The sequence below is a fragment of the Streptomyces sp. NPDC004435 genome, assembly GCF_042873895.1.
Lineage (GTDB): Bacteria > Actinomycetota > Actinomycetes > Streptomycetales > Streptomycetaceae > Streptomyces.
Map to the genome: position 1 here is coordinate 220259 of NZ_JBIAMB010000013.1, position 43419 is coordinate 263677.

The following is a 43419-nucleotide window of genomic DNA, read 5'->3' on the forward strand; positions in this document are numbered from 1 at the left end:
GGCGAGGGGCTCCGGACGGGAAAGGGGAGAGCCATGTACCGGCAGGGGGACGTGCTGATCGTGCCCGTCGACGAGCGGGCGGTGCCCGCCCGGGCGAAGGAGGCGCGGGGCGAGCCGAGGGACGGCAGGGGACGGCTCGTGCTCGCCTTCGGCGAGGTCACCGGACACGCCCACGCGGTGCCGGGTCCCGGCCGGCTGGTGCGGGAGCCGGGGCCGTACGGCCCCTTCCTGCTCGAACTGCCCGAGGGCGGCCGGCTGGTGCACGAGGAGCACGCCCCGATCGTCCTGCCCCGGGGCTGGTACCGGGTGGTGCGCCAGCGGGAGTACGTGCCGGGGGCGTACCGGATCGTGGCGGACTGAGCGGGACGGGCGGGGCCGGAGCGGCATGCGGGAAGAGGACATGGGGGACGACATGGCGGACGTGGCGGAGACGGGGGACGGGACGATGGACGACGCAGACGTGTACGAGAAGTGGCGGGGGGTCGCGGCCGCCACCGGGCCAGCCGACCGGACCGCCGTCGAGGCCGGCATCCGGCTGGCCTACGGAGCCGCCGGGCTCCCCGCGCCGGAGCGGGTGCTCTGGACCGACTCCCCGCTCGCCGGGGTCGAGCTGGTCGCCGGCCTCACCGACCGGGGCCGCCCGGTGCGCGAGGAGGTGCGCACCCTGCCGTGGGCGGAGGAGCGGCGCAGGCTGCACGACGCGCTGGGACCGGCCGGCTGGACGGCGCACTGGCAGACCACCGGCGCCCGGCTCTGGGACCCGACGCGGGCGCTCGCCGAGCGGGTCAGAGCGGGGATCCTGGACGTGCTCGGGGAGCGGGAGGAGCCGGGCGGCCTCACCGAGCGGGCCGCCCGCGAGCTCCTGTACGACGCGGTGCTGGGCCAGCACGACGCCGCGTGGCTCGCCGCCTTCGACGGACGGGGGAGCAGGCTCGCCGGGCTCGCGGCGGTCGCGGAGCAGGCCGGCTGGTGGTGGCCATACGAGAAGGTCGCCGTCGTCTGCGAGCGCCCCGTGGAACTCCACCGGGACGAGGCCGGCCGGCTCGACCGGGGCGACGGCCCCGCCCTCGCCCACCGGGACGGCTTCGCCCTCCACGCCTGGCGCGGGATGCCGGTCACCTCCGCTTTCCTGGCCGGGCTCACGGACCTCGCCCCGGAGCGGATCCGCGAGGAGGAGAACGCCGAACTGCGCCGCGTGATGCTGGAGTTCTACGGCTACGAGCGCTACCTGGACGACTCCGGCGCCCGCCCCGAGGGCCGGGACGAGGCGGGCGTGCTGTGGCGGATCGAACTGGACGACGACGAGGACGTCGTGATGGTCGAGGTGGTCAACTCCACGCCCGAGCCCGACGGCAGCCACCGCACCTACTGGCTCCGCGTGCCGCCCACCACCCGGACCGCCCGCGAGGGCGTGGCCTGGACCTTCGGCCTCGGCACGGAGGCGTACGAGCCGCTCGTCCAGACCTGAACCTTGGCGGGGCGGCGGTGGGGGCACTCTTGCGGGCGGGGCGCTGGGGCGGCCGGTAGGGGACTGGGGCGTCGGCGGGGGGCCCGGCACATCGGGGCGGGTGCGGTGCACGGGGGCAGGGGTTTCCGCTGCGAGGCTTGTCGCGCTGGGGCGGGGTTGCGGCGGCCGGTTCGGGCTCGGGGCGTCGGCGGGGGGCCCGGCACATCGGGGAGGGGGCCGTGCCCGCGTGGCGCGGGGCGTCCGTCGCCGGATCGGGCCGGGGTCCGGAGACGGCCCGGCCGGGACGGGCGCCCGGGGCGCTGGTACGGAGAGGTGAAGGGCGGCGGCCGTCAGGAGTGGCGCCCGGGAGGCGGCGGTTCCGGGTGCTGGGATGTGCCCGCCGGAGCCACCGGCACCCACCGTCGAAGGGACCGCCCGTGCCGCACCGCCCCGTGCCCGCCCGCCAGGACCGCCGCGTCCGCGCCGCCCGGCTGTTCGCCGCCACTGCGGGCGGCCTCGTCCTCGGAGCGCTCCTGCTGGGCACCGCCGCCCCCGCGCAGGCCGCGGCCCCGGAGCGGTCCGCCCCGCGCGCGGCCGTCCGGGCCGAGACCCCGGCGACGGTCACCGTCACCGGGAGCGGCAGCGCGACCGCCGCGCCCGACCTGGCGATCCTCTCGGTGGGAGTGGAGGCCGCGAAGGCGACGGCGAAGGAGGCGATGGCGGCCCAGACCACCGCGGCCGAGGCGCTGCTCGCGGTCCTCCGCAAGGAGGGCATCGAGGACCGGGACATCCGCACCGACAGCCTCTCCCTCGCTCCCGTCTACACCCAGGCGGCCGGCGGCCAGTCCAAGGTGAGCGGCTACCAGGCGAGCCAGGCATTCTCCGTCAAGGTCCGGCGGATCGACCGGGCGGGCCAGGTCATCGGGGCCGTCAACGACGCCACCGGGGACGCCGGCCGGGTGAACGGCGTCGTCTTCGACGTGGCCGACCCGAAGGAGCTGCGCGCCAAGGCCCGCGAGGCCGCCTACCGGGACGCGTACGAGAAGGCGTCCCAGCACGCCAGGCTCAGCGGCCACCGGCTCGGCCGACTGGTCTCGCTCAGCGAGGGCGAGTCGCTGCGGCCGGGCCACGGGGCGCTCCCGTCGATGCCGTCCGACGAGCCGAGCGTGCCGCTGGCCCCCGGCGAGATCGAGGAGCAGGTCACCGTCTCGGCCGTCTTCGAACTGCTCTGAGCCGCGCGCCGGGCCGTGCGTCCGGCGGTGGGCGTCGGGCCCTGCCCAGGTCCGCGCGCCGGGTCCGGACGTCCGGGGTTCGGTCCTCGGCCGCAGGCCGTTCCCCGGCCGGGGTTCAGGCCTCGGCCGGGGACAGGCCGAGTTCGCGGGCGAGGGCCGCGTCCGCCCACTGGAGCATCGCCGTCCGGGAGAGGCCGCCGGAGTAGACCGTCGTCTGGACGGCGAGGCCGTCCAGGTAGGCGGTGAGCCGCCAGGCGGCGCCGCTCGGATCGGGACAGGGGAACTCGCCGGCGGCGACCCCCTCCTCGATGACGGCGGTCAGCGCGTTCTTCCACTCCCGGTCGAGCGCGGCGGCGACCCGGCGCAGTTCCGGGTCGCGCAGCCCGGCCGCCCACGCCTCGATCCACAGCCGCCAGCCCTTCGCCTGCCCGGTGGGGGCGTACCAGCGGACGGCGGCGCGCAACCGCCGCTCCGCCGTCGAGCGGCGGCCCAGGATCCGGCGCAGCTGGGCCAGGTCGCTCTCCGCCGCATGCGCGAAGGCCGCCGCCACCAGCTGTTCCTTGGTCGAGAAGTGGTAGAGCACCAGCGCGTTGCTGACGCCGAGGGCGGTGGCCACGTCGGCGATCCGGACGGCGGTGGCACCGCGCGCCTCGATCTGCTCGACGGCGGCCCGCAGCAGCTCCTCGCGCCGCTCGGCCACGCTCAACCGCACTCTCGCCACGCTCAGCAGCCTACACAGCGCATGCCGGAGTCATGATCACCGCGACGTCCGGGACGGGCCGGTCAGTACCAGCCGTAGCGCTCCGCGATCACCGGAAGCCGCTCCGCCACCAGGGCGTGCGCCGCCGCGCGCGGGAGCACCCCGTCGGCCTCGGCCCGGTCGAGCACGGCACCGGTCAGGGCCCGCATCGCGACCCGTACCCGGGCGAACGCCTGGTCCGCGTCGGCCTCGACGTCACCGAAGAGCGTCCACCACCACCAGGCGTTGGTGCAGGAGTTGACGACCACGTCCGGCAGCACCGTCACCCCGCGCGCGGCGAGGGCGGCCTCCGCCTCCGGGAGCACCGGCATGTTCGCCGCCTCGGCGATCCAGCGGGCGCGGATCCGCTCCTGGTCCGCGACGCCGATCGCGTACGAGACGGCGGCCGGCACCAGCACCTCCGCGTCGACGGCGAGCCAGGCGTCGCCGGGCTCCTCCCGGTCACCGGGGCGCAGCGCCGCCCGGTCCACGCCTGCGTGCGCGTCCCGGGAGGTGATCAGCGCCTCCACGTCGAGCCCGTCCGGGTTCACCACCGTGCCGCGCACGTCGGCGACCGCCACCACCGTGAGACCGGCCCGGGAGAGGAAGCGGGCGGTGGCCGCGCCCATGGTGCCGAAGCCCTGCACGGAGACCCGGGTGCCCTCGTACGCCCGGCCGGCCCGGTCCAGGGCGACCAGCACCGACTCGGCGACGCCGAGCCCGCCGACCAGCGCGTCCAGGCCGATGCCGTCGACCTCGACGGCGAAGGCGTCGGCGAGCCGCTTCCGGGCCGCCGCCTCGTTCTCCAGGAGCGGGAAGACGGCCTGCACCGAGGAGTCGATCCCGGCCTCGGCCATCGCGCGGTCCACCGTCTCCTGGGTGAGCCCCAGGTCCTCCCCGGTGGTCCAGAGGCGCTCCACGTACGGCCGCATCGCCCGCAGGTAGCGGACCAGGACGCCGTACGCCTCGGGGGAGCGCGGATCGCAGTCGATGCCGCCCTTGGCGCCGCCCAGCGGTACATACCGGGCGGTCGGGTCGTAGTGCAGCGCCTCCTTCATGGTCATCCCGCGGGCGAGCCCGGCGACCTCCTCCGCGCCGCACCCCTCCCGCATCCGCAGCCCGCCGCTCGCGACGCCCCTGACCAGCCGGTCGACGACCAGGTATCCCCGGCGGCCGGTGACGTGGTCGGTCCAGGTGAGGGAGATCAGCGGGGCGGCGGTCATGGGGCTCCTCCGGGGCAGGTTACTGAACGCCTGTTCAGTATGACGGACGCGTCGGGACGCTCCACGGCCCGTCCGCCCATAATGGAACGACCACCGTCGACCAGGAGGTCCTGTGACCGGTACCGGCTCCGACCGTTCGCTGCGGGCCCGGCTGCGCGCCCTGCGGCCCGAGTCCTTCGGCGCCGAGCCCGCGGGGGAGCGGCTGGCTCGCATCCGCCGCTCGCCGCACTTCGCCGACGGCGTCTTCCAGAACCCCGAGCAGGCCCGCCGCGGCCCGTCCGGCTCCACCTCCGAGCTCGCGAAGATCTACTTCGAGAGGGAGTCGCGCGCCCGCCGGGCCCCCACCGGGGTGATCCCCGTCCACCCGACGACCGTCGCCGACCTCGCCCGCCCCGCCCCCACCGGCCTGCGGATCACCTGGCTGGGCCACTCCAGCGTGCTGGCCGAGATCGACGGCGTACGGATCCTCTTCGACCCCGTCTGGGGAGAGCGCTGCTCTCCCTTCTCCTTCGTGGGCCCCAAGCGGCTCCACCCGGCGCCCGCGCCGCTCGCGGCGCTCGGCCCGGTCGACGTCGTCGTGATCTCCCACGACCACTACGACCACCTCGACCTGCCGACGATCAAGGAGCTGGCCGGCTCGGACACCCTCTTCGCGGTCCCGCTCGGCGTCGGCGCCCACCTGGAGCGCTGGGGCGTCGCCCCCTCCCGGCTGCGCGAGCTGGACTGGCACGAGTCCACCGAGATCGGCGACCTCACCCTCACCGCCACCCCGGCCCGCCACTTCTGCGGCCGCGCGATCCGCAACCAGCAGCACACCCTCTGGGCCTCCTGGTCGGTCCGCGGCCCCCGTCACCGGATCTTCCACAGCGGCGACACCGGCTACTTCCAGGGCTTCAAGGACATCGGCGCGGCCCACGGCCCCTTCGACGTCACCATGATCCAGCTCGGCGCCTACTCCGATTTCTGGCCGGACATCCACATGACCCCCGCCGAGGGCGTCCGGGCCCACCTCGACCTCCAGGGCGGCCGCCCCGGCGGCGTCCTCCTCCCGATCCACTGGGCCACCTTCAACCTGGCCCCGCACGCCTGGGCGGAACCGGGCGAGTGGACGAAGGACGCGGCGGAGGAGGTCGGCCAGGCCGTGGCGTTCCCCCGCCCCGGCGAGCCGTTCGAGCCGGCGGGGAAGCTGCCCGCGGACGCCTGGTGGCGAGTGGTGTCCCAGCCGATCGCCACTCCGTGGCGGCGGCCGAAGCCGCCCCAGCCCCCCGCCGAGGCGTCCGAGCGCGATCTCGACCTGGCGGGTGAGCGGTGACGTGGGCTGAGGCCGAGCGGGGCGGGGGCGTGGCCTGCCCCTGACCGGGATGGATGCCGGTCCTCGCCGGGAGCGGGTGGGGACGGGCCGGTACGTCTCGTCGAAACACGGACGGGCGTGGTCCCGACTCCGTAGCATCGGCGCATGCCCACAGGACCCTCGCACGCCCGTGCCGTCAACAGCCTCGTCAACGGTGAAATCACCCAAGAGGTCTTCCCGTGCCGTTGCACGCAGGGAGAGGACCACCTTGAGGGTCCGGACTTCACGGACTTCGAGGAGCCTGAGCCCGAGAGCCCGACCGTCCCCTACGCCGAGGAGATCTGGCTCTCCAGTGGCATGGACGAGGACGACGACTTCCGCTGACCGGATCGGCAGCGGCGGCGGTCGGCGCGGCTGACTCACCCGCGACAAGATCCCCGCCGATGCGGGGATCTTCACATATCCGGCTGGGCCGCTTTCGGCCTGTTCGCCCCGCGCGGGGCCGGGACGGGCGGCGGGGGATCCGCGCGCCATGACGGGGCGGGGGCGGGACCCGGTGTCGGGGTGACCTCGGGAGGGTGCCACTGGCAGTACCACCCTCGCCAGTGGTGGCCGGGAGCAGGGGCTGGCTGGGGGCGCCCGCGCGGATCAGGGTTGGGTCATGACCAGCGTTGAAACCGCGCAGACCACGACCCCGCCCCCGGCGACCGCTCGGATGAGCGGCCGTCAGACGGCGGCCCTCGTCGTGCTGTTGGCGTCCCAGTTCATGATGGCCGCGGACTTCTCCGTACTGAACGTGGCTCTCCCCGAGGTCGGGGTCGCCCTGGGCTTCGAGACGGGAAGCCTGCAATGGATCACCACGATGTTCGCGCTCTGCGCCGCGGGCTGCACCCTCGTGTTCGGCCGGGTCGGTGACTTCGTGGGCCGCCGGCGGATCTTCACCGCCGGCATGGTCGTCCTGGCCGTCTCGTCGCTGCTCGGCGGCGTGGCCGGCACCGCTGAGACGCTGCTCGTGGCCCGTACCCTCCAGGGCCTGGCCACCGCTGCGGTCACGCCGGCGGCGCTCGCCCTGCTCACCACCGCCTTCACCGAGCCTTCGCTGCGCGCCCGCGCCCTGGGCCTCAACGGCATCATGATGAGCGGCGGATTCAGCGTCGGTGCCGTCCTCGGCGGTGTGCTCACCGACGCCCTCTCCTGGCGCTGGGCCTTCTTCATCAACATCCCGGTGGCCATTGCCGCGATCCTCGTCGTGCCCCTGGTCGTGTCGGAGAGCCGGGCCGAGCGGCGCGGCCGGATCGACGTGCCCGGCGCGGTCCTCATCACCCTCGGCATGTTCGCCGGAATCTACGGCGTCACCCGGGTCGGCGAGGAGGGCCTGGACGCCCTGGCCGGCGCAGCCCTGGCGGCCTCCGCCGTCCTGCTCGTCGGGTTCTGGGCGGTCGAGAGCCGTACCGCCGACGCCCTGGTCCCCGTGAGGATCCTCAAGAAGCCGGACATCGCCCTCGGCAATCTGGCGGCCCTCTTCATCTTCGGAGGGGAGACCGCGCTGATCTTCTTCACCGGTCTCCATGTGCAGAACGTCCTCGGCCTGTCCTCCATGACCGCCGGCCTCGTGCTCCTCGGTATCGGCGTCGGGCAGATCATCGCCGGTGTCGTGGGCCCCCGCATCCTGCAGAAGGTGTCGCCCCGGTCGCTGCTCGGGATCTCGCTCTTCCTCCAGGGCGCGTTCATGCTGTTCGGGGTGTGGGCCTCGGCCGACCCCTTCTGGCTCCTCCCGCTCATCGCCACCCAGTTCGTCAACGCCTTCTTCTCGATGCTCGCCGCCCTGTGCTTCATGGTCATCGCCACCTCCTCGGCCGACGCCGACTCGCAGGGCATGGCCACCGGCATGGCCACCCAGAGCCAGCAGGTCGGCATCGCCATCGGCATCCCGCTGGTCAGCGCCGTCTACGCGAGTGTCATCGGGCACGGTTCCGTGACGGCCGCCGAGGAACTCTCCGGCATCCGCACCGCGATCGGCGTGACCGGCTCGGCGCAGGTCGTGGTCGGCCTCGTGCTGTGGCTCGTGCTGCGCGCCCGGTCCCCCCGAACGACGACGACCGACTGATCCCCCGCGCGGCCGTCGTCGAGCGGCCGGTGAGCGGAGCCTCCGCTCACCGGCCGCTTCCTGCCCTGTCCCCGGTGCCGATCGCCCTGGCGCCGGGACTCTTCATAATGAGAGAGGTGGACCAGATCATGAACGCGGACCTCGGCAGTTACCTCCGGCAGATGCGGGAGCGCGTCCGGCCCGAGCAGGCGGGGCTGCGCCCGGGCCGCGGCGTGCGACGGGTGCCCGGCCTGCGCCGCGAGGAGGTGGCGACCCTCGCGGGGGTCAGCCAGACCTACTACACCAGGCTGGAGCAGTCGCACACCGCGCACGCTTCGCCCCAGGTGCTGCTGTCCATCGCCCGTGCGCTGGAACTCAACGGCGACGAGCAGGACTACCTCCTGAAGATCGGATCCCCGGAACAGCCGGGACGGAACAAGCCCCGGGACGGCCGACTCGCCGCCCCCACCAGGATGCTGCTGGAGTCCTTCGACTCCGTCGCCGCAGCGGTGCTGAACTACCGTTGCGACATCGTCGGCTGGAACCGCGTCTTCCACGCGCTGATCGCGCCTCACCTCGACTTCGGCCTCATCGACGACCCGGCCCGGCGCCCGAACATCATCAAGATGAACTTCCTGGACGAGCGCGTGCGGTCGCTGTACGCCGACTGGACCGCCGAGTCCGAGGCGAACGTCGCCTATCTGCGCTTCATCGCCGGGAGCCACCGCCACGACCCGGAACTGGCCGGCCTGATCGGTGAACTCACCATCAACAGCAGCGAGTTCGGATCACTGTGGTGCCGCCAGGACGTGGCCAACTGTGTGGAGGGCACGAAGCTCGTCGACCACCCGGTCGTGGGCGAGCTGGAGTTGATGTACCAGTCCGCACAACTTCCAGACGGCAACATTCTGAAGTTCTACCACGCCGAGCCCGACTCTCCGCACGAGGCGTCGCTGCGGCTCCTGAAGGTGGACCTGGAGTCCGCCGGCGGCTGAGGACGGCGTGAAGGGGCCCGGGCCGGATCTCTCCTGCCGGGCCCCTTCGCTTCGCGCCCAGCCCCGTAACGAGCTGCGCTTCGCCGTCGACGAGCGGGGTTCGCGACCATCCCGATGGCCTCGTACTCCCGCGTGCGGCATTTCTCCGAGATCTCGACCGGCCGCCGCGCCCTCCTGGAGCAGATCACGGCCCCATGGTGGTACTTCCTTCCGGCGGTCGCGCGCGAGGAGGTCCTCACCCGCCTGCGCGTCACCCCTCCGCGCCCCGAGCCGGTGAGGGACCCGAGCCGGTGAGGGACCTGGTGGGCCCCGGCCGTGCCTCCCGCGGCGCTCGGCTGACCGGAAGGGCCGGCGGCGCGACGCCGCGCCCCCGGCCTGGATTTGGGGCCTCCTTCCTTGGCCCGGCTCGTTGGGGGGCCTCCTCCCGCCGCCCGGGCCGCGGGACCCTCCTTCCGCGGCCTGGCCCCGTGGCGCTCCGTCGGCGAAGGGCTGGTGTCCGGAGAGTGAGACGGGCCTCTCGAATTCCGGAGGGCGTGGGACACTGACCGCATGCTGCGGCGGCTCATTATCAGCGCCCGCGTGCCGGCACCGGTGTGACCCGGAGGCGACCCCTCCCGGCCGACGCCACCGCCCGCACGCAGACCTCTCGTGTTCCACGAGGGGTCTTTTCGTTTTCCCGGAACCCCTGACACGACGGCCCACCCGGCCGGCAGACCTGGACAGGAACACCCCATGGCACACGACAGTTCGACCCTCCCCGGCACGTGCACGCTCGTCGTCTCCCTCCGGGACAGCCCCGGCGCCCTCCGCCGGATCGCCGCCACGCTCGGGAGCACGCCCGTCCTGGCGCTGGCCTACGTCGTCACGGGACCGGCGCGGGCACGCGCCGAGATCAGGGTTGAGCGGAGCCACGTGGCGCGCGCCCGGAAGAAGCTGAGCCGCATGGTGGACACCACGGACGTGTCGGAGCTCGCCGCCGTCCCGCCCGGCCGCCGGTCGTCGTAGCCCCATCAACCGATCGGTTGACCGCGGTTCGAGCGGGACGGCCGATACCGGGCGGGGCCCACCGGGGGCGATCGTGGGCACATGCCGATGATCGAAGTGCGGGAACTGCGCAAGGCGTACGGGGAGCGGAAGGCCGTCGACGGCGTCTCCTTCTCCGTGGACGAGGGAGAGATCTTCGGGATCCTCGGACCCAACGGCGCCGGAAAGACCACCACCGTCGAGTGCGTGGCCGGACTCCGGGCCGCCGACTCCGGCACGGTGCGGGTGGCGGGCCTCGACCCCGTCGCCGACCACGACCGGATCACCCGGCTGCTCGGGGTCCAGCTCCAGCAGAGCGAGCTCCAGGCCAAACTCACCGTCCGCGAGGCGCTGGAGCTCTACGCCTCCTTCTACGAGCGCCCCGCCGACTGGCGCGCCCTCGCCGCGCGGCTCGGGCTCGACGCCCATCTGGACGCCCGCTTCGGCAAGTTGTCCGGCGGCCAGAAGCAGCGGCTGTTCATCGCCCTGGCGCTCGTCGGCGCCCCCCGCGCCGTCGTCCTCGACGAACTCACCACGGGGCTCGACCCCCGGGCCCGCCGCGACACCTGGGCCCTCGTCGAGGACATCAGGGCGGGCGGCGTCACCGTCCTCCTCGTCACCCACGTCATGGAGGAGGCCCAGCGGCTCTGCGACCGGATCGCGGTGATCGACCGGGGCCGGGTCACGGCCCTCGACACCCCCGCCGGCCTCATCGGCCGCTCCGCGACCGCCCAAGTGATCTCCTTCGCCGCCGACAGCCCTCTGGATACCGCCGAACTCACCGCCCTGCCCGGCGCCGCCGACGTGACCTCCCGCGACGGCCGCACCGTCGTGACCGGCACCGACGCCACCGTCGACGCCTTCGTGTCGCTGCTCGCCCGCCGCGCGGTCACCGCACGCGGACTCCGCATCACCGACACCACCCTCGACGACGCCTACCTCGACCTCACCTCCTGAGGACCGGCCTCACCTCCGGAGCACCAACCGCCCTCCGCCGCCGCAGTCCCTCCGTCCCACGCCCGGCCGCCCGCCTCCCGACAGGAGCAGTCCCATGGCCAGCACCACCGCACCGGCCTCCGCCACCCGCGCGGTCCTCAGGACCGAGGCCCGCCTCTTCGCCCGCGAACCCGCCTCCCTGTTCTGGGTGATGGTCTCGCCGACCGTCCTCCTGGCGATCCTCGGGCTCGTCCCGTCCATGCGGGAGGCGTCCCCCGACCTCGGCGGCCGTCGCATGATCGACGTCTACGTCCCGGTCTCCGTCCTCTTCGCCCTGATCATGGCCGGCCTCCAGGCCATGCCCCCGGTCCTCGCCGGCTACCGCGAACGCGGCATCCTGCGCCGCATGTCCGCCACCCCGGTCCGCCCGGCCGCGCTGCTCACCGCCCAGCTCGTGCTGCACGCCGCCGCCGCGCTGGTCTCCGCACTGCTGGTGATCGCGGTCGGCCGGTCCGCCTTCGGCGTCGCCCTCCCGGAGAACCTCCCCGGCTACCTCGCCGCGCTGCTGCTGTCCGTCGCGGGCGCCCTGGCCCTCGGCGCTGCGGTCTGCGCGCTCTCCCGTACCCAGAAGATCGCCACCGCCGTCGGCACGGCCGTCTTCTTCCCGACCATGTTCACGGCGGGTGTCTGGGTGCCCGTCCAGGCCATGCCGGATACGCTGCGCCGGATCGTGGAGTTCGCGCCGTACGGTGCGGCCTCGCGGGCCCTCGACGAGGCGGCGCGCGGCGGCTGGCCGAGCCTGCTCGCGGTCGGGGTGATGGCCTTCTGGGCGGTCGCGCTGACGGCGGTGGCGATCCGCCGCTTCCGCTGGGAGTGACGGAGCGGCGGCGCGGACGGCCCGGCGGCGCGGACGGGAACGGCGGCCGGACGGGTCGGCGGAGGGGGTACGGGCATGGCGGCGACGGTCGAGGAACGGTGGCTGCAGTTCTACCGCTGGGGGCCGTACGTCCTCCTGAGCGCGGCCACGGCGCTGGCCGCGGCCACCGCGAGCGAGGTGATGACCGGGACCGAGACGGGCGTCGCCGCCGTCCTCGTCGTCGCCGTCCTCGTCCTCCAGCTGTGCTGGCAGCGGTGGCCGAGGTCCGTACCGCCCCCCGGGAGCGGGGACGACCACGGCGCGGGCGTGCTCCTCCCGGGCATCCCGGGGCCCGCCTCCGTCGGCTACTTCGCGCTGCGCACGGCGCTCGCCTTCGTCCTCACCTGGCTCAACCCGTTCTTCGCCGTCTTCGCCTGCGTCGGCTACTTCGACGCCGTCCACCTGCTGCCGCCCCGTCCGGTCTTCGTCCGCTCGGGACTGCTCGTCGTCGCCCTCACCCTGGCCGGCTCCCAGGCAGGCGGGCTCCCGCCGACGTCCACGCTCCAATGGGTCGCGTTCATCGCGCTGTTCCTCCTCAACGCCGGCCTCGCCACCGGCCTGGCGCACCTCGGCGCCAAGGAGACCGAGAAGGCCGCCGAGCGCTCCGCGACCATCGCCCAGCTGGCCCGGACCAACGCCCGCCTGGAGCAGGCGCTCGCAGAGAACGCCACCCTCCAGGCCCAACTCGTCCTCCAGGCCCGGGAGGCGGGCGTCGCCGACGAACGGCGCCGGCTCGCCGCCGAGATCCACGACACCCTCGCCCAGGGACTGACCGGGATCATCGCCCAGCTCCAGGCCGCCGACACCGCCGGCCCCGGCCAGGCCCGCGTCCACCACGAGCGGGCCGCCGCCCTCGCCCGGCACAGCCTCGGCGAGGCCCGCCGCTCCGTGCAGAACCTCTCACCGGTCGCCCTGGAGCACGACACCCTGCCCGACGCGCTGGAGAAGACCGTCGCGGACTGGGCCGAACGCACCGGCATCACCGCCCGGTTCACGGCCACCGGCACCGCGCACCCCCTTCACGACGAGGTCGCCGCGACCCTGCTCAGCATCGCCCAGGAGGCGCTGGCCAACGCCGAACGCCACTCCGGCGCCGGCCGCGCCGGGGTCACCCTCTCGTACATGGGCGACGAGGTCGTCCTCGACATCCGCGACGACGGACGGGGCTTCGACCCGGCCGTCCCCTCCGCCCGCGGCTCCCACGGCGGCTTCGGCCTCGTCGGGATGCGGGCCCGCGCCGCCCGCCTCGCCGGGGAGGTCGAGGTCGAGTCGGCGGCTGGGGAGGGCACGGCGATCTCCGTTCGCGTACCGTTGGGCGCCCATGACTGAGATCACCCTGCTCCTCGTCGACGACCACCCCGTCGTCCGGGACGGCCTGCGCGGCATGTTCGACGCCGACCCCGGATTCCGCGTCCTCGGCGAGGCGTCCGGTGGCGTCGAGGCCGTCGAACTCGCCCTCCGGCTCGACCCGGACGTCGTCCTCATGGACCTGCGCATGCCGGCGGGCGGCGGTGTCGACGCCATCGCCGCCCTCGCCCGGCAGGGCGCCCGCGCCCGCGTCCTCGTGCTCACCACGTACGACACGGACACCGACACCCTCCCCGCCATCGAGGCCGGCGCGACCGGCTACCTCCTCAAGGACGCGCCCCGCGACGAGCTGTTCGCCGCCGTACGGGCCGCCGCCGAGGGCCGCACCGTCCTCTCCCCGGCCGTCGCCACCCGCCTCGTCAGCGCCGTGCGCCGGCCCGCCGAACCCGTCGACGACACCCTCTCGGCACGCGAGCGCGAGATCCTCGTCCTGGTCGCCCGGGGCACCTCCAACCGCGAGATCGCCGCCGAACTCTTCATCAGCGAGGCCACGGTGAAGACCCACCTCACCCACATGTACGCCAAGCTCGCCGTCAAGGACCGGGCGGCGGCCGTCGCCGCAGGCTACGACCGGGGGATCCTCGGCCGCGGCTGACCTGCCACCGCGAGAGAGACGTGGCATCGCTCACGCCCCCGAACCGCTCCCTCCGCCCACGGGGTGGGTATACCCCGTCACGAGCCGTCGCGGGACGGCGGGGGAGGGGGAGACCGTGGCGGAGATCGTGGGAGTGGGCGTCGTCGTCCTCGTCGTCTGGGCCGTCGTACGCGGCATCGGGCGCAGCGGCTCGGACAAGGGCGGCGACAGCGGCAGCGGCGGAGCCGGAGGCAGCAGTGGCAGCGGCAGCAGCTGCGGTGGCGGATGCGGCGGCGGTGGGGGCTGCGGAGGGTGCGGGTGCGGCTGAACCCGCGGAGCGTGCCGCCGCCGTCGCCTCAGCGCACCAGCTCCGCCGCCAGCAGGTCCATCAGCAGGCCGTCGTGCCAGGTGCCGTCCGCGCCCCGCTCGTAACGGCGCATCACCCCGACGGGGCGGAACCCGACCTTCTCGTAGCAGCGGATCGCCGCCGTGTTGTCGGCGGCCGGGTCGATGACCAGCCGGTGGAAGCCGTGATCGTCGACGAGGTGGCGGGCGAGGGTGCGGACGGCGTCCGTACCCAGTCCGCGCCCGTGCACCGACGGGTCGAGGAACAGGTCGATCCCGGCGTGCCGGTACTCCGGATCGTCCTCGGCGTACCACTGGATCATGCCGACGATCCGGCCGTCGTGCCGGATCGTCAGACAGCGTGTCCCGGGGTCCTCCAGATCGGAGGCGACCTCCCCGGCCAGGTCGTCCCCACCCCGCCAGCGGGCCCGCACCTCGGGCGTGGCCCGGACGGCGGCCAGGGCGGGGACGTCCTCCGGGACGGCGGGACGCAGGACGACGGCGGCACCGTGCAAGTCGCTCATGCCCCCAGCTTGCCCGACACCCGCCCGGTACGGATCTCCCACGGGCATGCGTCCCCCGCGCGTAGGGGGCCCCTGCGCGTAGGGGGCCCCTGCGCGTACGGGGCCCCTGCGCGTACGGGGCCCCTGAGGGTACGGGCCCCTGAGGGTACGGGCCCCTGCGGGTACGGGCCCCTGCGGGTACGGGCCCCTGCGGGTACGGGCCCCTGCGGGTACGGGCCCCTGCGGGTACGGGCCCCTGCGCGTACGGGTCTCCTACGGGTACGGAGTCCCCGCGGGTACGGGAGGTCCGCTGAGCCGCGCTCCGGTCCTCATCGGTACGTCGCGGGCGCCGGTACGTTTGTGCCGACCGTTACGGGAGACACGCGCCCTGTGTCCCGGCGCGCGGGGATCGCCCGAAATGCCCCCTGCGCCCCCGTCCCGACCGGAAGGCGCCCATGACCAGCGCAACCCTGTACACGGCCGGACCCGCGCTCGCCTCGGCGGGCTCGAACGCCCTGGGCTTCGGCCTCGCCATCGGGGTGATCGTCGTCGCCCTGCTGCTCGCCGCCTTCTGGTGGGGCGCCCGCCGCGCGGCGCGACGGCGCCGGCCCCTCGGCGACCCCACGGCCGCGCAGCCCGGTGCGCCCCGGGACGACTCCTGGTCCACGCCCGACGAGCGGCGGGAGGGCGGCGACGGCCGGGGCTGAGCGCGTCGCGCCTCAGCCGGCCGGCGCGACCGGAGGCGATCCGCCCTCGCCGCGCGGGGGCGGACCCATGACGATCCTCGGCAGCGCGGCCGGGTGCTCCCGGGAGAGCCAGCGGACCAGCTCCTCGCGGACGGCGCAGCGCACGGTCCACAGCTCGTCCGGATCCTTCGCCGTGACCAGCGCGCGGACCGTGATGCCGGTGGGCGAGGTGTCCGTGACGGCGAGGTCCCAGCCGCGCCCGTCCCACCCGGAGCACTCGTCGAGGAAGTCCCGCAGATGCGCCCGGAGCGCCGCCACCGGGGTGGCGTGGTCGCAGTGGAGGAAGACCGTGCCGGTCATCTCGGCGCCGCCGCGGGACCAGTTCTCGAAGGGGCGCGAGGTGAAGTACGAGACCGGCAGCGTCACGCGCCGCTCGTCCCAGGTGCGGACCGTGAGGAAGGTCAGGGTGATCTCCTCGACCAGTCCCCACTCGCCGTCGACGACGACCGTGTCGCCGATCCGGACCATGTCGCCGAAGGCGATCTGAAAGCCCGCGAAGAGATTGCCGAGCGTCGACTGCGCCGCCACGCCGGCCACGATGCCGATGATCCCGGCCGAGGCCAGCAGCGACGTGCCCAGCGCCCGGAACGACGGGAAGGTCACCAGGGCCACCGCGCACGCGATGACCCCGACGCCCACCGACACCACCCGGGTGATCAGCGTGACCTGCGTCCGCACCCGGCGCACCCGGGCCCGGTCCAGGGTGCGCCCGGCGTAGCGCGCGTACGAGGACTCCACCAGGGCGGTGGCGACCCGGACCGTCAGCCAGGCGCCGCTGCCGATCAGGCAGAGCACCCGGATACGGGCGACGAGCCCGGCGTGGTCCTGCGCTGGGGCCCACTCGGTGACGCGCACGGCCCAGCCGAGCAGGGCGGTGAACAGGACGACGAACAAAGGGGTGCGGCACCGGCGCAGCAGCCCCCACAGGGGCGTGCCGGGACGCCGCGCGTCGGCCCGGCGGGCCACCAGGTCCGCCGCGCGCACGACGGCGTACGCGGCCAGCGCGGAGCCGCACAGGGCGATCAACAGCCGTAGCGAGTTCTCCATGCCCTCCGCCTCACCACCGACGCCCGGGACAAACAATTCGGCGACGCGCGAAGCGGGTTGAGACGCGACGGCACACCGCCGGGGGGAGCGGCCCACCCGGGGGAGGAGGGCGCCGGCGCCCGGGAGGGGCTGGGCGGGAGAAGCGGGGCCCGGGGCGGATGCGGAACCGGACCCGGGACGGGTGAGCGGCCTGCCCCCGACCGGTGCGGCGACCGGACCCGGGGACGTAGCAGTGACCCACCCGGAGAGGAGGATGACGACGCCCCGGGAGGGGCTGGGTCCGGGACAGACGCGGGACCGGCCCCGGGGCGGACGAGCGGCCGGCCCCCGGACACGGCGGGCGACGGGACCCAGGGACGCGGAAGCGGCCCGGCGCCGAGGACGGTAAGCCGATCGGACACTCCGGACGCGGGCGCGGCCGAGAGCCCAGGGCGCGGCGGCGGATCCCGGAAGCGGCCGCGTGCCCAGGGCGGGGCGCCGCTCGGACCCCGGACGCGAAAGCGGCCGCCCGCGTTCGCCTCCGCAGGGACCATTTCGGCGCGCGCTCCTCCTCCCGGAGACGTACACGATCCGCTCCTCGCGCGGGATTCCTTCCCGGCGAGATCCACGAAAGGGTGCTGCGGACCGATCCCTCCGCACCCACGAGGAACTGACGCCCTGTGCGCACCCGAATAGCCTCCGTCGTGGCGATCACCGCCGCCGCGACGCTCCTGCCCGCCCTGACCCCCGCGGTCGCCGCCCCCGCACCCGCTCCCGCGCGGGCCACGGCGACCGCCGCCGCGGCCGCCTCCGCCGTCGGCGCCTTAACGCCGTACACCCGGCAGAAGCTCCGCTGGGCGCCCTGCGACCCGCAGGCGCCCGCCGAGCTCGAATGCGCCACCCTCAAGGTCCCCCTCGACTACGCCGCCCCGGCCGGCCGGAAGCTCGACCTCGCCATCTCCCGGGCGAAGGCCACCAGCCCCCGGGACCGGCGCGGAGTCCTCCTCCTGAACCCCGGCGGACCCGGCGGCCCGGGGCTCGACATGCCGCTGTGGATGGCGCCGCAGCTGCCCGACGCCGTGAAGCAGAAGTACGACCTCATCGGCTTCGACCCGCGCGGCGTCGGCCGCAGCTCACCGGTGAGCTGCGGCCTCACCGGCGACGAGCTGCACTGGCAACGCCCTTACAAGGCAGCCTCGTTCGACCGGGACGTGCGCTGGGCGCGGACCGTGGCCGAGAAGTGCCGGGCGCGGAACGGCGCCGTCCTGCCCCACCTCACCACCCGCAACACCGCCCGCGACATGGACGTCGTCCGTGCCGTGCTGGGCGAGCGGAAGATCTCGTACCTGGGCTACTCCTACGGCACCTACCTCGGCGCCGTCTACACCCAGCTGTTCCCGCAGCGCGCCGACCGCTTCGTGCTCGACAGCGCCGTCGACCCGGCGCGGATCTGGCGCGGCATGATCCAGGTCTGGGCGGAGGGCGCCGAGCCGGCGTTCACCCGCTGGGCCGGGTGGACCGCGAGCCGGGACGCCACCTACCGGCTCGGCGACACCCCCGGCGAGGTCCGCGCGGCCTTCTGGAAGCTGGTCGCGCACGCCGACCGCACCCCGATCGAACTCGACGGCCAGCGACTGACCGGCGACGACATCAGGGCCGGCGCCCGCGCCTACTTCTTCGACCCCCAGGCCGCCGCCGAACTGGTGGTCATGCTGAAGACCGCCGCCGAGGGCGGCACCCCGCCGGCCGCTCCGTCCCGGCGGACCGCGCCGGAGCGGCCCGTCCCGCCGTCGTTCGCGGCGGGTGCCGCGGTGAAGGCGGCGGCCGACGTCCCCGCCGACAACATGGACGCGAGCTTCTGGTCCGTCGTCTGCGCCGACACCCGCGCCTGGCCGCGCGATCCGGAGCGCTACCGCCGCGACGCGGTCCGCGACAAGGCGGCGTACCCCCTCTACGGCGACATCGCCTCCCACATCAAGCCGTGCGCGTTCTGGCCGGCCGGCGCCGAGCCGGCCACCCGCGTGGGCAACGCGTCCGGCGCGCTGATCCTCCAGAACGAGTGGGACTCCCAGACGCCGCTGGTCAGCGGACAGGGCCTGCGCCGCGTCATGAAGGGCGCCCGCATGGTCACGGTCCTCGGCGGCCAGGGGCACGGCGTGTACGGCTCCGGCTCCTGCGCCGACGCCACCGCCACCGCCTATCTGACGACGGGCCGGCTGCCCGCGTCCGACGTGAAGTGCAAGGCCACACCGCAGCAGGTCCGCAACGAGGTGCGGCTGCCGCTGCCTTCCCCGCAGGGCTTCTGACGGGTCGGGGCCTTCCCGTCACGGGAGGGCCCCGCACCACGGAACGAAGGATTTCCGGGCGTGTGTCCCGCGCCCGGGAACCTTTCGGCGCCTGTCACCCTCATGATCGGTAGGCACGGGGGCGCGGCCGCTTCACCGGCGCGTGCGCCCGCGCCCCGCGGGCACGGAGGGCGTGCGCCGCGCCGAACACCACGTGAGCAGCCGAGGATCCACCGTGCCCCTGACGTCCCACCGCCGTCTGACCAGCGGCGCCGCCGCCACCCTGATCGCCGCGCTCGCCGCCGGGCTCGCGCCCGCCGCGACCGCCGCGCCCCTCCCCGCCCCCGCCGCCCGGGCCGCCGCGACCCCGGCGACCCCCGCCCCCGACCTGGCCGGCGTCCGCGCCGCCCTGGACGCGGCCATGGCCGAGGGCGCCCCGGGCGCCATGGCCCGCTTCGCCGGTCCCGGCGGGGTCGAGAGCCTGACCGCCGGAGTCCGGGACCGCGTGTCGGGCGCGCCCATGGACATCCACGCCCGCTTCCGGATCGGCAGCGTCAGCAAGACCTTCTCGACCGTCGTCCTGCTCCAGCTGGTGGAGGAGGGACGGCTGGAGCTGGACCAGCCGGTCAACCGCTACCTGCCGGGTCTGCTCCCCGACGACCGGATCACGGTCCGCCACCTCCTGACCCACCGCAGCGGCCTGGCCGACTACACCAACGCGATGTTCGCCGACACCGTGCCGGGCTTCGAGGCCGTACGGAACCGGGTCTTCACCTACCAGGAGCTCGTCGACCTCTCGCTCGCCGAGCCGCGCACCACCGAACCCGGCGTCTCCTACCGCTACTCGAACGCCAACTTCGTCGTCGTCGGCATGCTCATCGAGAAGCTGACCGGCAAGCCGGTCGACCGCGCGTACGAGCGCCGCATCTTCAATCCGCTCAAGCTGCGCGACACCTCCTACGTCCACCCCGACACGCGCATCAAGGGCCTGCGGGTCCGCGGCTACCTGCACCCGGACGCGGCCGGCCAGCCGCTGGTGGACTCCACCGAGCAGACCGTCTCCTGGGCGCAGTCCGCCGGCGCCGTCATCTCGACCCCCGCCGACCTGAACACCTTCACCAGCGCGCTCATGCGGGGCCGGCTGCTCTCCCCGGCGATGCTGGAGGAGATGACGACGGTCACCCCGACCGACACGACGAACACCCGCTTCTACGGTCTCGGGCTGCGCCGCTACGACCTGACCTGCGGCACCCAGGTGTACGGCCACACCGGCACCGTGCAGGGCTACTACACGTACGCCTTCTCCACCCGCGACGGGCGGCGCAGCCTGTCGGCGGTCGCGAACACCTCCAACCGCGGCTCCGCCAACACGGCGCTCGGCGGCACGCTGGAGGCGGCCTTCTGCGGCCCGAAGCCGGCGCCGAAGGCGACCGCGCGCAGCGCGTCCGGAGCCGCGACCGCCGACACCGCGCCGCTGCCGGCCGAGCGCGACCTGCCCGAGCGCCACTGACCCCGAGGGGTTACGAGCCCGAGAGGTCCTGAGCCCTGGGGCCCCTGAGTGTCAGGGGCCCCGGGCTCTCCGGAACACGCAGTCCGGCGGCACCCCGAGGGGTCCGCTCTAGGAGGCCCCGCCGGTCGTACGGGGCAGGCTGCGGGGCCCCGCGCAGCGGGCGCCCGTCTCCTCCACCCGCCGGCGCAGCTCACGGTCGGCCGTGATCACCAGACACGGCCGGCCGTCGGCGTTCCGGGCGAGCGCGGCGATCAGGTCGTCGCCGCTGCCCTCCGCCTCCTCCACCCGGACGCCCGGCACGGACGCCACCCCGCGGGCCCGCCCCTCGACCACCAGCACGATCTCGTACGGCCCCGGCCACGGCCCGTCGGCGGGCCCGCCGTCCGCGGCGAGCCGGTCCCGCAGCCGCTCCGCGGCCCCGCGCCGGTCACGCCACCACCCGTCGGGAACGGATCCCACGACGTTGGCCCCGTCGACGACGAGCAGGGGACGGGGGGAGGGGGCTTCGGCGCTCATGGCACCAGCATGGCAGCCCCGCGGCGGATCCGGGGGAGCGGCTCTTACCGACGGTCACGAGGCCCGCGGGACCTCCCTCACCCTCCGGGGTGGAACGCGACGCTCCGGACGTGTACACGCTCCGTGACGAAGAGGGCGGCGAACGGCCTCCCCACGCCTTCCGCAAGGATTCCGGTCCGCTCCGGACCGAGGGCGTTTCCGCAGCGGAAGGGGACCAATCGGCGCCTCCGCCCTCTTTCGTACGGTTCCGCTCCCGGCAACTTCCGCGCCGGACTGGCGACTTTCGGCCAATCGATCTCGGCCGACCGTACCGGCCTCGATACCAGACTCCCCAGGTCTACGGGCAGGTTTGCCAACTGCGCACCCACGGTGAACGGTTGACGACTACCCTGTGTGTTCGGTGATCATCGGTAGGCTCATCGCACCTGCCAAGCTCACCGGCAGTCCGTCAGCAGCCCCGCACACCCCCCGACCCACGAGTACCCCCAAGTACCCCTCAGTACGCCGAATTCCGGGCACGTACCAAGGACACTCATGTCACAACTTCGCGCACCCGCCCCGCGGTCCGACCGCCGCGAGGGCGGGCGGCACGGCCGTTCGGGCGCCCGCACCACGACCACCGGCACCACTCCGGCCAGGCCCGCGACGGCCGCCCCCGCCGAAGTGCGCATACGCCCCCAGCTGCTGCGCACCTCCGTGCTCCCCGCCGTCGCCACCGCCCTCGCCGGCGCCGCCGCCGTCCTCTTCACCCTCCGCTCCACCGGCACCAGCCCGACGCCCGGCCTGTGGGCCGCGCTCGCCGGAGCCGCCGCCCTCGCCATCGCCTCCGTGACGGCCGCCGCGCTCGGCGCCGACCGCGTCGCCCGGGCCGTCCTCGCCCGCGTCGCCGGCGTCCGCCGCGACGCGACCCGGGACCAGGGCGAACTGCACGCGCTCATCGAGCAGTTGCGCCGAGGAGACGAGCCGGCGCCCCGGCCCGCCCTGCCCGACACCACCCGCGGCGACGAGTTCGACCGCCTCGGGGCCGAGCTGGCCCGCTCCCACGAGGCCGCCGTCTCCGCCGTCGTCCAGGCGTCCCGGCTCTCCAGCAGCGTCGGCAACGAGCAGAAGGTCGAGGTCTTCGTGAACCTCGCCCGCCGGCTCCAGTCCCTCGTCCACCGCGAGATCCAGCTCCTCGACGAACTGGAGAACGAGGTCGAGGACCCCGAGCTGCTCAAGGGCCTCTTCCACGTCGACCACCTCGCCACCCGCATCCGCCGCCACGCCGAGAACCTCGCCGTCCTCGGCGGCGCCATCTCCCGCCGCCAGTGGTCCAACCCGGTCACCATGACCGAGGTGCTCCGCTCCTCCATCGCCGAGGTCGAGCAGTACCCCCGGGTCAAGCTCGTCCCGCCGATCGACGGCACCCTCCGCGGCCACGCCGTCGCCGACGTCATCCACCTGCTCGCCGAACTGGTCGAGAACGCCACGGTGTTCTCCGCGCCCCACACCACCGTGCTGCTCCGCGCCCAGTACGTCACCGCCGGCCTCGCCATCGAGGTCGAGGACCGCGGCCTCGGCATGCCGGTCACCGAGCAGAACAAGATGAACGCCCTGCTCGCCGACCCCGACCAGGTCAACGTCGCCCATCTGCTCCAGGACGGCCGCATCGGCCTCTTCGTGGTCTCCGCGCTGGCCCGCCGCCACGGCATCGCCGTGCGCCTCCAGTCCAACATCTACGGCGGCATCCAGGCGGTCCTCGTCCTTCCGCAGGGCCTTCTCGGCGCCGACCCCGAGGGCCTCGCCCAGCACGAGCGGCACACCGCCGCGGTCACCGGCGGAGGCGGCACGCCGCTGCCGCCCCAGCAGCCGCAGAGCCGGCCGCAGCCCCAGCCCCAGCACGACCGGCCCCAGACGGACCGGCCGTCGTACCCCGGGACCGACGCCCCCTCGGCGCCGTTCCCGCCGGCCGCGGCGCCCGCCCCCGCGCCCGTGGAGGCCCCGGCTCCCGCCGCGTACCCCTACCAGGCCCCCGCGCCGGCCGCACCCCCCGCGCCCGCCGCCCCGGAGCGCCCCGCGCCCCTGCCGGAGGAGCCCGTCGGGCCGAACCCCTTCGTCCCCTCCGGCGCCGGAGCGCCCGCCGGGTACGCGGAGCACTCCGCCGCCCCCGCCGGCTTCGGCACCCCCGTCCCGCCGGCGCCCCCCGCGCCCCGGGCGGAGGCCCACGGCCGGCCGAACCTGCCCAAGCGGCGTGCCCAGGAGCACCTCGCCCCCCAGCTGCGCGACCAGCCGCAGACCCGCGCCGGCGAGGAGCACGCCCTGCACGACCCCGGCCTGATGGCCGCCTTCCAGCGTGGGATCGGCCTGGCCGAATCCCAGCCCACCCCCCAGGAGTCGCTGCGTCACGGCGACGCGCACAAGGAGTAGATACACGATGGCGAGCAATGTGCCGAACGGCCATTCCTCGGATCTCGACTGGCTGTTGAGCGGTCTGGTCCAGCGCGTCCCGTACACCCGGAGCGCGGTCCTCCTCTCCTCCGACGGCCTGGTGAAGTCCGTCCACGGGCTCGACCCCGACGCGGCCGACCACATGGCGGCCCTCGCCTCCGGGCTCTACTCGCTCGGCCGCAGCGCCGGCGTCCGCTTCGGCGACGGCGGCGAGGTCCGCCAGGTCGTCGTCGAACTCGACTCCACCCTGCTCTTCGTCTCCACGGCCGGGTCCGGCACCTGCCTGGCCGTGCTCGCGGGCCGCGAGGCCGACGCCGCCGTCCTCGGCTACGAGATGGCGATGCTGGTCAAGAGCGTCCGCCCCTACCTGGTGACGCCCGCCCGGCAGGCGGCCACCGCGGCGGGTGGCGCCGGTCAGTGAACGTGTCTCCTCCACAGGAAGGGCCCTGGCTCGACGACGCGGCCGGCCGGCTGATCCGCCCGTACACCGTCAGTGGCGGACGGACCAAGCCCACTGCCTCGCTCGACCTGCTCTCCCTGGTGATGGCGACCGGTTCCGGCCCGCAGGCCCACATGGGCCCCGAGCACAGCCTGGCTCTCGGACTGTGCGCCGGACCCACCTCGGTGGCCGAGATCGCGGCGCACTTAAAGCTCCCGGCCGTCGTCACCAAGGTCCTCCTCTCCGACCTCGTGGACTGCGGGGCCCTCACCGCGAGGGCCCCGCGCTTCCACGCCAATCCATCCGACCGTTCCTTGCTGGAGGCAGTGCTCGATGGCCTACGACAGCGGCTCTGAACGCCATGACGGTTTCGCGGCCGACCCCTTCCCCACCGCGCTGAAGATCCTGGTGGCGGGCGGCTTCGGCGTGGGCAAGACGACCTTCGTCGGCGCCGTCAGCGAGATCGAACCGCTCAGCACGGAGGAGCTGCTGACCTCGGTCAGCGCCGCCACCGACAGCCTGGAGGGCGTGGAGAAGAAGTCCACGACCACCGTGGCCATGGACTTCGGGCGGATCACCCTCGACGACCGCAACGTCCTCTACCTCTTCGGCACCCCGGGCCAGGAGCGGTTCTGGTTCATGTGGGACGAGCTGTCCGAAGGGGCGCTCGGCGCGGTCGTCCTCGCCGACACCCGCCGCCTCCAGCAGTGCTTCTCCGCCATCGACTTCTTCGAGCGGCGGGGCATCGCCTTCGTGGTCGCCGTCAACGAGTTCGACGGGGCCTTCCGCTACGAGCGGGACGAGATCCGCCAGGCCCTCGACCTCGACGAGCACGTGCCGATCGTGCTGTGCGACGCCCGGATCTCCAGCTCCGCCATCAGCACCCTCCTGACCCTCGTCCAGCACCTCCTCAACTCGACCCCGGCCCACGCGCCGAGCTTCGGAGCCACGCCATGACCTACGACCCGACGGGTCACCTCCTCCTGACCCCCATCGACAAGGAGGCCCCGGACCGGGTCCGGCGGTTGCGCGAGCTCGGCCTCGGGGAGCGGCCCGACCCGGCCTTCGACGAGTTCGCGCACCGGCTCGCCGAGGTCACCGGCGCCCCCTTCTCGATGGTCAACTTCATCGACGAGAACCGGCAGTTCTTCGCGGGGCTGCACACCCCGGGCGGCTCGCACTCGGGCTCCGACCTCGGCGCGGCCGGCGCGGGTGGCGTGGGCCGGTTCATGGCCCGGGACCACGGCTACTGCCCGCACGTCGTCGTCCGGCGCAAGGCGCTCGTCCTGGAGGACGTCTGCGACTACCCGCGCTTCGCCGGCAACCCAGTCGTCGACGAGATCGGCATCCGCTCCTACATGGGCGCGCCGCTGATCGACCGCACGGGCGTGGCGCTCGGCACCATCTGCGTGGTCGACACCGACGTCCGGCCGTGGGGCCGCTCCGGTCTGGAGACCATCAAGGCGATGGCGGCGGAGCTGGTGGAGCAGATCCACCGCCGTGAGGACTCGATGTACTGATCTTCTCCGAGCCCGGTCCGGTCCCGTCAGGTTCCGGGCGTGACGAGGGCCCGTACGGCAGCCGCCGTACGGGCCCTCACGCGTTCCGTCACGCGGAGGCGGGCTCCAGCTCCGGGGTGCGGACCAGCTCGGAGAGCCGCTCCGACCAGCTGCCCTTGCCCTGGCCGAGGGCGACCTCGCCCAGCCGGAGGAGCTGGACGTCGGAGGTGCCGGCCGGCGCGAAGATGTGGTGCGCGTCGCGGAGGTACCGCTCGATGGACCGGTCGGTGAAGAGGCCGGCGGCGGCGTGGATCTCCATGGCGTTGCGGCCCGAGTCGATGGCCGACTCGACGTTCACCAGCTTGGCGTTCATCAGCTCGGTGTCGCAGGAGAGGCCCTGGTCGAGCAGGTGCACCGCGTGGTACGCGGCGAGGCGGCCGGTCATCAGCCGGGACTGCATCTGGCCCAGCTTGAGCTTGACCGTGGGCAGTTCGGAGAGCGGCTTGCCGTAGCGGATGCGCTCGGTGGCGAAGCGGGTGGTCTCCTCCAGGATCGCCTGGTGGATGCCGAGGGAGACGGCGGTGAGGTTGGCCCGGCCGTACAGCACGCTGGAGGAGTACGCGACGGCGAGGCCGTCGCCCTCGTCGCCCAGCCGGTTGGAGGCCGGGACCCGGCAGTTCTCGAAGATCAGCTCGCCGAAGCTGAAGCCGTGCAGTCCCATCGCGGGCTGCTGCGGGCCGAGCCGGAAGCCCGGCCGGTCGGACTCGACGAGGAAGGCGGTGAGGCCCTTCGAGCCGGGCCCGGTCCTGACCACGACGCCGTGCAGGTCGCCGACGTGGCTGTTGCCGACGTACACCTTGCTGCCGTTCAGGATGTAGTCGTCGCCGTCCCGCACCGCGCTCGCCGACATGCCGAGGACATGACCGCCGGACTCCGGCTCGGTCACGGCGATCGTCGGCAGGCAGGCGCCCGAGGCCACCTTCGGCAGCCAGGTCTTGCGCTGGGCGTCCGAACCGAAGTGGACGATCTTGGCGGTGCCGAGCTGGGAGGCCTGGACCATGGCGCCCATGGCGCCGCTGACCCGGGAGAGCTCCTCGATGATGATCGTCTTCGCCAGGTGTCCGGCGCCCATGCCGCCGTACTCGGGGCTGATCGTCGCGCCCAGCCAGCCCTGCTCGGCGATGAGCCGGGACAGCTCGTGGTGGACCGTCCGGGATGCCTCCATCTCCGCTATCCGGGGTCTCACCTCGTGTTCCGCGAAGCCGCGGACCGTCTCCCGGAGCTGATGATGAAGCCGGCTGCTGAAGTAGCTGTCCATACGAGTCCCTCCCTGCGAATCGCCTGCCCGGCATGGTCCGGGCAGGTGGTGCATCGGCAGTGGTCCCGTCCCGAACAGGCCGACACTTCATGGTGTTGATCTTTCCGGGATGGATCAATATTGCCCCAGTTTTTGTCCGAAACCGATGCTGTTGACGATCACTTCGGACTGTGTTTCGTCTGATCCGGAGCCCGTGAGTCCGCGGGCCCGAAATCGTCCAGGGGTGACTTTCTGCCACGACCCCCCGGCCGGCCCTCACCTTCCGGCCACGGCCGCGTGACGCCGGTAAAGCGGTTCGTGACCACCAGGGGAAGTGCGGTATTGTTCTCTTGCACGCAGGGCCGGGGGAAACCCCAGGTCAGACGGGCATCGGGACGTGGCGCAGCTTGGTAGCGCACTTGACTGGGGGTCAAGGGGTCGCAGGTTCAAATCCTGTCGTCCCGACTCGAGAGAGTCGTGGTTCAAGGGGCCGTCTCAGAGCGATCTGAGATGGCCCCTTGATCGTTCTTGGGCACGGTGTGCCGGTGGTCGTGCCCCGCAGGCGGGGGGCCTCATGATCCGGATTCTGCTGGCGGAGGACATGCACCTGATCCGCGGGGCGCTGGTCGCCCTGCTGGGTCTGGAGCCCGACATGGAGGTCGTGGCCGAGGTGGCCCGCGGGGACGCGGTCGTCCCCGCCGCGGTCGCGCACCGGCCCGACGTCGCCGTCCTGGACGTCGAGATGCCCGGCGGGGACGGGCTGACCGCCGCCCGCGACCTGGCCGCCGTGCTGCCGGAGTGCCGGATCCTGATCCTCACCGCCCTGGGGCGCCCCGAGGTCCTGCGGTCGGCGCTCTCGGCCCGGGCGAACGGCTTCATGCTGAAGGACGCGCCGCCGGACCGGCTCGCGGACGCGGTGCGCGCGGTGGCGGCCGGCGAGCACGTCATCGACCCGAAGCTGGCCGCCGCGGCGCTCATGGCCGAGCGGAGTCCGCTGACCGCGCGGGAGACCGACGTCCTGCGCCTGGCCGCCGACGGCGGTGAGCTCGCCGAGATCGCCCGCCGACTGCACCTGTCGCAGGGCACGGTGCGCAACTATCTCGGCGCGGCCGTCACCAAGCTCGACGCCCGCAACCGGCTGGACGCGGTGCGGATCGCGCGCGAACAGGGCTGGCTGGTCTGACGGCCCGGGTCAGGACGTGGCCGCGGGGGCGGGGGACGGCTCCATGAGCAGCGTCAGGGCGTAGCGGCGCCCGTCGGGAGTCGGGCCGGCCTTCAGGCGCGCGCCGAGGAGGGCCGCCCGGTCGCGCAGGTTCCCGATGCCGTTGCCGCCGGGGGCGTCGGCGCCGGAGGGCGGTGGCGGGTCGGCCGGGTCGCCGGACGCGGCTTCGCTGGTCACCTTCAGGACGCCCGGTCCGAACGCGATCTCGCACCAGCGGGTCGCGGGCGCGTGCCGCAGGACGTTGGTCATGGCCTCCCGCAGCACGGTGGCGCACAGCGCGTCCGTCGCCGGGTCGAGGGCGCCGGCGGTTCCCCGCACCCGCACCTCGATGCCCGTCGCGGCCAGGACCTCCCGGGCGGAGGCCAGTTCGGCGGCGAGCGTGAGCTCGGCCGCCTCGCCGGGGATCGCCCTCAGGTCGGCGAGGGCTCGCCCCGCCAGCCGCGCCGCGTCGGCGAGGTGGTCCTCCGCCTGCCGAGCGTCGGGCACCCGGTCGGCCAGCTCGCCCTTCAGGGCGATCGCGGAGAGTCCGTACCCGAGCAGGTCGTGGACGTCCCGCGCGATGCGCCGCCGCTCCCGTGCCACGGCGAGGGAGGCCAGCGCCTCGCGGGCCTCCCGGACCTCGTGGACGAGGCCGGTGAGCAGGGCCAGGCCGTGGAAGACCAGGGTGATGACCACGATGTCCAGGAGGAGGAGCGCGGTGCCGTGGGCCCCCGGGCCGTCGGTCCGCGCGAGGACCACCCCCGCGGTCAGGAGGGTGAGCGCCGTCGCGGCCGGCCAGGCGGCCCGCGCCGGGAGGACGATCAGCGCCGACGCGGCGGCGAAGGCCGTCAACTGGGGGTAGGGGCCGTCGGGGACGGTCAGCATGCCCAGGGCCAGCACGACCTGAGCGCCGAGCGTCCAGGGTGCGTACCGGGGCCGGACGCCGGGCGGCCGGGGCAGGGAGTGGTACGCCTGCAGGGCCATGACGACGGTGAGCGCCGCCGCGTACAGGGCGCCGCGCCAGACCGGTATCTCCTCGCCGAGGAGGAAAACGGCACCCACGGTCAGGTATTCGAGGTGTGTGGCGATCACGATGGGCCAGGCCAGCCGGGGCGTCATGGCCCGGGGCGAGACGTCCGCCCGCCCGGCCGACTGCGGCGCCGGTGCGGCCCGTACGCGCTCCGCCGCCTGCCGTGCCACCGTCACCACCTCCCGCGCGGACTGCCGCCCCCGGCCGGCCAGCACGATGACCGAGGCGAGGGCGGAACCCAGCACCGCCTCCAGTTCCCGCCCGGTCTGCCTCCTCTCGGCGGCGACCCGGGCGTCGGCCAGCGCCCCGCGGGTGGCGCCCAGTTCGGCGTACAGGTCGGTGAGCCGGCTGAGCGCGTAGATGACCAGCCCGTGGGCGAAGGCGTTGCCGATGCCGTTGAGCACGGTGAAGACCTCGCCGTCGCCGGGCGCGAGCGGTCCCGCGGCGAGGACGACGAGGACGAACAGCGGCCACCGGACGGGCCGTTCGACGGTGAGGAGCACGGAGGCGGCGAGGAAGCCGGGCAGCCCCGCCCACGGGGCGAGGACGATCTGCGCGGCGAGCGTCCACGCCCCGCGCAGCCGCCGCGTCCAGGGCAGGCAGGTGACCAGCTGCACCAGCAGCACCAGGACGGCGGCGGGCCCCGGAAGAAGCCGGCCGGGCTCGATGGCGAACCCGGTCAGCACGAGCACGAGCACCACCGGGACAACGACCACCGGCCCTCGCGGGGAACCGTCCGTGTCCACGTCCGCCTCCGGTGTCCGGCGGCGCTCGGGCAGCCCCGGCGACCGCCGGAACCCCCGCGACCAGGACCGGGGAGCGCCCGGCGGCGGACCGCCTTCAGCGCCCGGCCCCGGGCCGTCCTCCCGCCGCTTCCGCGTCCCGTCTCCCCACGTGATCACGGAGCCACGCTAGCGGCAGCCGGCGGCAGCACCCGTCCCGCCCGCGCCCCACCCGTGTGAAATACACATCGGCCGGTGCGCCTCGCACTGCCGCCGCCCCGGCCCCGGACGGGATCGTCGACCCATGCGTACGAAGCCGATACGGGCCCTCGCCACGATGGCCGCCACGATCACGATCAGCACGACCGCGCTGCTCGCCGGTGCCGCTCCCGCCTCCGCCCGACCCGCGCTCCCCGCCCGGGCCGCGACCCCCGCCGAACTGGAGTCCCTGGTCGACGCCGCCGTGTCCGGACACCTGAGGGACGACCGCATCCCGGGCGCCGCCGTCACCGTCGTCCGCGGCGGGAGGACGGTCCTGGCCAAGGGGTACGGCGTCGCCGACGTCCGCACCCGGACACCCGTCGACGCCGAGCGCACCGGCTTCTTCCTCGGCTCCCTCGCCAAGCTGTTCACCGCCCAGTCCGCGTCCCGGCTCGTCACCGAGGGAAGGATCGACCCGAGGGCCGACGTCAACGACCGCCTCCGCGGGGTCGTCGTCCCCGACACCCACCCCGGTCGCCCCGTCACCCTGCACCATCTGCTCACCCACACCGCGGGCTTCGACAGCGACCTCGTGGGCCGCAACGAGGCGGCGCCGGAGGACGTGGAGCCGCTCGCCGAGAGCCTCACCACGCGCCGGCCGCCGCGCGTGCGCGCTCCCGGGGAGACCGCCGCGTACGACAACTACGCCTACGCCCTCGCCGGCCGGCTCGTCGCCGACACCTCGGGACAGGACTTCCCCGCCTACGTCGACACGCACATCCTCCGGCCGCTGGGCATGAGCGGCTCCACCTTCGCCCAGCCGCAGCCCGCACAGATCGCCGCGCACCTCGCCCGCGGCTACCGGCCCGACGGCGGGTCGGGATGGATCGAGGCCAAGGGCCAGTACGGGGCGTGGAGTCCGGCCGGACCGGGCGCGGTCAGCACCGCGGGCGACATGGGGCGCTGGCTCGTCGACCAGCTCACCGCGGACTCGGCGGCGAACCGCCTGATGCGGCGGGTCCACCACCGCCAGGACCCCCGGCTGCCCGGCGTCGGCTACGGCTACGAGGAGTGGCGCCGCGGCGGACACACCGGCTGGTTCAAGGACGGCGACATCCCCGGCTTCCACTCCAGCCTGCTGCTCCTGCCGGAACAGGACCTGGGGGTCTTCGTCGTCTTCAACGGCGACGGCACCGACGGACGCGCCGCCTGGGACGGCAGGAAGCTGATCGACGAGGTCGTCGACGCGCTCGCCCCCGCCTCCGCCACCCCCGACCCCGCGCCCACCGCGACGGGGCCCGACCCCGCGACGTACACCGGCAGCTACCGCTCCGCCCGGGTCAGCCGCACGAGTCTCATGGCCGTGGAGGGGCTGGTGGGAGCGGTCACGGTCGAGGCGGACGGCGAGCGCGGGCTGCGCACCACCGGCCTCTCCCTCGACCCCGACCGGGACGAACAGCGCTGGACCGCGCTGGGCGACGGACTCTTCCGGGAGCGCGGCGGCAGCGGTGCCACGCTCGCCTTCACCGCCGACGGCGTCCTCGTCTCCTCGGCGACCCCGACGACGGCCTACGAGAAGCTGTCGTGGCGCCGGTCCCCGGCCCTCCATCTGACCCTGCTCGGTTCCGGTCTGGCCGTCACCGCCCTCGGCGCGCTCGCCTTCCCCGCGACGGCGGCCGTACGGCGCCTCCGCGGCCGGCCGTCGCACCCGCGCGGTGCACGGGCCTCGCGCGCCGCGGCGGCGGTCACCGGACTGCTGGCGGTGGCCTTCGCGGGCACGCTCGCGGCGGTCGTCGCGGACGGCAACGCCATGATGGAGAGGGTGCCGCTGGGCTCCCCCCTGCTGTCCGCGGTCACCGGCCTGGGCACGGCCCTGGTCGCGGCGTCCCCCGGTGTGGTGGCGGGCGCGGTCGCGGCCTGGCAGCGGGGCTGGTGGACCCGTACCGGCCGGACCCTCTTCACGATCACCGCACTCGCCTCCGTCACCACGGCGAGCATGCTCCTCACGTACCACCTGGTCGGAGCCCCGCTGGCCTGGTTGGCCGGCTAGAAGGCGCGGGGCGCCGCCGGACGGGTCACTCCGGGGCCCCCGTCGTGCGGAGCGCTCCGTCCTCCAGGCGCAGCCAGCGGTTCACCCCGATCGCGGAGAGGAACCGCTCGTCGTGGCTGACCACGACGAACGCGCCCCGGTACGCGTCGAGCGCGCTCTCCAGCTGGCCCACGCTGACCAGGTCGAGGTTGTTGGTCGGCTCGTCGAGCAGCAGCAGCTGCGGCGCGGGGTCGGCGCACAGGACGCAGGCGAGGGTGGCCCGGAGCAGTTCCCCGCCGGAGAGGGACGCGACCGGCAGGTGCGCCCGGGCGCCCCGGAACAGGAAGCGGGCCAGCAGGTTCATCCGCTCCGCCTCGGGCCGCTCGGGCGCGAACGCGGCGAAGTTCTCCGCCACCGTGCGCTCCGGGTCGAGCAGGTCGAGACGCTGCGAGAGGGCGGCGATCCGGCCCTCGCCGCGCTTGACCAGCCCGCCGTCCGGGGCGAGTTCACCCGTGACCAGCCGCATCAGGGTGGTCTTGCCGGAGCCGTTGGGGCCGGTCAGCGCGATCCGCTCGGGACCGCGCACGGACAGGTCCACCCCGCCTCCGGCGAAGACGTCCCGCCCGTCGTGCCGGACCCGCATCCCCTCCCCGAGGAAGAGGTTCCGCCCGGCCGGAACGCGGGTGTCGGGGAGGTCCAGGACGAGCCGCTGGTCGTCCCGCAGCGCCCGCCCGGCCTCGTCGAGCCGGGCCTGCGCCTCGCCCACACGGGAGGCGTGCGTCTGCCCGGCCCTGCCGGCGGACTCCTGCGCTCCGCGCTTCATGGTGCCGGCGAAGATACGCGGCAGCCCGGCGCTCTTCAGATTGCGCGCCGCGTTGCTCGCCCGCCGCTCGGCGCGCTCGCGGGCCTGCTGGAGCTCCCGCTTCTCCCGCTTCAGCTCCTGCTCCGCGTTGCGCACGTTCTTCTCGGCGACCTCCTGCTCGCCGCGCACGGCTTCCTCGTAGGCGGTGAAGTTCCCGCCGTACAGGCGCAGTCGGGAGCCTCCGAGCTCGGCGATCCCGTCCATGCGGTCGAGCAGCGCCCGGTCGTGGGCGACCACCAGGAGGAGCCCGTCGAAGTCGTCCAGCGTGTCGTAGAGCTTGTGCCGGGCCTCCCGGTCGAGGTTGTTCGTCGGCTCGTCGAGCAGCAGCACGTCGGGCCGCCTGAGCAACTGCGCGGCGAGGCCGAGGGAGACGATCTGGCCGCCGCTGAGGGTGCCGAGGGTGCGGTCGAGGGCGAGCCCGCCCAGACCGAGCCGGTCGAGCCGGTCGCGGCTCCGCTCCTCGATGTCCCAGTCGTCGCCGATGGCGGTGAAGTGCTCCTCGCTCACGTCGCCGGACTCGACGGCGTCCAGGGCGCGGATCACGTCGGCCACGCCGAGCACGTCGGCGACGGTGAGCCCGGCGGTCAGGGGCAGGCTCTGGGGCAGGTATCCAAGCGTGCCGCCGACGGTGACCGAGCCCGCGGCGGGGCGCAGCTCGCCGGCGATCAGCTTGAGCAGGGTGCTCTTCCCGGACCCGTTGGGCGCCACCAGGCCCGTACGGCCGCCGGTCAGGCTGAACGACAGATCCTGGAAGACGGGGGTGTCGTCGGGCCACGAGAACGACAGGTCCGAGCAGACGACGGTGGTGGAGAGGGCGTGAGACATGACGATGACCTCGGGGGAGGACAGGGGGCGGGCGGCGGACAGGGCTCCGCCCCGGGCAGACGAGGGAAAAGGGGTACGACGGACGGGCCACTGCGGTGTCGCGCTCCTCGGCGCGTCCGGTGGCCGTCAGCTCCGGATCTCACCCGGAGATGTCGTCGTCACCCGCCACGGCTGCTGCTCCTCGTCATAGGGTCCGGCCCCGAAGGGCCGAGGTCTCCTCCACCGTAACAGCCGCTCCTCCCCGACCGCCGGAATTTATCGCCGGGGTGTACCGGCGGGCCGGGGCCCCGCCGGGGTGAGGGTGCAGACGCCGTCGTCGCACCGCCGCTCCAGCCGGCCGCGGGAGATGGTCTGGGCGAGGCCGACCGCCCAGCACGTGGGGCAGCCGCGGAAGGCGATCAGCGCGAGGGGGGCCGCGAGCAGGCTGACCGGGCCGGTCACCGGGACCAGGGCGATCGTGCCGGCGATGAGGCCGAAACCGACGGCGCCGCGCGCGAGGTGACGCGGGACGGACTTGCTGGCGTAGTCGGGGCCTTGGGTGGGCTTGCTGGTGTGGTGGGGGACTTGGGTGGGCTTGCTGGTGTGGTGGGGGACTTGGGTGGGCTTGCTGGTGTGGTCGGGGCTTTGGGTGGGCCTGGCGGTGTGGTCGGCGTCCCGGGCGGGCTTGCCGGTGTGGACGGCGTCGCGGGTGGGTTTCGCGGTGTCGAGGGTGGGTGTGGTGGTCACGGTCGCGGGGCTCCTTGGTCGCGGTGAGGGGCGGGTGGCGTGGGGAGGGTGGCGGGTCCGGGGGCCGTCAGGGCGTGGCGCAGGGCGGCCCGCGCCCGGTGCAGGCGGGACTTCATCGCCGCGTCGCTCAGGCCGAGCGCGCGGGCGACGGTCCTGCCGGGCAGGCCCTGCACGTCGCGCATGACGAGCACCTGCCGCTGGTCGCGGGGGAGGGCGCCGACGGCGGCGGCGATCCGCTGCGCCTCCAGGCGGTGCAGGACGGCCTCCTCGGCGGACGGCCCCGCCTCCGCCTCCGGCCCGGCCTCGGGCTCCTCGCCCCGCCGGACGAGCTGCCGGACCTGCCGGAGGCATTCGTTGCGCACGATGCGGAACATCCACCCGGCGAGCGCCCCCGTCGCCCGCAGGGTGCCGATCTTCCGGTACAGGATGATCAGCGCCTCCTGCGCCGCGTCCTCCGCGTCCTGCGGAGAGGCGCAGAGCGACAGGGCGAACCTCCGCACGTGCGGCTGGGATTCCATGACGACCGTGGTCAGCGACGCGACGTCGCCGTCCTGGGCCGCCCTGACCAGCCGCTCGTCGGGCCAGGAGAAGCGTCGGTTCATGTGCGGTCCCTCTTCCTCGTGGTGCTCCGTGCGCTCCGGCGGGGGCGGCCGGTCAGGTCCGGCTCCGGTAGCGGCGCAGCAGGTGCCAGCTGCACGCCCCGACGAGGACGGCTCCGACGACGACGAGTGCGACGACCATGGTGTCTCCTTCCGTGGACCGGCCCGTGCGGCCGGTACGGGGAAAGGAGACGGCTGGGCGCGAAAAGGATTCACCCCCGCCGCGAGATTCTTCGCGGCGGGGGTGAGGGGGCGGCGGCTCGGGAGTGGCCCCTCGTCAGACCGGGAGCCGTGCCAGCAGCGCCGTGAAGTCGGTGGTCGCGGGGAGGGTGCCGAAGGCGAGGCCCTGGTCGCCGGCGAGCCGTGACGCGCAGAACGCGTCGGCCACCGCCGCCGGGGCGTGCCGGACCAGGAGGGAGCCCTGGAGCACCAGCGCGGCCCGCTCCGCCACCCGGCGGGCCCGCAGCGGCGCGTCCTCGGTGAGCCGCAGCTCGCCCAAGAGCTCCGCCCAGGCCGCGTCGAGCCGCCGGTCGGCCCCGGCCGCCGCCTCGATCTCGGCACGGAACGCCTCCATGGCCTCCGGCTCGCGGGCCAGGGCGCGCAGCAGGTCGAGGGCGCTGACGTTGCCGGAGCCCTCCCAGATGCTGTTGAGCGGGGCCTCGCGGTACATGCGGGGCATGCCCGACGCCTCGTCGTAGCCGTTGCCGCCGAGGCATTCGAGGGCTTCGGCGACGGCGGGGGGCTGCCGCTTGCACACCCAGTACTTGCCGACGGCGGTGGCCAGGCGGAGGAAGGCGCGCTCGCCCTCGTCACCGAGCCGGGCGCGGTCGGCCGCGCCGGCCAGCCGCAGCCCGAGGGTGGTCGCGGCCTCCGACTCCAGCGCCAGGTCGGCGAGGACGTTCCGCATCAGCGGCTGGTCGATCAGGGTCGCGCCGAACACCGAACGGTGGCGGGCGTGGTGGGCCGCCTGGGCGAGCGCCCCGCGGATGCCGGCGGCCGAGCCGAGGACGCAGTCCAGGCGGGTCATCGTCACCATGTCGATGATGGTCCGCACGCCCTTGCCCTCGGGGCCGACCGGCCAGGCCACGGTGTCGTCGAACTCCGGCTCGCTGGAGGCGTTGGAGCGGTTGCCGAGCTTGTCCTTGAGGCGCTGGATCCGGAAGGTGTTCCGGCTGCCGTCGGGGAGCACGCGAGGCACGAGGAAGCAGGAGAGGCCGCCGGGCGCCTGGGCGAGGACGAGGAAGAGGTCGTTCATCGGCGCGCTGGTGAACCACTTGTGGCCGCGCAACCGCCAGGTGCCGTCCGGGAGTTCGACGGCGGTCGTGGTGTTGGCCCGCACGTCGCTGCCACCCTGCTTCTCCGTCATGCCCATCCCGGCGAGCAGCCCGCGCTTGCCCGCCGGGGCGCGCAGTCCGGGGTCGTACGAGCGGCTGGTGAGCAGCGGGACGTACGTCTCGGCGAGGGCGGGGGAGTGGCGCAGCGCGGGGACGACCGCGTACGTCATCGAGATCGGGCACAGGTGGCCAGCCTCCAGCATGCCGGCCAGCATGAAGCCGGCGGCGCGCGCCACGTGCGCGCCGCGCCGGTCGTCGGCCCAGGCGGCGCCGGCGAGGCCCTCGGCGACGGACAGGTCCATCAGACGGTGGTACGCCGGGTGGAACTCGACCTCGTCGACGCGGTTGCCGTACCGGTCGTGGGTGCGCAGCTCCGGCTCGTGGCGGTTGGCCTGGTCCGCCCAGTGCTGGGCCTCCTCGCCGCCGACGATCCGGCCGAGGCGGTGCAGGTCCGCCAGATGCCAGCCGGCGCCCTCGCGTTCGACGCCTTCGAGGAGCACCGGGTCGGCGGCGGCGTCGTGCCCGGTCAGCGGCGGGGCCTGGTTGGTGACGGCGTGCGTCACGGCGGTGGGACGGCTCTGGGGCACGGCGTCGGTGGCGTCGGCGTTCGCGGAGCCGAGAGTCGTGGTCACGGTGGTTCCTCCTCCGGAGGGCGGGGCGGGGCGGGTCGCGGCGGGGTCGGGTCCGGGCGGCGGGCGGCGGCCGGTGTGCGGCGGGCTAGGGGGGCGGGGCGCCCGCGCAGCGCAGGGCCATGGCCGTGAGGTCGGCGAGGAGGGCGTCGGTGGTGGTGGCGCCGGGGGCCCCGAGCGGGTCGACCAGGACCTCGCCGATCGCGCCGGTGAGGGCGGCGGAGGTGATCTCGCCGTTCTGCTCGGGGAGCGTCCCGTCGGCGATGCCCTCGCGGATCACCTCGGCGAAGAGCGCGCGGTAGCGGCGCCGGAAGTCGAGCCGCTCGGCGCCGACGGCGGGTTCGGCCGGGGCGGCCAGCAGGGCGTAGGCGAGCCCGCGGTTCTCCAGGGCCCGGCGGGCGAAGACGTGGATGCCCCGGCTCAGCCGCTCGACCGGGTCGCCGGGGGCGGCCAGGACCTCGCCGAGGACCTCCACCTCCCGCCCGGCGGCGCGCCGGAAGACCTCGACGGCGAGCGCCGCCTTGGACGGGAAGTGCTGGTAGACGGAGCCGGCCGCGATGCCGGCGGCGTCGGCCACCGCGGTCACCGACGCCTGCGCCCAGCCCACCTCGGCGACGACCGAGGTGGCGCAGGCGACCAGATGCTCCCGGGCGGCTTCGAGCCGGAGGAGCTCGGCAGGGGTCTTGCGGTAGGCCATGAAAAGAAGTGAACCACCATTCAGATGTTCCCGCCACGACCGGTTCCCCGGCCGGGCGCCTGCGAGGCGGCGCACGGACAGGGCGACGCATGGGGCGACGCATGGGGCGACCGGGCGCCGACGGCCCGGTCCCGGTGGTCCGGTCCCGGTGGTCCGGTCTCGGGGCGCGGGGCCCGAGCTCCCGCGCCCCGAGGTCATCGGCCCCCGCGGACGCCGCCTCAGGGAGTGACGGCGATGTTGGTGAGGCCGCTCGTGGCGTTCCGGACGGTGTTCGAGCCGTGCACCACGTTGAGCCGGCCCGGGCACTTCGACGTGGACGTGATCCGGATCGCGTACGCGCCGGCGCCGCCCAGGTCGGAGGAGTTGCCGCGCCACACGTTGCCGCAGCCGTTCGGGAAGGCCGGGGTGGTGGCCGGGTTGTGGGTCTCGTAGCCGTTGGCGAAGGTGCCCGGCGCGGTGAAGGTGCCGGTGTTGCCCTCGATCAGGTAGTCGACGCCCTTCACGTCGATCCACGAGTCCGCCGAGTTCTGCCCGCTGATCCCGCGCCCGTCGAAGGTGTTGCCCCGGACGACCCCGCCGAAGGTGCCCTCCTTGACGTCGATCGCCTCGGCCGCGACGTCCGGGCCGATCCGGTTGTTCTCCACGCGTACCCGGTCCGAACGGTCGGCCCCGCCCTCGTTGCCGTGGCAGCCCCAGTTGGACCCGGCCGACCCGATGTACACGCCCTCGCCGTAGCCCGGCTGGACGAGCCCAGTGGCCTCGACCGTCGAGTCGCGGAGCACACCATCCGCGGAGGAGCGCCGGAAGTGCACGCCCTCCTCGTCGATGCGGTGCACATGGAGCCCGGTCGCCGTCACGTGCGGGGAGGCGTCGAGCACGACGCCCTTCTTCGAGTCCCGGACGGTGAAGCCCTCCAGGTTCCAGTGCGGGGCCCGGTACAGCCACAGGCCGTAGCCCGGGTCCCAGCCGGCGGTGGGGACGGGGCAGGAGGGTCCGCTGCCGGACGGCCCGTCGTTGACGAGCACCGCGGTACGCGGGCCGGTCAGCGTGACGGGCCGGTCCGCGGTCCCGGGCCGCTGGGCGACGAAGGACCCCCGGTACTCGCCGGGCGCCATCCGGATCGTCTGCCCGGGCGCGGCCGAGGAGAGCGCGGTACGCAGCTGCGCCGCCGTGGCGACGTCGATCACGGAGCCGGCGGGCGGGTCGGTGGTGGGGCTCGGCGTCGGAGTGGGCGTCGGCGTGGGCGTGGGGGTCGGCGTGGGCGTGGGTATGGGCGTGGGGGTGGTGCTCTGGCAAGGGGAGCCGTTGACCGTGCAGTTGAGCGGCAGACCGAGCCCGCTCGCGTTGAAGCCGAAGCCCTGGGTCGCGCCCGGCGGGACGGAGCCGTTCCAGGAGAGGTTGGTGAAGGTGTAGTGGCGGCCGGTCCGGGTCTTCGTCGCCGACCAGTGGCTGGTGACCGCCGTTCCCTCCGGCAGGTCGAACTCCACCGTCCAGCCGGTCGCCGGGGCGTCCCCGCCGTTCGTCACGCCCACGTCGGCGCCGTACCCGGTGCTCCACACGCTCGGGCGGCTGACCGAGGCGGTGAGGGCGGGGGCTGCGGCCTCGGCCGGCGGGGTCAGGAGCCCCGCTGCGATCAGGACGGCGACGGCCGTCGCGGCCGCGGCCGGAATCGCTCTGCGCATGGTGGGTCGTCTCCTCCTGCCGGACGGCGCCGGGCCGGTCGGACGGCTGTTGTCAGTAAAGCTTCCTTACTATCGCGAGCACGTCAACGGAACGGACGCATCTCGACACGCCGTCGATCGCCACCGACCGGACGCGCCCCGAACGCACCCCGAACAAAGCGCACTTCAGGCCAACACCTCCGCCCCCGCGGCCGGAGCCGCGCTGTCGTCACGAGGTCCCGCGCCCCTACAGTCGGGGGGACCGCGCCACCCCCGCACGCGAGGGCGTGCGGACGCCGAACAGGAGCCCCGCCGTGGCCATCCCCGCACCCGCCGGCGCCCACGAGGGCTCGGGCCCGGCCGGACGCCCGGTCCCCGAACTCGCCCCCGAACTCGTCGCCGACTGGCGCGCCCGGGGCGGCGAACTCGTCGACCTCCTCGCCCTCGTCCGCGAACGGACCGGCGGCGTCGGCGCGTTCCGCCCCGGACCCGGAGCCGCGCCCACCGTGCTGGTCACCGACCCCGATGCCGTCCGGCACGTCCTCGCCCACCACCCCGACCGGTACGTCAAGCGCTCCCACCGCGCCCGCGTCCTCGTCGGCGACGGCGTGCTCTCCGCCACCGGAGACGCCTGGCAGCGCCAACGCCGCCTCCTCCAGTCGCAGTTCACCGGCCGGGGCATGCGCCGGTACGAGGCGCGGATCACCGCCGCCGCCCGGGTGACCGCCGCCCGCTGGGAGGCGTACGCCCGCACCGGGGAGGTCTTCGACCTCGGCGACGAGATGCGCCGCTTCGCCCTCGACACCATCTGGCGCGCCCTCACGGGCCGGCCGCTCGACCCGGACACCGAGCGCGAACTCGGCGCGGTCGCCGGGGTGGTGGCCGCCCTGCCCAGCCTGCCCGCCGACAAGGTCGCCGCCGAGGCGGCCGTGGCCGCCGACATCGCCCGCATCGACGCCGTCGCCGAACGTGCCGTCCGCGCCGCCCGGGACGACGCCGCCGACCCCGGCGAACCCGGCCTGCTGCACATCCTCGTCGAGGCGTCCGCGACCCGCCCCGAGTACACCGACCGGCTGATCCGCGACGAACTCGTCACCCTCCTCATGGCCGGCCACGAGACCACCGCCACCACCCTGACCTGGCTGTACCTCCTCCTGGACCGCCACCCGGAGGCCCGTGAACGCGCCCTCGCCGCCGGCCCCGGCGGCTCGCCCGAGCGCCGGGAGGCCGTCCAGGCCCTCGTCCACGAGACGCTCCGCCTCTACCCCTCGGCCTGGATCCTGCCCCGCCACGCCACCGAGGCCGACACCCTCGCGGGCCATGCCCTCCCCGCCGGCACGGATCTCCTCGTCTGCCCCTACCTCGTCCACCGCGACCCGGCCCTCTGGCCGTCCCCCGAGACCTTCGACCCCACCCGCTTCACCACCCCCGGCCGCCGCCCCGCCCACCCCGGCGCCCACCTCCCCTTCGGCCTCGGCCCCCGCGCCTGCCTGGGCCTCCAGTTCGCCCTCCGCGAGTCCGTCACCCTCCTCGAACACCTGCTGCCGGGGCCCGCGCCGCGCCTCCGAGCCCGCCCGGAGCGAACCGTCTACGGCCTCACCGTCCGCCCCGACGGCCCCACGCCCGCCGTCCTCGCCGGCGGGCGCGCGGCCTGATCGGGCCGAACTCGGTCAGCGCAGGACGGAGGAGAAGGAGTCCAGCTGGATCCAGGTGACCGGGTTGGCGGCCTGGGGGCCGACGACCCTGACGAGGCCCTCCGCGGTGGCTTCGACGCGGATCGCGTTGACGCCCAGGTGGTTGTTGCGGGGGACGACGCCCCGGACGTAACCGCTCGGCTCGATGGACGGCGGCAGGGTGCCCAGGGTCTCGTCCTTGACGAGGTTGCCGGTGAGGTAGCCGCGGAACTGGAGGAAGTCGGTTCCCGCCAGGCGGACGACCCGGGCCTGGAACGGGTTGTCCGGGTGGGTGGTGATCACGCCCGTGGGGGTCACGGCGGTCCAGGGCACGATGATCTGGCAGCCTTCGGCGGACGCCGCGGCGGCCGGGGAGGCGGTGGCGAGCGGCGCGGCGGCGACCGCGACGGGGGTGGCGAGCGCCGCGGCGAGCAGGGAGCGGCGGCTGGTCGACTGCTGGGTCATGAGAGTTCCTCCGGAGTGAAGAAGACGAGGGCGGCGAAGCGGGACGGGCCGGTCAGTGCCACGGGACCGAGACGCCGTTCAGGTCGATCCAGGTGATCGGGTTGTCGTCGTATGCGCCGTACACCCACAACTCGCCGCGGATGTTGCCCTCGACGCGGCACACGCACCTGCCGGTGCTGTTGTTCCTCGCGACGTTCTGGCGGATCTGCCGGGTCGGGCGCAGCCGGTGCGGCAGCGTCGCGATCTTGCTGTCCTCGGTGAACGTTCCGGTCAGGGTGCCGCGCAGCTGGAGATGGGGCGTCCCGGCGAGGACAACGATCCGGCCGCTCGGCCGCTCGGCTCCCGCGGGCAGGGGGACGGCCGGGGTCAGCTCCGTCCAGTCCGCGAGGACCTTGACACCGTCCACGGCCGGCTTCGTCGGGTACCAGCAGATGGTGACGTCCCGCGAACCGGTCGTGCCGGGCACGGTGTTGCTGAACCCGAAGAGCAGCCGGGTCTCCTGCGTCTCCGGGTCCCTCTCGACCGCGAGCCCCTCCGGCTCGCGCCGGGTCAGACCGCTCGCGCCGGTGACGATCTGCTGGTCCGCCCGCTCGCCCGTCTTCCAGTCGTAGGAGGAGATGTAGGTGATCCCCGGGAAGTCCTCGGGGTCCACCTTCCCGTTCTGGTTCCGGTCGTAGGGCAGCCAGTCGTACGTATAGAGCACGTCGCCGAGGAGTTGGAAGCCCTGCGAGGTGAACTTGCTCGCGAACTGCTTCTCCTCCCAACCCGGAGGCTTGACGGCGGGCACCGTCGTACCGCCCTTGCGCGGAGCCGCGTCATCGATCGCGGTCCAGTCGCCGGCGGCCGCGCGGGTGGCGTCGTACCGCGTGAACTTCCGTCCCTCCGCCGTGCGGTAGGCGATCATCAGACGGTCGGTGGTCGGGTCGTAGGACGGCCCCGCGGACTGGATGCTCCCCGGCGGCGCGAACTTCTGGCTCGCCGGGATGTCCTTGGCGTCCAGTGTCTCCTTGTCCTGGAACCTGAAGCGGGTGACCCGCGAACCGAACGGCACCCCTTCGCTGTTGAACCACAGGTCCCCGCACTCGGTCCACAGATGGCTGTCGGCGCCGACCGGCACGCACCCCATGGACAGGCCGTGCCCGAAGCCCTTCAGCCGCATCCAGCCGGTGATCTTGCCGGTGGTCCGGCTGATCCGGTTCAGGCACAGATTGCCCGACGCCCCGGCGCCGCTCTCCACCTGGAGCACGAAGACGTGGTCGTTGACCGTGTCCGTGGCGATGGCCTGCGGCGCCGGAGGATCCACCAGATCGACGGTCTGGACGAGCCTGCCGGCGACACCGGACAGGTCGACGCCGTTGGCGTCCGTTTTCCCCATGGTCGTTCTCCCCCCGTGGACCACCTTCGGATCCACGTCCACAAGATCATCACATGCTGGTGGAAGCGGTGGACACAGGGGTCGGCGGAGGCCGACTGCCCTCTTCCACGGCTCTGTTACGTTGGCGGCTCCCGGTCCCGAGGAGAGGAAGCGACCCGCGCATGGCCGTCATCCACCGCACCACGATGCAGCCGACCAAGGCCGAACTCATCGCCGACTGGCTGCCCACCCGTGCCTGGTACACCGCCGGGCCGGAGGCGCCGCGCCCGGTGAGGGCCGGCGGGTTCCGGCTCGACGACCCCGCGGGCGAGGTGGGCATCGAGTTCATGGCCGTCACCGACGGCGAGGGTCCGGACGCGGTCACCTACCTCGTGCCCATGACGTACCGGGGCAAGCCTCTCGACGGCGCCGAGTCCGCCCTCATCGGCACCTCCGAGCACGGGGTCCTCGGCACCCGGTGGATCTACGACGGCACCCACGACCCGGTCCTGGTCGGCCAGGTGTACGAGCTCCTCGCCGGCCGTGCCGTGCCCCAGCAGCAGTCCGTCAGCGACGCCGTCGACCCGACCGTCACCGCCACCCTCGGCGCCCCCGCCCCGGAGGGCGACGCCGCGGTGCTGGACGCCACCGACGGGCCCGAGGGCACCGACGTACGGATCGAGGTACCCGGCGGCGCGCCCCTCACCCTCCGGTTCCACCGCACCCTGCGCCCCGCCGCGGACGAGGACCGGGACGGCACCGGCGTCCTCGGCCGCGTCACCGCAGAGTGGACCCCGGCCGGCGCCGAGGGCGCCACGGCGCGGGGCGCGTACATCACCGTCCGCGGCGCCTGACGCGGAGCCGGGGGGCCCCCCCCCCCGGCGGGGCGCCCGCGCCCCCGGGGGGCGGGGGGGGGCGGCCCCCGGGGGGGGGGCGGGGGGGCGCCCCGCCCCCCCCCGCCCCCCGCCCGGGCCCCCCCGCGCCCCCG

At 74.4% G+C, this 43419-nt stretch carries 40 protein-coding genes, 1 tRNA gene and 1 pseudogene; 27 read left to right on the top strand and 15 right to left on the bottom strand.

What is annotated here, in order from left to right:
• Window positions 1–33: 33 nt before the first annotated feature.
• The 3 genes from ACFYT9_RS24330 (at window position 34) to ACFYT9_RS24340 (ending at window position 2679) form a co-directional block, all read left to right on the top strand.
• Window positions 34–360 (top strand): hypothetical protein, encoded by a 327-nt coding sequence (locus tag ACFYT9_RS24330; protein ID WP_376595907.1) that lies wholly within the window; start codon window positions 34–36, stop codon window positions 358–360.
• Window positions 361–445: 85 nt separating this feature from the next.
• Window positions 446–1468: a DUF6745 domain-containing protein gene (locus ACFYT9_RS24335; RefSeq protein WP_389167206.1), complete on the top strand. Its 1023-nt coding sequence runs from the start codon at window positions 446–448 to the stop codon at window positions 1466–1468.
• A gap of 416 nt (window positions 1469–1884) precedes the next feature.
• The gene (locus ACFYT9_RS24340; RefSeq protein WP_387277974.1) at window positions 1885–2679 is read left to right on the top strand and encodes an SIMPL domain-containing protein; all 795 of its coding nucleotides are present in this window, start codon (window positions 1885–1887) and stop codon (window positions 2677–2679) included.
• 115 nt (window positions 2680–2794) lie between these two features.
• Here the strand turns inward: ACFYT9_RS24340 and ACFYT9_RS24345 are convergent, their stop codons facing one another.
• Both ACFYT9_RS24345 and ACFYT9_RS24350 read right to left on the bottom strand, forming a co-directional pair.
• Window positions 2795–3400: a TetR/AcrR family transcriptional regulator gene (locus tag ACFYT9_RS24345; protein ID WP_389167117.1), complete on the bottom strand. Its 606-nt coding sequence runs from the start codon at window positions 3398–3400 to the stop codon at window positions 2795–2797.
• A gap of 62 nt (window positions 3401–3462) precedes the next feature.
• Complete coding sequence (locus ACFYT9_RS24350; RefSeq protein ID WP_389167120.1) at window positions 3463–4641, bottom strand: Glu/Leu/Phe/Val dehydrogenase dimerization domain-containing protein; 1179 nt, start codon at window positions 4639–4641, stop codon at window positions 3463–3465.
• 112 nt (window positions 4642–4753) lie between these two features.
• On the opposite strand from ACFYT9_RS24350, the gene ACFYT9_RS24355 reads away from it, so the two are divergent.
• The 11 genes from ACFYT9_RS24355 (at window position 4754) to ACFYT9_RS24405 (ending at window position 14158) form a co-directional block, all read left to right on the top strand.
• Window positions 4754–5953 carry an MBL fold metallo-hydrolase gene (locus ACFYT9_RS24355; RefSeq protein ID WP_389167123.1) on the top strand — a complete coding sequence of 400 codons (1200 nt, stop codon included), beginning with the start codon at window positions 4754–4756 and terminating at the stop codon, window positions 5951–5953.
• A 144-nt stretch (window positions 5954–6097) separates the two neighbouring features.
• Complete coding sequence (locus ACFYT9_RS24360) at window positions 6098–6316, top strand: hypothetical protein (protein ID WP_389167125.1); 219 nt, start codon at window positions 6098–6100, stop codon at window positions 6314–6316.
• Between the two features lie 277 nt (window positions 6317–6593).
• Window positions 6594–8039 (top strand): MFS transporter, encoded by a 1446-nt coding sequence (locus tag ACFYT9_RS24365; RefSeq protein WP_389167128.1) that lies wholly within the window; start codon window positions 6594–6596, stop codon window positions 8037–8039.
• A gap of 107 nt (window positions 8040–8146) precedes the next feature.
• Complete coding sequence (locus ACFYT9_RS24370) at window positions 8147–9013, top strand: helix-turn-helix transcriptional regulator (RefSeq protein WP_389167131.1); 867 nt, start codon at window positions 8147–8149, stop codon at window positions 9011–9013.
• A gap of 114 nt (window positions 9014–9127) precedes the next feature.
• Window positions 9128–9307 (top strand): hypothetical protein, encoded by a 180-nt coding sequence (locus tag ACFYT9_RS24375; protein ID WP_389167133.1) that lies wholly within the window; start codon window positions 9128–9130, stop codon window positions 9305–9307.
• A gap of 438 nt (window positions 9308–9745) precedes the next feature.
• Window positions 9746–10018, top strand: a complete 273-nt coding sequence (locus ACFYT9_RS24380) for a hypothetical protein (protein ID WP_387270456.1) — start codon at window positions 9746–9748, stop codon at window positions 10016–10018.
• An 81-nt stretch (window positions 10019–10099) separates the two neighbouring features.
• Window positions 10100–10993 (top strand): ABC transporter ATP-binding protein, encoded by an 894-nt coding sequence (locus ACFYT9_RS24385; protein ID WP_389167135.1) that lies wholly within the window; start codon window positions 10100–10102, stop codon window positions 10991–10993.
• A 94-nt stretch (window positions 10994–11087) separates the two neighbouring features.
• Window positions 11088–11849, top strand: a complete 762-nt coding sequence (locus tag ACFYT9_RS24390; protein ID WP_389167138.1) for an ABC transporter permease — start codon at window positions 11088–11090, stop codon at window positions 11847–11849.
• A gap of 75 nt (window positions 11850–11924) precedes the next feature.
• Complete coding sequence (locus ACFYT9_RS24395; RefSeq protein WP_389167141.1) at window positions 11925–13217, top strand: sensor histidine kinase; 1293 nt, start codon at window positions 11925–11927, stop codon at window positions 13215–13217.
• A complete protein-coding gene (locus ACFYT9_RS24400; RefSeq protein ID WP_389167143.1) occupies window positions 13210–13851 on the top strand; it encodes a response regulator in 642 nt (213 codons plus the stop codon). The genes ACFYT9_RS24395 and ACFYT9_RS24400 overlap by 8 nt, the downstream gene beginning before the upstream one ends.
• A gap of 115 nt (window positions 13852–13966) precedes the next feature.
• Complete coding sequence (locus ACFYT9_RS24405; protein ID WP_389167146.1) at window positions 13967–14158, top strand: hypothetical protein; 192 nt, start codon at window positions 13967–13969, stop codon at window positions 14156–14158.
• A gap of 28 nt (window positions 14159–14186) precedes the next feature.
• On the opposite strand, the gene ACFYT9_RS24410 is transcribed toward ACFYT9_RS24405, so the two are convergent.
• Window positions 14187–14699 carry a GNAT family N-acetyltransferase gene (locus tag ACFYT9_RS24410; RefSeq protein ID WP_389167149.1) on the bottom strand — a complete coding sequence of 171 codons (513 nt, stop codon included), beginning with the start codon at window positions 14697–14699 and terminating at the stop codon, window positions 14187–14189.
• Window positions 14700–15133: 434 nt separating this feature from the next.
• Here ACFYT9_RS24410 and ACFYT9_RS24415 point away from each other — a divergent pair, with 434 nt between their 5' ends.
• Window positions 15134–15385, top strand: a complete 252-nt coding sequence (locus ACFYT9_RS24415; protein WP_387270462.1) for a DUF6479 family protein — start codon at window positions 15134–15136, stop codon at window positions 15383–15385.
• Between the two features lie 12 nt (window positions 15386–15397).
• On the opposite strand, the gene ACFYT9_RS24420 is transcribed toward ACFYT9_RS24415, so the two are convergent.
• Window positions 15398–16471, bottom strand: a complete 1074-nt coding sequence (locus ACFYT9_RS24420) for a mechanosensitive ion channel family protein (protein WP_387270463.1) — start codon at window positions 16469–16471, stop codon at window positions 15398–15400.
• Between the two features lie 659 nt (window positions 16472–17130).
• Here ACFYT9_RS24420 and ACFYT9_RS24425 point away from each other — a divergent pair.
• Window positions 17131–18756, top strand: coding sequence for an alpha/beta hydrolase (locus ACFYT9_RS24425; protein ID WP_389167152.1), 1626 nt, complete (start codon window positions 17131–17133; stop codon window positions 18754–18756).
• A 214-nt stretch (window positions 18757–18970) separates the two neighbouring features.
• Window positions 18971–20245: a serine hydrolase domain-containing protein gene (locus ACFYT9_RS24430; RefSeq protein WP_389167154.1), complete on the top strand. Its 1275-nt coding sequence runs from the start codon at window positions 18971–18973 to the stop codon at window positions 20243–20245.
• A 108-nt stretch (window positions 20246–20353) separates the two neighbouring features.
• Here the strand turns inward: ACFYT9_RS24430 and ACFYT9_RS24435 are convergent, their stop codons facing one another.
• The gene (locus tag ACFYT9_RS24435; RefSeq protein WP_389167157.1) at window positions 20354–20761 is read right to left on the bottom strand and encodes an NTP pyrophosphohydrolase; all 408 of its coding nucleotides are present in this window, start codon (window positions 20759–20761) and stop codon (window positions 20354–20356) included.
• Between the two features lie 534 nt (window positions 20762–21295).
• Here ACFYT9_RS24435 and ACFYT9_RS24440 point away from each other — a divergent pair.
• Genes ACFYT9_RS24440 through ACFYT9_RS24460 form a run of 5 tightly spaced genes read left to right on the top strand, consistent with a single transcriptional unit; the run spans window position 21296 to window position 25147 of the window.
• Complete coding sequence (locus tag ACFYT9_RS24440) at window positions 21296–23167, top strand: sensor histidine kinase (RefSeq protein WP_389167160.1); 1872 nt, start codon at window positions 21296–21298, stop codon at window positions 23165–23167.
• Window positions 23168–23174: 7 nt separating this feature from the next.
• Window positions 23175–23609 carry a roadblock/LC7 domain-containing protein gene (locus ACFYT9_RS24445; protein WP_376598372.1) on the top strand — a complete coding sequence of 145 codons (435 nt, stop codon included), beginning with the start codon at window positions 23175–23177 and terminating at the stop codon, window positions 23607–23609.
• A 2-nt stretch (window positions 23610–23611) separates the two neighbouring features.
• Window positions 23612–23983 carry a DUF742 domain-containing protein gene (locus ACFYT9_RS24450; RefSeq protein ID WP_376598374.1) on the top strand — a complete coding sequence of 124 codons (372 nt, stop codon included), beginning with the start codon at window positions 23612–23614 and terminating at the stop codon, window positions 23981–23983.
• Window positions 23961–24584: an ATP/GTP-binding protein gene (locus ACFYT9_RS24455; RefSeq protein WP_376598376.1), complete on the top strand. Its 624-nt coding sequence runs from the start codon at window positions 23961–23963 to the stop codon at window positions 24582–24584. The genes ACFYT9_RS24450 and ACFYT9_RS24455 overlap by 23 nt, the downstream gene beginning before the upstream one ends.
• Complete coding sequence (locus tag ACFYT9_RS24460) at window positions 24581–25147, top strand: GAF domain-containing protein (protein WP_387270469.1); 567 nt, start codon at window positions 24581–24583, stop codon at window positions 25145–25147. The genes ACFYT9_RS24455 and ACFYT9_RS24460 overlap by 4 nt, the downstream gene beginning before the upstream one ends.
• A gap of 88 nt (window positions 25148–25235) precedes the next feature.
• Here the strand turns inward: ACFYT9_RS24460 and ACFYT9_RS24465 are convergent, their stop codons facing one another.
• Window positions 25236–26444 (bottom strand): acyl-CoA dehydrogenase family protein, encoded by a 1209-nt coding sequence (locus tag ACFYT9_RS24465; protein WP_387270470.1) that lies wholly within the window; start codon window positions 26442–26444, stop codon window positions 25236–25238.
• A gap of 370 nt (window positions 26445–26814) precedes the next feature.
• Here ACFYT9_RS24465 and ACFYT9_RS24470 point away from each other — a divergent pair.
• Both ACFYT9_RS24470 and ACFYT9_RS24475 read left to right on the top strand, forming a co-directional pair.
• Window positions 26815–26888: transfer RNA gene (locus tag ACFYT9_RS24470), tRNA-Pro, on the top strand.
• 109 nt (window positions 26889–26997) lie between these two features.
• Entirely contained in the window at window positions 26998–27606 is a 609-nt protein-coding gene (locus tag ACFYT9_RS24475; RefSeq protein ID WP_387270471.1) for a DNA-binding response regulator, read from the top strand.
• A 9-nt stretch (window positions 27607–27615) separates the two neighbouring features.
• Here the strand turns inward: ACFYT9_RS24475 and ACFYT9_RS24480 are convergent, their stop codons facing one another.
• Window positions 27616–29400 carry a sensor histidine kinase gene (locus ACFYT9_RS24480; protein ID WP_389167166.1) on the bottom strand — a complete coding sequence of 595 codons (1785 nt, stop codon included), beginning with the start codon at window positions 29398–29400 and terminating at the stop codon, window positions 27616–27618.
• Between the two features lie 280 nt (window positions 29401–29680).
• On the opposite strand from ACFYT9_RS24480, the gene ACFYT9_RS24485 reads away from it, so the two are divergent.
• A complete protein-coding gene (locus ACFYT9_RS24485; protein ID WP_389167167.1) occupies window positions 29681–31627 on the top strand; it encodes a serine hydrolase domain-containing protein in 1947 nt (648 codons plus the stop codon).
• Between the two features lie 25 nt (window positions 31628–31652).
• Here ACFYT9_RS24485 and ACFYT9_RS24490 read toward each other — a convergent pair whose 3' ends face one another.
• From ACFYT9_RS24490 to ACFYT9_RS24515, 6 genes and pseudogenes are all read right to left on the bottom strand, one after another.
• Window positions 31653–33293, bottom strand: coding sequence for an ABC-F family ATP-binding cassette domain-containing protein (locus ACFYT9_RS24490; RefSeq protein WP_389167170.1), 1641 nt, complete (start codon window positions 33291–33293; stop codon window positions 31653–31655).
• Between the two features lie 255 nt (window positions 33294–33548).
• Window positions 33549–33833: pseudogene (locus tag ACFYT9_RS24495) on the bottom strand (hypothetical protein); the annotation flags it as partial.
• Window positions 33834–34015: 182 nt separating this feature from the next.
• Window positions 34016–34621 carry an RNA polymerase sigma factor gene (locus tag ACFYT9_RS24500; RefSeq protein ID WP_389167173.1) on the bottom strand — a complete coding sequence of 202 codons (606 nt, stop codon included), beginning with the start codon at window positions 34619–34621 and terminating at the stop codon, window positions 34016–34018.
• A 274-nt stretch (window positions 34622–34895) separates the two neighbouring features.
• The gene (locus ACFYT9_RS24505; protein WP_389167208.1) at window positions 34896–36539 is read right to left on the bottom strand and encodes an acyl-CoA dehydrogenase family protein; all 1644 of its coding nucleotides are present in this window, start codon (window positions 36537–36539) and stop codon (window positions 34896–34898) included.
• A gap of 130 nt (window positions 36540–36669) precedes the next feature.
• Complete coding sequence (locus tag ACFYT9_RS24510; RefSeq protein ID WP_389167176.1) at window positions 36670–37278, bottom strand: TetR/AcrR family transcriptional regulator; 609 nt, start codon at window positions 37276–37278, stop codon at window positions 36670–36672.
• A gap of 218 nt (window positions 37279–37496) precedes the next feature.
• On the bottom strand, window positions 37497–38960 hold the full coding sequence (locus ACFYT9_RS24515) for a cellulose binding domain-containing protein (protein ID WP_389167178.1): 1464 nt from the start codon (window positions 38958–38960) through the stop codon (window positions 37497–37499).
• Between the two features lie 293 nt (window positions 38961–39253).
• Between ACFYT9_RS24515 and ACFYT9_RS24520 the strand changes: the two genes are divergently transcribed.
• Window positions 39254–40594: a cytochrome P450 gene (locus tag ACFYT9_RS24520; protein ID WP_389167180.1), complete on the top strand. Its 1341-nt coding sequence runs from the start codon at window positions 39254–39256 to the stop codon at window positions 40592–40594.
• A 15-nt stretch (window positions 40595–40609) separates the two neighbouring features.
• Here the strand turns inward: ACFYT9_RS24520 and ACFYT9_RS24525 are convergent, their stop codons facing one another.
• Together ACFYT9_RS24525 and ACFYT9_RS24530 are read right to left on the bottom strand one after the other, a co-directional pair.
• The gene (locus tag ACFYT9_RS24525) at window positions 40610–41077 is read right to left on the bottom strand and encodes a hypothetical protein (RefSeq protein WP_387270481.1); all 468 of its coding nucleotides are present in this window, start codon (window positions 41075–41077) and stop codon (window positions 40610–40612) included.
• Window positions 41078–41129: 52 nt separating this feature from the next.
• Window positions 41130–42452 carry a hypothetical protein gene (locus ACFYT9_RS24530; RefSeq protein WP_389167183.1) on the bottom strand — a complete coding sequence of 441 codons (1323 nt, stop codon included), beginning with the start codon at window positions 42450–42452 and terminating at the stop codon, window positions 41130–41132.
• Between the two features lie 161 nt (window positions 42453–42613).
• On the opposite strand from ACFYT9_RS24530, the gene ACFYT9_RS24535 reads away from it, so the two are divergent.
• On the top strand, window positions 42614–43285 hold the full coding sequence (locus ACFYT9_RS24535; RefSeq protein ID WP_389167186.1) for a 1,4-alpha-glucan branching protein: 672 nt from the start codon (window positions 42614–42616) through the stop codon (window positions 43283–43285).
• Window positions 43286–43419 lie beyond the last annotated feature (134 nt).

What these genes read in the sequence shown, in the direction of transcription:
- ACFYT9_RS24360 (WP_389167125.1), top strand. Translation starts at nt 6,098, where the DNA reads ATGCCCACAGGACCCTCGCACGCCCGTGCCGTCAACAGCCTCGTCAAC.
- ACFYT9_RS24435 (WP_389167157.1), bottom strand. Translation starts at nt 20,761, where the DNA reads ATGAGCGCCGAAGCCCCCTCCCCCCGTCCCCTGCTCGTCGTCGACGGG.
- ACFYT9_RS24375 (WP_389167133.1), top strand. Translation starts at nt 9,128, where the DNA reads ATGGCCTCGTACTCCCGCGTGCGGCATTTCTCCGAGATCTCGACCGGC.
- ACFYT9_RS24460 (WP_387270469.1), top strand. Translation starts at nt 24,581, where the DNA reads ATGACCTACGACCCGACGGGTCACCTCCTCCTGACCCCCATCGACAAG.
- ACFYT9_RS24365 (WP_389167128.1), top strand. Translation starts at nt 6,594, where the DNA reads ATGACCAGCGTTGAAACCGCGCAGACCACGACCCCGCCCCCGGCGACC.
- ACFYT9_RS24465 (WP_387270470.1), bottom strand. Translation starts at nt 26,444, where the DNA reads ATGGACAGCTACTTCAGCAGCCGGCTTCATCATCAGCTCCGGGAGACG.
- ACFYT9_RS24500 (WP_389167173.1), bottom strand. Translation starts at nt 34,621, where the DNA reads ATGAACCGACGCTTCTCCTGGCCCGACGAGCGGCTGGTCAGGGCGGCC.
- ACFYT9_RS24400 (WP_389167143.1), top strand. Translation starts at nt 13,210, where the DNA reads ATGACTGAGATCACCCTGCTCCTCGTCGACGACCACCCCGTCGTCCGG.
- ACFYT9_RS24370 (WP_389167131.1), top strand. Translation starts at nt 8,147, where the DNA reads ATGAGAGAGGTGGACCAGATCATGAACGCGGACCTCGGCAGTTACCTC.
- ACFYT9_RS24485 (WP_389167167.1), top strand. Translation starts at nt 29,681, where the DNA reads ATGCGTACGAAGCCGATACGGGCCCTCGCCACGATGGCCGCCACGATC.
- ACFYT9_RS24440 (WP_389167160.1), top strand. Translation starts at nt 21,296, where the DNA reads ATGTCACAACTTCGCGCACCCGCCCCGCGGTCCGACCGCCGCGAGGGC.
- ACFYT9_RS24525 (WP_387270481.1), bottom strand. Translation starts at nt 41,077, where the DNA reads ATGACCCAGCAGTCGACCAGCCGCCGCTCCCTGCTCGCCGCGGCGCTC.
- ACFYT9_RS24510 (WP_389167176.1), bottom strand. Translation starts at nt 37,278, where the DNA reads ATGGCCTACCGCAAGACCCCTGCCGAGCTCCTCCGGCTCGAAGCCGCC.
- ACFYT9_RS24390 (WP_389167138.1), top strand. Translation starts at nt 11,088, where the DNA reads ATGGCCAGCACCACCGCACCGGCCTCCGCCACCCGCGCGGTCCTCAGG.
- ACFYT9_RS24330 (WP_376595907.1), top strand. Translation starts at nt 34, where the DNA reads ATGTACCGGCAGGGGGACGTGCTGATCGTGCCCGTCGACGAGCGGGCG.
- ACFYT9_RS24455 (WP_376598376.1), top strand. Translation starts at nt 23,961, where the DNA reads ATGGCCTACGACAGCGGCTCTGAACGCCATGACGGTTTCGCGGCCGAC.
- ACFYT9_RS24415 (WP_387270462.1), top strand. Translation starts at nt 15,134, where the DNA reads ATGACCAGCGCAACCCTGTACACGGCCGGACCCGCGCTCGCCTCGGCG.
- ACFYT9_RS24475 (WP_387270471.1), top strand. Translation starts at nt 26,998, where the DNA reads ATGATCCGGATTCTGCTGGCGGAGGACATGCACCTGATCCGCGGGGCG.
- ACFYT9_RS24530 (WP_389167183.1), bottom strand. Translation starts at nt 42,452, where the DNA reads ATGGGGAAAACGGACGCCAACGGCGTCGACCTGTCCGGTGTCGCCGGC.
- ACFYT9_RS24380 (WP_387270456.1), top strand. Translation starts at nt 9,746, where the DNA reads ATGGCACACGACAGTTCGACCCTCCCCGGCACGTGCACGCTCGTCGTC.
- ACFYT9_RS24490 (WP_389167170.1), bottom strand. Translation starts at nt 33,293, where the DNA reads ATGTCTCACGCCCTCTCCACCACCGTCGTCTGCTCGGACCTGTCGTTC.
- ACFYT9_RS24350 (WP_389167120.1), bottom strand. Translation starts at nt 4,641, where the DNA reads ATGACCGCCGCCCCGCTGATCTCCCTCACCTGGACCGACCACGTCACC.
- ACFYT9_RS24395 (WP_389167141.1), top strand. Translation starts at nt 11,925, where the DNA reads ATGGCGGCGACGGTCGAGGAACGGTGGCTGCAGTTCTACCGCTGGGGG.
- ACFYT9_RS24420 (WP_387270463.1), bottom strand. Translation starts at nt 16,471, where the DNA reads ATGGAGAACTCGCTACGGCTGTTGATCGCCCTGTGCGGCTCCGCGCTG.
- ACFYT9_RS24385 (WP_389167135.1), top strand. Translation starts at nt 10,100, where the DNA reads ATGCCGATGATCGAAGTGCGGGAACTGCGCAAGGCGTACGGGGAGCGG.
- ACFYT9_RS24535 (WP_389167186.1), top strand. Translation starts at nt 42,614, where the DNA reads ATGGCCGTCATCCACCGCACCACGATGCAGCCGACCAAGGCCGAACTC.
- ACFYT9_RS24335 (WP_389167206.1), top strand. Translation starts at nt 446, where the DNA reads ATGGACGACGCAGACGTGTACGAGAAGTGGCGGGGGGTCGCGGCCGCC.
- ACFYT9_RS24445 (WP_376598372.1), top strand. Translation starts at nt 23,175, where the DNA reads ATGGCGAGCAATGTGCCGAACGGCCATTCCTCGGATCTCGACTGGCTG.
- ACFYT9_RS24515 (WP_389167178.1), bottom strand. Translation starts at nt 38,960, where the DNA reads ATGCGCAGAGCGATTCCGGCCGCGGCCGCGACGGCCGTCGCCGTCCTG.
- ACFYT9_RS24410 (WP_389167149.1), bottom strand. Translation starts at nt 14,699, where the DNA reads ATGAGCGACTTGCACGGTGCCGCCGTCGTCCTGCGTCCCGCCGTCCCG.